Genomic DNA, 57,671 nt, shown 5'->3' on the forward strand with positions numbered 1-57,671 from the left:
GGCGTCTCGTTATGGCCGGGTTCTGCCTTCGACCGCGCCTGCGGCAAGACCGTCAGGAAATTTTACAGTGCCTCGCCACGGTCGGGCCGCGAGTGTCTCTTATTGGCCGATTACGGCCATTCCCGACCCCCACAACCGGGCGTCCGCTTAGCCACATACAGGGGACGCATACCCCAAGAGCCCTGACCGTCAATTCCCGACCCCGAAGCAACCTCTCCGCGTCGAGCGGCGGTGTGAGTCACTGGTCAACAGCAGGCATTCACCTCATCGCGTGCATCGTCAAGCCGCACCCGTCGAGCGCATCATTAACCACATTGGTGAGCTGCCCCACCACACCCTCGCAGCGAATCACAACGCCAAGGTCACCGACTGCGGCCGATGGTCGCTCGGCAGGCGCTGTCGGCTGCCAGCGTCGGCGTTGGGGTCGATCTGCGGATCGAATACCTCGTACTCCACGCGGACATCTCCCGCTCAAGGGGCTGAGCATCCCGTCGGCCCCTCGTGGAGACATAGCAGGTAGGCCCCCATCACGTTGCCCAGCGCCGCACCCACCGCCTGCGCCGCCTCGACGCTCAGCCGCCGCAGCCCCTGCTCGTAGTTGCTGATCCTGGACTTGCTGTACGCCCCGTCCGTCCGCTCGGCCAGATCCTTCAGGCTTCACTTCAGCGCCACGCGCGCGGCCCGCAGCCGTTCGCCCATCGCCCTGTTCAACGCTTCTTCTGCTTCGGTCATGGCGACACCCGCCTCGTACACGCCTGGCGCAAGCCATGCATCGCAACCTGTGCCGCCACGACGTACACAACGTCAGCCGTCGCCGAAGCGTCCAGCCCCACAGTCACAGGTGACGCAGCGTGCCATCAGCGTGACATCGGGGCGGCAAAAACAGGCATTTGGTGTCACGCCATGTCACGCCCGGAGCAAGAGAAGCTCGTAACCGTCTGTTTTTTATTTGCCACCTCGTGACCCCTTCGGATTGTCGATGCGAAGGTCAGGGGTTCGATCCCCCTCGGCTCCACCAAACACAAGCGGCGCGCGGCGCCCATTGGCCGGTGATGTCAGCATGGCACCGCCGCCGGCCTGCGCCGCGGCGAGCCGGCAGAGCCGGTACACCGATACGCAACCGCCGGCCGTCGGCGGTGTGCGCGGCGCTGCTCCGCCGCGCGCCACGTACGGCCGCCAGGCACTGACGCCGCGGTGTGCGACCGCGGAGTCCCTGTGCACGATCGGCGACCGCGCGGGCCTCAGGCGATCTCCACCCGCTTGCGTGAGGTCTTGGTCACCTTGGGCATGGACACCACCAGCATGCCGTCCTCGAACTTGGCGGTTGCCTTGTCCGTGTCCACGGCGGCGGGCAGGGTGATGACGCGGGAGAAAGCCCCGCGGCGGATCTCGCGGCGGTGGAAGCTCCCTTCGTCCTGCTTATCTTCGTGACGGCTCTCTCCGCGCAGGGTCAGCGTGTTCTCGGTGAGGCTGATCTCCACGTCCTCCTTACGCACGCCGGGAATCTCTGCCTTGACGACAACCGCGTCGTCGCGGTCGATGACGTCGACGCTCGGCGCCGGCGCCTGCAGGCCCTCCAGCAGGTCGGCCCAGGCGGGTCCGCCCCAGCGCTGCATCCAGCGCCCGGGCATGAGGTCGTCCATGAAGCGCTCCATCTGCTCCCAGGGTGTCATGGCCCGCGGTGTGGCCGCAGGCTTGCTCTCGGTTGTCTGCTCGATGTCTTTGGCCATTGTCGCCTCCCATTGGCTCAGCGCTGTCGCGTGCGGAGAGATCCGGGCTGCGGACCCCATCCGCCCCAATTGCATGGATATCTGCTGCCGGAGCCGGCGGCGCGCGGGTCGTGGCGGTCAGGTCGGGGCCGGCAGCCCGCGGGTGCCGCCAAGGCGGGGGTCACCGGCCGGGCGGCGGGCGACACGACAGAGCGCGCCCCGACTCCATTGACAGCATAGGCGGCGCACCCCGCACCCCGCCATGGGCGCTTCCCGGCAACCCTTGACGGAGCTGTGCCGGTGCCTGCGTCCGTGCGCGGCCGAAGGGCCACTGCGCGTTTCGCTGAAGGGCGCGCGGCGCGCCTGCCTGCCGCGGTCCCGGGTCAGCGGTGCTGCCGCCGCGGGGACATCGGGCGTGCGCCGGCCGATGTGCACCGGTGGCTTGGCGCCCGCTCAGACCGTGCCGTGCTCCTCCAGCCGGAAGCCCAGCACCTCCAGCAGCAGGCCGGTCACCGCACCACCCAGCAGACCACCCAGGAAGCCCGCCGGCACCTCCGCCAGCACCCGCTGCACCGCGGTCTTGGCCTCGGGGGCCAGGGCGGCGGCGGTGGTGCCCGCCACCATCCAGATGCTGGCGCCCACCACCGCCGCCACCAGTGCCGCCACCAGCGGCGCCGCGAGGGTCGTCGGCAGCCAGCCATGGACGTGCTTGACGATCCAGTGCTCGTTCAGCTGGAACAGCGAGCCCACCAGCGCGACGATGCCGGCGGCCATGACGAAGGCACCCACGGGCTGGCGGTAGAGCGTCAGCACCAGCACCAGGATGGCGCCGGCGCCGAGCCCGGCCAGCAGGCCGGTAAGGGTCTCCGCCAGCGGTCGCGCGCCGGCGTGCGAGGTCCAGGCGAAGAAGGCCCCGCCCAGCAGCCCCAGACCCGCCGCCACCAGGGCGATGATGCCGAGCTCCAGGCGCGGCCCGCCGACGATGAGATAACCGATGGATGCCAGCACGCCGGCCATGGCACCCATCAGCGCCACGGGCATGGCGCTGTAGAAGGCAGCGGTGGTCATGGCCGCGGCCAGCGCGGCCACCACCACGGCCTGTGCCGGGCCTAGGCCCAGCACCTGAAGCACTTCGTAAAGCCCGATGTAAAGCCCCCCGAACAGGGCACCCGCCAGGCTCCACAGGAAGAGCGTCGTGACAATGGCCGTAAAGCGTTCTTTGGACAGCATGCGAACGGGTCCTCCGCGCACCGCCGCGTACCCGGACACGGCGGGCAGTGGTGTCGCCCGGCGGAGCTGGGGCGCCGCGCGGGCCTTGTTGTGATTGTGCTGCGGGGCGCGCTCCCCAGTCGGCCCCCGGGACTCGAAACCGCGCCGCACAAGCGACGCTGGGGTTTAAGTCTAGCGAATCCGGCCCGATGACCCCTTCGCAGGCGCCGCGCGGGCCGAGCGGGCAGCCCAGCCGAGCAGCCGACCGGTCGCCCTCACGCAGACCGCAAGCAGCCTGCCATCATCCCCGAGCCTGCGTTACCATCCGCGCGTGCTCCGGCACCCTGTCCGCGCGTTGTCGCTCCCGGCGCCGTGCGATCAATAACGACCACACACCCCCAACAAAGCGAGGACACCATGGCGAGAACAGCACTGGTCACAGGCGGTACCCGCGGCATCGGCGAGGCCATCAGCATGGCGTTGAAAGATGCCGGTTACACGGTCGCCGCCAATTACGGCGGCAATGATCAGGCAGCCCAGGATTTCACGGCCCGCACGGGCATCCCGGCCTACAAATTCGATGTTTCGGACTTCGACGCCGTCACCGCCGGCATCAAGGCCATCGAGCAGGACCTGGGCCCCGTGGAGGTGCTGGTGAACAACGCCGGCATCACCCGCGACGGCACCCTGCACAAAATGACACACGACAAGTGGCAGGCGGTGATCGACACCAATCTCGGCTCCTGCTTCAACTGCTGCCGGGCGGTCATCGACGGCATGCGCGACCGCGGCTTCGGGCGCATCGTCAACATCGGCTCCATCAACGGGCAGGCGGGCCAGTACGGCCAGGTGAATTACGCCGCCGCCAAGTCCGGTATCCATGGCTTCACCAAGGCGCTCGCGCAGGAGGGCGCCGCCAAGGGCATCACCGTGAACGCCGTAGCGCCTGGCTATGTGGACACCGAGATGGTGCGCGCGGTGCCCCCGGAGGTGCTGGAGAAGATCATCAAGCGCATCCCCGTGGGCCGGCTCGGTAAGCCGGAGGATATCGCCCGCACCGTGATGTTCCTGGTGGCGGATGCGGCGAGCTTCATCACCGGGGCCACCGTCTCGGTGAACGGTGGGCAGCATATGTATTAGGGGGAAGGGCTGAGGACGGCGGCCCCGGACAGGCGTCGTGAGGCGGCCCGGGTACGCCGACTTCAGTCGGCACCCTGGCGTCGGCGGACTTTAGTCCGCCGGCGGCGAATGATCGCCGGCCTCGCGCATCCCGCAGCCTCGCATCAGGTGCGGGAAGCCGGGCTCGCCAGGAATGACGAGCGGCCTGCAGGAGGGAGCCGCTGACCCTCCCGTCAGCCCTTGGGTCCGAACAGCAGCCAGAGAATGAAGCCCAGCACGGGCAGCATCAGCAGCAGCACCACCCAGATGACCTTGCCCAGGGTGCTGGCGTCGCTCTGCACCGTCTTGACCACGGCATACACCACCAGGATCAGCAGCAGCAGGCCGAAAAAACCGCCGACTTCCACCATGTTCTCTGTCCTCCAATCATGCTGGGCGTGGCTCGCCGGCCGCCTTCGGCCCCCGTGCGCGCCCCAGGGACAGATCCCGACGGCTCAACGCAGGCGCCGCGACGTGCGCCGGTCGTGACCACTGCCATTCTCATCAACAATGCGCGTGCCGGGCAGGCGTTGCACCACGGTGACACGGTTACGGCACAGCTCGCCGCCTGCCTGGGGCATATCGGCCTCGAGAGCGTCAGCCTGCCCTTCCCCGACGTGGCGACGGACCCGGTGCAGCGCGAGCGCCTCTTCGCCCTGCTCGACGCCGGCGCCCGACGCGTGGTTGTGCTGGGCGGCGACGGTACCGTGCGCAGCGTGGCCACGCTGCTGCTGGGCCGCGACGTGCCGCTCGGCATTGTACCCCTGGGCACCGCGAATCTGCTCGCGCGCGACCTGGGCCTGCCCTTGGCACCCGAGCCGGCCATCGCCGTGCAGGCCGCGAGCCGCGTGCACCGCATCGACGTGGCCCGCTGCAACGGCGAGACCTTTCTGTGCGCGGCCATGTTCGGCCTGGCGACGGACCTGGCCCGGGCGCGGGAGGCCGCCCGCGGCATCGGCGCCTGGCGCATGCTGCCGCGCCTGCTGCGCAAGGCGTACTGGGTGCTGAAGCGCTATCCCTTCCACCGCGTACACCTGCGCCTGGACGACGCGCCGGCGGTGCTCAGCACCCGCGCCCTGCTGGTGTCCAACAACCCGCTGACGCCCCAGGCCGGTCTGCACCCGGCGCGCACGGCGCTGGACACCGGGCGCCTTGGCGTCTACGGGGTGCGCGAGGGGCCGCTCTACGACCTGCCGCGACTGGCGCTGACGCTCCTTGCCGGCACCTGGCCCCGGGAGCCGCGTGTATTCCACCGCGTCTGCCGGCGCGCCCGCATCGACACCCAGCGCCCCCTACGCACAACCGCACTGCTGGACGGCGAGCCCACGCGCCTCGGCACACCGCTGCGCTTCGACAGCCTCCCCGGCGCGCTGCCCGTGCTGGTGCAGGCCGCCGACTAAGCGGCTGTGCACGAACTCATCACCTTCAACTGCGGACGGATAGCCGGGACGACCTTCAGACAGCGCCCAAACGGATCTCCAAACGGGCTTCGGCACCCCGCACCCGAGCGTTGGCGAGCTCAAGCCGCCCCCCCAGCAGCTCCATGCGGGAGCGCAGACTGTCGAGCCCGAAGCCGGCGCCGGCAGCGCCGGTGCCGAGCGGGCGGTCGGCGACCCGATCACCGAGCACCTGCGGGTCGAAGCCGCGGCCGTCGTCGCTGACGCTGATGCTGAGCAGCTCGCCGTCACAGCTCACCCGCAGCACCGCTCGCGTGGCCTCCGCATGCTTGGCGGCGTTGATCAGCAGCTCGCGGGTACCCTGAAACAGCGTCACCGCCAGCGCATCGGCGAGCACCGGCACCGCGCCGCACGGCTCGCAGACGACGTCCAGACCCCACTGCTCACGCATGTCCTCGGCGAGCCAGGCCAGCGCCTGGTAGAGCCCGCCCTCGCGCAGCAGCGGCGGGCTCAGCTCGAACACCAGGGAGCGCAGCTGCTTGATGGAGTCCATCAGCAGACCCACCAGCTGCTCCCGGCGCTGGGTCAGATCGGCGTCGCCTTCCACCAGTATCCGTGCCAGCACCAGCTGCTGGATGGTGGTGTCGTGCAGTTGCTGCGCCAGCTGCCGCCGCTGCCGCTCTTCCACCGTGGCCATCTCGACGTTCAGCTCGCGCAGGCGCCGGTTCGCCTGTTGCAGACGCTCGCTGCGCTCGTCCAGCGCCGTGTAGAGGCCGCGCGAGAGCTGCGACAGGGTGACATGGGTACGCACCCGCGCCAACAGCACCGTCACGGCGAAGGGCTTGACGATGTAGTCGACGCCGCCGGACTCGAAGCCGCGGACGATCTCCGGCTCGTCACCCTTCGCGGTGAGAAAAATGACGGGTATGCGGTCCGTGGCGGGGCTGGCCCGCAGCTGCCGGCAGAGCGCAAAGCCGTCCGCATCCGGCAACATCACGTCCAGCAGGATCAGGTCCGGGCGCCGCTCCCGGGCGGCGGCCAGCGCATCCGCCCCGTTGGCAGCGGCCGCCACGGCATAGCCCTGCTGGCGCAGCAGTCCGGCCACGAAGACGCGCGTGGCCTCATCGTCATCGACCACCAGGATCTCGGCCGGGGAAACGGGGGAATCGGTCACGACTGGCGAGCTGGCCCTGGTCGGGCGTCGGGTTCCGCAGCTTCGGGCATGAACAGGCAAACGGGTAAACTTACGCCAAGGCGGTCCGCCGCCCTGTCAGCATCTGACGTACAACCGCCGTTGCGTCAGGGGGTCCGCGTGGCTTGCGTCGAGCGCGGCTCAGACCCGTCTGCTGCGTCGGCGGGCGCCGCGGTCGCGGCAGCCACCACGGGCTCCAACGCCGCCAGCACCTGCTCCACCGCCACCACCAGCGCCGTGACGGACGCCGCCCAATCGACCTCTCCATCGAGCCGTGTCATGGCAGCCGTCGCGTGACGCTGCAGCATCTCCGCACCAATGAGGCCGGCTGTGCCCTTCAGCGTATGCGCAATACCCCGGGCCGCGGCCAGGTCGCCGCTCTCCAGCGCCCGCCGCAGCGTCGCAGGGTCCTGCCCATGCTCGGCGTGAAAGGCCGCCAGCACCCGGTGGTAGAGCGCCGCCTCGCCACCGGCGCGGGTGAGGCCGGCGGCGAAGTCCACCACCGGACCCTGCACCGCGGCCGGCGGGAGTGCGGCAGCGCTGGCCGTCGGGCCGGCGCTGTCCCCGGCCGCGGGCGTCGCGGAGACGTCCTGCCGCTGGCCGCTGCCCCCGCCCGCCAGCACCCGCGCCAGCGCTGCCCCCAGCGCTTCCGGCGTCACCGGCTTCACCAGGTGCTCCACCATGCCGGCCTCCCGGCTGCGGCGCTGATCCTCCGGGTGTGCATGCGCAGTCAGCGCGACAATGGGCGGGGCTGCATCACCGCGGGCGGAACGGATCTCCCGGGCCGCCGCACAACCGTCGAGCTGCGGCATCTGGATGTCCATCAGGATGACATCGAAGGGCTCGTCCAGCGCACGGCGCACCGCGGCACGGCCGTTCACGGCGGTCACGACGTCGCAGCCGGTACGGCCGAGCAGCGCCCGCACATACTCGCGGTTGGTCTCGTTGTCCTCGGCCACCAGCACACGGCGCCCGCGCAGCGCGTCACCGACCACCGCCGCAGGCACGGGCGCATCCACGGGCGTTGCCGTCGCAGTGCCACCGAGCGCGCCCGCCAAGAGCGCCCGCAGGCGCCTGCGCGAGGCCGGCAATGCCGGCGCGGGAGACTCGGCATCCGCCGCGAGCAGCAGCAGCGGCACCGATCGCCCTGCGGCCGCGGTGCCCAGGGCGCGCCGCGCATCGGCGCTCGCCCCGGCACCGGGCAGCGCCAGCACCAGTGCCCAGGCCGCCTCGGCATCAGCATTGAGCCGCGCCAGCGCCTCGGCCCCCGTGCTGACCCGGGTCACGCTGAGCCCAAAGGCGCTCAGCTGCCGCACCAGGGCAGCCGCGCGCCGGCCATGCGCGTCCCACAGCAGCACCGGCAGGCTGCCGGACGACACCAGGCGCCGGTCCGGCGCGTGCCCCGTGGCGAGCGGCAGCTCCAGCGTGAAGGCAAAGCAGCTGCCGCTGCCGGGGCTGCTGCGGACCTCGATGTCGCCCCCCATGAGCCGCACCAGCTCGCGGCTGATGCTGAGGCCCAGACCCGAGCCGCGGTAGCGGCGGGTGGGCGAGGCATCGGCCTGGCGGAACGGCTCGAACAGCCGCTCCTGCTCCGCGGGCGGGATGCCGATCCCCGTATCCGTCACCGCGAAGCGCACGCGCGCGGCATGCCCCGCGGCGGAGGTGGTGGTACCGACATGCTGCACCTGCACACAGACCTCGCCCCTGGGCGTGAACTTGACGGCGTTGGAGACGAGGTTCAGCAGCACCTGCTCCAGGCGCAGCGCGTCGCCGATCACCCGCGCCGGCGTGTCCGGGTCCAGATCGAGCCAAAGCAGCAGCCCGGCCTCCTGGGCCTGCACGTCCGCCACCGCCTGCACCGCCTCCAGCACATCGTCCAGCACCAGAGGGGCGCGCTTGAGCACGGTGCCGCCGGCGTCGATGCGCGCAAGCTCCAGCACATCGTTGATGAGCCCCAGCAGCGAGCGCGAGGCACTGTGCAGGCGCTCCAGCCAGCCGCGCTGGCGGGCATCCAGCTCGGTGTCCAGGCACAGCCGCGCCATGCCCATGATGGCATTCATGGGCGTGCGGATCTCGTGGCTCATGTTGGCCAGGAACCGGCTCTTGGCTGTGGCCGCCACCCGCGCCGCGTCACGCGCGGCCCGCAGCTCGCGGTTCAGCCGTGTCAGCTCGTGCTGGCGATAGAGCAGCAGCAGCCCGATCAGCCCCACCACCGCGAGCACCTGCCAGAGCAGGGTGAGATCCATGCGCTGCTCGATGGTGAACTTGGTCTGCTTGAGCTCGACGGCGTCCCGCTCGGCCGGTGTCACCGCGGCCACGGCCTTGTCCATGATCAGCCTCAGCAGCGGCTCGTCGCTGCGCGTCGCCACCGAGATGGGATAGGGATCGCTCAGCTGGCCGATGATTCGCAGCTCGCCGGCGCTGCGGTCGATGATCTCCGCCGCATGCTCCAGCGTCGTCACCGCAGCGCTGATGCGCCCGGTGCCGAAGGCTTGCCGCAGGCCGGCCCCGGACTGCGCGGGCACCAGCCGCAGCTCGGGATGCTGCGCCTGCAGGGTCGCCTCTATGGCGCTCGCCTCCGGCACCGCGATGGGCTCCCCGGCCAGCGCCGAGAGATCGCGCACGAAGGGCGTCTCCCGCGGGGCCACCAGCACGTGGCTCAGCGCGAAGTACGGCGCCGTGAAGTCGAGATAGGCCTCCCGGGCGTCGGTGCGCACCGCGCCGGACAGCAGGTCGCAGCCGCGCTCCCGGGCCTGTGCCAGGGCCTCGGCCCAGGTCGCGGTGGGCACCGGCACCATGTCCACACCGAGCTTCTGCGCGAACAGCGACAGATAGTCGCGGAACAGGCCCTTGTGCACGCCCTCTTCCAGGTAGTCGTACGGCAGCCATACCGGGCTGAAGCAGTAGCGCAGGCGATTGCCCTTGGCGGCCAGGTATTCACGCTCGGCGAAGCTCAGCAGGACCCGCCCCTGGGGCGGCGCCGGACGCGGACCGACGTGCCGTGCCCGGATGGCTGCGTGCTGCGCCTCGGGAAGCGTCGCAAGCGCCTTGTCGATGGCGCTCACCAGCAAGGGCCAGTCCTTGCGGATGGAGAGCACCACCGGCAGGGGCTCCCCCATGGGGAAGGCCAGCTCCACGGCCGGCGACCCCGCGTCCGAGACCAGAAAGCGCAGGGTATCGGTGCTGCCGAGCAGCGCGTCCACATCCTCGGCGAGCAGGGCGTTCAGGAGGTCGGGGACCGAGCTCGCGGGAACGCCCTCGGCGCCTGGGATGGCCGCGATGTGCCGCTGGTTGAGCAGCGACCCGCCGGCATAACCGATGCGCCGGCCCACCAAGTCTTCCGGGCCGTGGATTCCAAGCGGGTTGCCGGCCCGCACGAAGACGCCGTTGGCGAGCTCGGTGTAGGGTTGCGAGAAGGCCAGGGCCTGCGCCCGCTCCGCCCGCGGCCGCGACGTGGACAGGCCATCGATTTCGTGGCGCATGGCTTGCTCCACGAGCTCCGACCAGTCCCCGAGCACCAGCTTGATGTCGGTGCCGAGCAGGTCGTTGATCGCGGCCAGGGTGTCGGCATCGATGCCTGTCGGCTCGCCGGCGTCGTCCCGGTAGGCGAAGGGCGCCCAATCCGCGCCGGCCCCGAAGCGGATGTTCGGGTGGGCGTCGAGGAAGGCGCGCTCCTGCGCGGTGAGAGCGACCGCTGGCAGCGGCGACGGCGCATCGCCGCCGAGCCAGCGCCTGTGCAGCTGCTCCAGCGTGGCCTGCGGGATCGCCGCGAGGGCCTTGTCCAGCGCCTGCGCCAGCAGCTCACGGTCGCGGTGCACGGCGAAGGGAGCGACGCCCTTGAAGACCCCGGACACGGCCGCGCGTGACAGCCCCCCCGGGCGCAGTGTCTGCGCACTCGCGGCAGCCTGCGGCACGTTCAGCACCACATCGGCATCGCCGGTCCTGACGGCCTCCAGGGCGTCGGCGCTGGTGCGTATCTCGAAGGCGAGAGTGAGGTCGAGCAGGTGCGCCGCCGCGCGCAGCAGGCCCAGGGTATAGCCGTCGGGCTCGCCTTCGTGGGCCATGGCGAACGGGGGGCTCTCGCTGAACACCACGCGCAGGCGCTGCCGACGCGCGAGCCAGTCGCGCTCCGCGGCGCTCAGCGCCAGCAGTGAGCGTGCGCGCAGGTCCGCCACCGCCTCGGCGTCACCGAACCAGCGCGCCCACAGCGCCTTCAGCTCCGCGGGCGTCAGGGCCGCGTAGGCCTTGTCGAGGATGGCGCCCACATCGGCAAGCTCGGCCCGCACCGCATAGGGATGCCCGTCCACGTGGTCCGCCCCGCCCGGCCCCGGCAGGGCGCCGACGATGGCGAGATCCGTCAGTCGCTCGGACTCGAACAGGTGCACCGCCACCTGGCGCGGCAGCACCGTCGCGTCGGCGCGGCCATTGGCCACCGCGTGCAGGGCCTCTGTGGGGCTGCCCACGCGCAGGCGGCGGCTGTCCGCGCAGCAGGCGTCCAACAGCTCGCTCGCCGCGAAGCCCGGATTGCCGGCGATGGTGAGACCCGGCAGATCCCCGGCACCGCGGATGTCGTGCCGGCCGCGGCGCGTGACAATGGCCAGCTGCACGGGGAAGCGCTGCTCGCTGAAGCGCAGGTAGCGCCGACGCTCTGGCGTTGCGCCGCTGTTGATGGTGAGATCCGCGCTGCTGTTGCGCAGATCCGCATACACCCGCGCCGGGTCCGCGGCGCGCCAGCTGAGGCTGAAGCCGGCGCGCTCGGCGACGCGCTGAAGCAGCTCAACGGAGTAGCCCGTCGCACCCGCGTCGGTCCACTGCGCAAAGGGCGGCAGCGGCGCGAAGCGCACGCGCAGGCGCGGGCGCTTTTGGAGCAGCGCGCGCTCCGCCGCAGTCAGGGCAAGCGGCGGCTCGGGGGCGGCGAACAGGATATCGTCCAGCCTCACGGGGGCATCGACCCCGTCCATGCGCGCCAGGAGCCGCGCGACGTCACCCAGCAGCCGCCGATCCGGCTCGCCGATGGCATGCACCTCCGGCAGCATGGCGCTGTGGGTCTGGTGGGCCTCGAAGCGCAGGTGCTCGGCGGCCTTGTCCTGGGTGTTCCATTGCCTGCGGATCAGGGCGACCAGCTCGTCCGGATGGTCCAGGGCGTAGGCCCAGCCGCGGTTCGTGGCCGCCACCAGGGCCGCTGCCGTGTCCGGGTCGGCGGCGCGCGTTCCGGCGGCGGCGAACAGGTTCAGGTCAGGCATGGGCACGCCGTAATCGGCCGGATCGATGATGCTGAAGGGGACGCCCCGACGATACAGCTCGTAGACCTCGTTGCTGCGATAGGCGGTCATGGCATCCACCTTGCCGCGCACGAAGGCCTCGATGCCGGGCTCAAACGGGACGATGTCCAGCTCGTCGCGCTCCAGGCCGGCGCGCTCCAGCAGCGCCCGCATGTTGAGCGCATCGAGCAGCCCCGGTGCGGTCATGAGCCGCTTGCCGGCGAGCTGGCGCGGCAGCACCACGTCCGGCGTCACCACCAGCACCAGCGGCGAGCGGTGGAAATAGCTCGCCAGCAGTCGCACCGGCTCCCCGGCGGCGTGGCGCGCCAGCAGGACATCCGTCGGCGCTGTGCCATAGTCCGCCCGGCCGGCCAGCACGGCGTCCACCGGGGCTGAGCCCGGGCCGCCCTCCAGCAGCGTCACATCCAGCCCGGCGTCGCGGTAGTAGCCCTGCGCCAGCGCGGCGTAGAAGCCCGCGAACTGCCACTGGTGGCGCCACTGCAGCTGGATGCGCACCGGCTTCAGCGCCGCCGCCACTGCACCATCCAGCGCGGGCGCGGCCGCGCCCGACGCGGTGGGCACGAGCAACAGGAGCAGCAGGAGCAAGCGGTCTCGGCGCATCGGCGTCGCAGGGTATCCTCGCCCGGCACAGGTACCCAGTGAGCACCCGCTCGCGGCGACAGGCCTTATTGTGCCCCGGATCGCGCGGGCGCATGTGCAGCCTGCGGCCGACACCGCCACCCGAAAGATCGCCTGCAGAGGATTCCGGAGCCCATGAACGACGACGACGCCGCCTCCACCGCCGCTGCCGAATCCGATGCCGCGGTGCCCACCGCCCACCGCCGGGTGCTCGCGGGCTATGCGGCCACGGTTTTCGTCAGCTCCGCGCTGCTGCTGGTGCTGGAGATCGTCGCCGGACGCCTGGTGGCGCCCTATGTGGGCGTGTCGCTGTACACCTGGACCTCCATCATCGGCGTGATCCTGGCGGGGCTGTCGCTCGGCAACTGGCTCGGCGGCCTCTGGGCCGACAACGGCGCCACCGGGCGCAGCGTCGGCTGGGTGCTCGCCGCGGGCGGGCTCTACTGCCTGCTGAGCCTTGCCATGCTCAATCCGCTGGGTGCCGCGGTGCAGGCGCAGGGGCTCACCCTGCTCAGCGCGAGCTTCACCTTCGCGGCCGTGCTCTTCTTCGTGCCGGCGGCGCTCATCGGCATCGTCACACCGCTGCTGACCACGCTGGCGCTGCGGCTCGACCCCCGCGCCGGCCACGTGGTGGGCCGCATGCATGCGCTGGCTGCCATCGGCAGCATCGTCGGCACCTTTGCCGCCGGCTGGTGGCTGGTGCAGAGCGTCGGCACCCGGGCCGTGGTGCTGGGCACCGGCGTCGCGCTGCTGGCCCTGGGCGCGCCCTTTCTGCGCCGCAGCGCCCGCCCGGCGCAGGCCCTGCTGCTGATCGCGGTGCTGGCGGCTGGGCTGCTCGCCAGCCTGCGCGGCGGGCTGGTGTCGTCCTGCGACCGCGAGAGCGCCTACTTCTGCATCCGCGTCGTGGAGCGCCCGGACCTGGCGCCGCCCGGCCTGGCCCGCGGCCTGGTGCTGGACCACCTGCTGCACGGCATCAACCACATGGCGGAGCCGGACCTGCTCCTTGCGCCCTATGTGCACGGGCTGGACGAGCTGGCCCATGCGCACTTCCTCGGTGCCTACGACGACGGGCTCGACTGGTTCTTCGCCGGCGGCGGCGCATACAGCCAGCCGCGGGCACTGCAGGCGCTGAGCCCGGCGTCGCGCATCACCGTGGCCGAGCTGGACCCCAGGGTGACGCTCACCGCCGCCGAGTCCCTGGGGCTTCAGCCCGCCGGCATGACCATCGAGCACCGCGATGCCCGCCTGGCGCTGGCGGACAGCGCCCGGCGCTTCGACGTCATCGTCGGCGACGTCTTCCACGACGTGGCCATTCCCTACCACCTCGTGACGCGGGAATTCGCCGAGCTGGTGCGTGCACGTCTCGCCCCGGACGGGCTGTATCTGATGAACGTCGTCGACACCTTCCCGGACCCACGCCTCATCAAGGCCATCGTCAAGACGCTCAGGACAGAGTTCCGCCACGTGGACATCTGGATGGACCAGGTGCCGGAAGACCCGCGGGTGACCTTCATCGTCAGCGCCGGCAACGGCCCGCGGCTGCCGAAGACCGTCCCCGCCCGCCGCGGCTTCCAGCGCGCCTGGAGCCGCATGACCGAAGACATCATGGCCTACGGCACACCGCCCGCGGACCTGCCGCTGCTCACCGACGACTATGCCCCGGTGGAGCGGCTCATCGCCGGGCTGCTGCTGGGCGAGGACGGTTGATGTGCGATGCCGGCTTTCGTGACCGCGTCGCCGTCGATGAGTCCTAGGCCGAGCTTGACCCCGGGCAGGCGGAGAGAGGCCTGGATTCATAACAGCTGTCGGTGCCCGTCATCGCCGCCGCCGGCGGCGTGCTGATGCTCGCCGAGCCGCTGATACTGCGGCTCGCGCTGGCCGCGGCAGCCACGCTCGGCGGCGTCGCCATCGTGCTGCGGCGGCGGGCACGCCCGGGGTGAGTCCGCCGGATTGGTCAGGTGCAGGCTAGATGTACTGTCACCAAGTTTGACGTCACCAGGTGTTGGCCCAGTGCCGCCCGACGGCTCTCAGTTAACTATACTGTCCCCGTTACGTCCCCGTTACGGGGGGCCATGGCTGTGTCCGCGCGCCGGCCCAATGGCGGGCCGGCCGCGACGCGGAAGCCGCCTCCCTGAATCGGCGCGCGACGGCCGTCTCCGCACTAACGCTGACGGTCTGTTGATTTCACGGCTCACCGGGCGACACGCTGAGAAGCACCAGAGATCAGTATACCGTCACCGTATTGCAGGAGCGCCCTGGCTACAATAGCTTGCCGGCAGCGATGATGAGCGCACCGACGGTGGAGATGAAGCCGATGAGCCACAGAAAGTGGCGGTCGTGCCGGCGTAACATCGCGTCGAAGCGGGCATCGATGGCCGCGAAGCGCTCATCCTGTCGGTCGAGTCGCCGCTCCACCTGCTCGAAACGCTTGTCCACCTGTTCGAAGCCGGCCTGCATGTCGCGGCGCAGCTCCTGGTGGCGCTGGTCTGTCTGCTCGAAGCGCTTGTCCACCTGCTCGAAGCGCGCCAGCATATCGAGGCGCAGCTCCTGCTGGCGCTGGTCCGCCTGCTCGAAGCGCGCCAGCATGTCGCGGCGCAGCTCCTGATGGCGCTGCTCCGCCTGCTCGAAGCGCTTGTCCACCTGCTCGAAGCGCGCCAGCATATCGCGGCGCAGCTCCTGATGACGCTGCTCCGCCTGCTCGAAGCGCTTGTCCGCCTGCTCGAAGCGCGCCAGCATATCGCGGCGCAGCTCCTGATGACGCTGCTCCGCCTGCTCGAAGCGGGCCAGCATGTCCTCACGCAGTTCCTGATGGCGCTGCTCCGCCTGTGCAAAGCGCGCATCCATATGCGCAAACCCTTCGCGGATCAGCTCCCGCTCATGCTTGAGCGCCTCCTCCACCCGCACCATCCGCTCGCGCAGCTCGATCTCGTACACGGCCGCCGGCCGGCCCGTGCTCTGCTCGATGAGCCAGTCGGCCATGTTGGCCTTGATGAAATCAATGTCTTCCTGTGTCAGCGTCATGGATGGCATCCGGATCGAGATCCCGGCGTGGGGAGTATAGCAACGGCCCAACTGGCGCAATGGCGGCCTGTAGCAGGCGCGCCTGACGAGCACCTGACCGCCAGCCCGGACAGGCAGTGACGCAGCCGCAACCGGCGCACTGTGCTCAGAGCGTGTCATCGATGCATACCAACCCCAAGGTTGCGACCCCACCGTTGCCGACAGAGCAGCACGGCGGATCGCACGCGCCATGGGTACCGGTTTCAGACCGCTCGCAGCCGCAACGGGCGCACCGAAGGAGGTCGTGGCAGCGTGGCGCGCGCTGCGTGACCGATCGAGCCCCAGAGCCCCCACCCGCCCGGTTCTGGTATGTTCCTGCCCGAGGGGCCAACCACCGACCGGACCGAAGCTCACCCATGAAGGCCATGATCCTCGCCGCCGGACGCGGCAACCGCATGCGACCGTTGACGGACCACAGGCCGAAGCCGCTGCTGGCGGCGGGCGGGCGCACGCTCATCGAGCATCAGATCCTGCGGCTCAAGGCGGCGGGCTTCACGGAGCTGGTCGTCAACCATGCCCATCTGGGTGAGCAGATCGAGGCGTATCTGGGGGACGGCTCTGCGTACGATGTGTGTATCCACTACTCGCCGGAGGGCGCAGCGCTCGGCCACAACGGAGCGCTGGAGACGGGCGGCGGCATCTTCCGGGCGCTGCCGCTGCTGACGGACGGCAACGCGCCCTTCCTGGTCACCAACGGCGATGTCTGGTGCGACTTCGACTATGCGCGGCTCGCCTGTGGTCCCGCCCTCGCCGACGGCGACCTGGCGCGGCTGGTGCTCGTGGACAATCCAGACCACAACGCCGACGGCGATTTCGCGCTGACCGGTGGCAGGGTGTCGCGGCAGGGATCGGCCCGGCTCACCTTTGCCGGCATCGGCGTCTATCATCCAGACCTGTTCGCCGGCTGCGAGGCGGTGGCCTTTCCGCTGGCGCCGCTGCTGCACCGCGCCATGAACGCGGGCCGCGTCGGCGGGCTCCACCACACCGGGCGCTGGATGGATGTGGGCACGCCGTCCCGGCTCGCCGAGCTGGACCGGCTGCTCGGCGAAGCCGGCGACTGACCACCCGCGAGGCACGCCATGGGCCAGGACATCACGGACACCTGCTTCACCCAAGCGGACTTCGATGAGTTCCAGGCCCGGCTGCGCGCCGAGACGGACCTGCTGGCCCGCTGGTTCGACGAGGACTGCTTCGCGGACACGCCGCGCGAGGGCGGCTTCGAGATGGAGGCCTGGCTGGTGGACCGCCGCCATACGGCGCCGGCGCCGGTCATCGAGGCGCTGCTGGCGGTGTTGGACGACCCGCTGGTGGTCCCGGAGCTGGCGCAGTTCAACCTGGAGCTGAACGGCACCCCGGTGCAGCTCACGGGCGCTGGCCTGAGCCGCCTCGCCGCGGAGCTCACCGCCAGGCTGGCGCGCGTGCGCGCGGCGGCGGCGGAGCTCGGTGCGAATGTGGTCACCTGCGGCATCCTGCCGACGCTGCGCCCGGAGCATCTGGTGATGGCGCGCATGACCCCCCGGGAGCGCTACCGGGCGCTGAACGAGCAGATCCTCAGGCTGCGGGAAGGCGCGCCCATCTGGCTCGAGATCCACGGCGAGCAGCCGCTCACCTTCGAGCAGGAGGACGTCATGCTCGAAGCCGCGGCGACCTCGTTCCAGATCCATTTCAAGATGAGCGCCCGGGAGTCGGCGCGCATCTTCAATGCATCCAAGATCCTGTCCGCGCCCATGGTGGCGCTGGCCGCGAACTCGCCCTTCCTGTTCGGCCGCGAGCTCTGGTGCGAGACCCGCATCCCGCTGTTCGAGCAGGCCGTCTCCGTGGGTGGCAGCCCGCTGCGCGAGCGCGTCGGCTTCGGCATCAACTACGCCAAAGACACGGTGCTGGACGCCTTTCGCGCCAATGTGCGCCGCTACCCGGTGCTGCTGCCGCACCTGATGGACACACCCACCGAGCAGCTCGCGCATCTGCGCCTGCACAACGGCACCATCTGGCGCTGGAACCGGCCGCTGATCGGCTTCGACGAGCGCCCGGGACAGGCTCCGGTGCCGCACCTGCGCATGGAGCATCGGGTCGCCGCCGCCGGCCCGAGCGTCGCGGATAATGTCGCCAATGCCGCCTTCTACTTCGGCGCCGTACATGCCCTGGCCGCCGCGGCCGAGCCGCCGGAGCGGCGCATCTCCTTCCCGCAGGCGCGGGCCAATTTCTACCTGGCGGCGGAGTACGGGCTCGATGCCGAGCTGCCCTGGGACGAGCCCCAGCGCGTTAAGCTGCCGGAGATCATCCTGGAGCGGCTGCTGCCGCTGGCGCATGCGGGGCTTGCGGACTTGGGTATAGACGCCGCCGAGCGCGAGCACTGGCTCGGCATCGTCGCGCAACGGGTGCGCACCAAGCGTACGGCCGGCCACTGGCAGCGGGCCTGGGTGGCCCGCTACGGCCGCGACTGGGAGGCACTCACCGAGGCGTATCTGGCGCACCAGGCCACGGAGAAGCCGGTGCATGAATGGACGCTTGAATGAGCAATGGGCAAGGAGCGGGGGGCGAGGGCCACCGTCGTCCTACCGAGCCTTGATCCACCTTAACCCCCGCGGGTGGCCTCCCAAGCTGCTGCAACCGCGCTCGGTGTCCGCCGGTAAGACAATTCCATCCAGCATCACGAGAGACCAACCTTGTCCGCAGAAGCCGCATCAGCCGCCAGCCCTCATGCCGACCCGCTCGTGGAGCTCGACCGCCTGCCGCCCGGTCTGCTGGACTGCGACGCGGCCGCCCTCACCCGCCACCTGGACGGCCCGACGCTGATCCACCTGCCGGGCCAGCGCGAGCCGGCCCTGTTCGTGTCGGTGCTCATGCACGGCAACGAGACCGTCGGCTGGGAGGCCATGCGCCGGCTGCTCCTGGACTTCGACGTCGGCGGCGGCGACCGCCCCCTGCCCCGGGCGCTGTCGCTGTTCATCGGCAATCCGCGCGCCGCCGCCGCCGGCATGCGCCACCTGCCGGAGCAGCCGGACTTCAACCGCGTCTGGCCCGGCTCCGAGCTGGCGCAGACGCCTGCGCACAGCATCATGCAGCAGGTGACGGCACGCATGGCCGAGCGCGGGCTCTTCGCCAGCGTGGACCTGCACAACAACACGGGCACCAATCCGCATTACGCCTGCGTCAACGTCATCGACAACCGCTGGCTGCATCTGGCGACGCTGTTTTCCCGCACCGTGGTGCATTTCACCCGCCCGCGGGGGGTGCAGTCCCAGGCCATGGCGGAACTGTGCCCGGCCATCACCGTGGAATGCGGTAAGGTGCGCGATGAGCTCGGCGTGGAGCACGCGCTGGAGCTGGTGGACGCCTGCCTGCACCTGGCGGAGATCCCGGACTCCCCGGTACCGGCGCATGACATCGACCTCTTCCACACCGTGGCGCAGATGAAGGTGCCGGAGGACATGGACTTCGCCTTTCCCCCCGCGCAGGCGCCGCTGTTGCTCTCGCCGACGCTGGAGCATCTGAACTTCCGCGAGCTGCCGGCGGGCACCGCCTTCGCGCGCTGTGGGCAAGCGCAGCCGCCGCTCGATGTGCGCGACGAGTGGGGCCGGGACGTCACCCGCCGCTACTTCACCTGCGAAGACGGCGAGCTGCGCCTCAAGCTGCCGGTGATGCCCTCCATGCTCACCTGCGACGCGGAGGTCATTCGCCAGGACTGTCTCGGCTATCTGCTGGAGCGCTACGACGGCCATCTGCCGCCGCGGGGCTGAGAGGTTGTGAAGATCCTGGGCATGGCCATCAGGCGCAGCCCATGCCAGAGGGCGACGCCGAGGGCATCCGCCGCGAAATCCAATACCGACCCCTGCCGGTAATCCAGCAGCCCCTGCACCAGCTCGATCGCCAGGCCATAGCCCAACAGCAGACCGAGCCGCCACCAGCGCGCCCCGCGCCCGGGCCAGCCGAGCTGCGCCAATGCGGCCAGCACCAGGAAGGCGGTGACATGGTTCAGCTTGTCCCAGCCGAGCCCGGGCGGGTCCGGCTGCGGCGTCAGCGCGAGCCAGGCGATGGCCAGCACAGCGGCGCCGAGCCCAAGCCGCGCAGGCCACCGCAGCACATTCATCAGCCGGCCCGGGGTCATCATGCCGCAGCCTCCACCTGGGCCACCCCCAGGGCATAAAGCAGCAATACCACCGCATAACGCCCGCCCTTGCCCGCCGCCGTCAGCGCGAAAAAGAGCCAGAAGGGCGCGCGCATGAGCCCGGCGATGAAGGTGAGTGCGTCACCGCCCACGGGCAGCCAGGCCATGAGCAGCGACCAGATGCCCCAGCGCGCGTACCAGCGCCGCGCGGCGCCCAGGTGCTTTTCTTTGAACGGAAACCAGCGCCGGTCCTGGTAGTGCATCAGCCAGCGGCCGATGGCCCAGTTGACGGCGGCACCCAGGGTGTTGCCGGCGGTGGCCCAGAGCCAGAGCAGCCAGGGGTCGTAGCCCGCCGCGAGCAGCCCCACCAGGGCCAGCTCCGAGTAGAACGGCAGCAGGGTCGCGGCGACGAAGGCCGCGGTGAAGAGCCCGAGATAGCCTTCCATCACCCTGCCCGCTCATCCACCCGGCCAATGACCCTGCGCATACGCCCGGGACCCGCTGCCGTCGGCCCGCCGCGCAAGCCCAGTCAGTCTGTCGCCAGGGCGGCGCGGCGCTCCCGTGCCGCCGCCACCAGGGCGCGGAACAGGCGCAGCTGCGAGGGCTTGTAGAGCAGGAACTCCGGATGCCATTGCACACCGAGCAGGAAGGGATGCGTCGGCACCTCCACCGCCTGCACGATGTCGTCCAGGTCGCGCCCCACCACCTGCAGGCCCTCCCCCAGGCGGTCGATGCCCTGGTTGTGCAGGCTGTTGATGCGTGTCTCCCGGGTATTGAGCAGCATCTCCAGACGGCTGCCGGCGGCGACGCGCAGGGTCTTGAGTGGGAAAATGGTCCAGCGGTTGGAGGTGCGCACCCGCCGCGAGCGCAGTTCCTGATACAGCGAGCCACCCAGGCGCACGTTCAGCAGCTGGGCGCCGCGACAGATGCCGAGCAGCGGGATGCCGAGCGCCAGGGCCTGGTCGATGACGACACTCTCCAGCCGGTCGCGCTCACGGTCGTAGCGCGGATGCACCTCCGGGGCGGCGGCATAGAGCACCGGGTCCACGTCGTGCCCACCGGTGATGACCACGGCATCCGGGCGCAGGTCCGGGCGCGGATGCCTGGGCGTGACACTCACCGCCCGGGCGCCGGCGAGCCACAGCGCCAGCGCCACCAGCCGCCGCGGCGCATGGCCGCTGCGGTTACCCCCAGTGACGGCGATCAGCGGAGCTGGTGCCGCGTCAGCCATGCAGCCGTCGTCTGTGCCCAATCGCCCACCAGGCGCTCCAGGGGTTGCGCCAGGAACGCCGCATACTCGGCGCACAGCACGTCCAGCAGCCGCGGGTCCGCCGCGAGGCGCTCCACCACCAGCCAGTCGCCCCAGGCGGCGCCCAGGTCCCAGCCGGGAATCTCGATCTCGCTGTTGGGCAGCCGGTAGTGCAGCGTCGGCCGCGGCTTGACGCGCTCGTCCTCCACCACCGCGCGCACCCGGTCCGCATCCAGGTGCAGGAAGAGCGGCAGCAGATCCAGCGCCCGGTTGCGGGTCGGGTTGTCCTGAAGATAGTCGTCGATGAGCCGGTCCAGGTTCGGCGCATAGTCCCCGGCGACCACCTTGCGGGCATACGCCTTGGGGAAGGGATCGGCGAAGAAGGTAAGCCTGCGCGTCAGGTCCACCTGGGCGCGCTCGCGCAGCCAGTCCTCCACGCACAGGAAGGCCTGAAGGTACTGGCGGATGCTGTCCACGTCGGTGGCCGGCAGCTCCGGGTTCAGCTGCAGGCCGAAGGCATAGGCCAACTCCTCGCCGGTGCCCCGGGCGCCCGCGGCCCGCAGCTCCCAGATGAGGCCGTTGACGGTCCCGAGCCGATCCAGCGGCAGCGGCGGGCTCACCACCTCCACCGGCACGATGCGCTCGGCCACCAGGCGCAGCACGTCCTCGGCGAGGTCGCCGGCGGCGTCCATCAGCTCGGCGCCGTCGCGCTCGCGGCGGCCGAGCGTCTTCAGCAGCGTGAAGTCCAGCTCCACCTGCCAGGCGCCGGCGGGATCGCCGTCGATGCTGCGCTCATAGCGCCCGGGCGAGGTGACGCTGCCCGAGACCGCCTGCGCCACCAACGCCGCGGCCTCGTCCAGGTGCAAGCCGCTGAATTCGACCTCGACGCCCACGCGACGCAGGCCGCCGTCGGCGCGGTACGTCTGCGGCGGCATGGGGAGGCTTGGTGACATGATGGAACCCGGGGGTGGTGGCGCTGCCATCAGCCTACTACAGGTGGGCCTGATGCCGGCGTTCGGCGGGTTGTGGTCATGTGCCGGCTGGCGATTTCGCCGACAGCAGCGAGCCCGACATCGGCCCAGGCGCCATTGCTGCCCGCTCAGGAAAGATCCACCGCGTGGCGCTTCAGGTCGTCGATGGCGCAGACCTCGAGCGCACGCTGGTGGGTGGCGCGCAATGCGACACGCGGTGCGCAGCCGGCCTCCAGCGCCTCCTGCCAGCGCGCGGCGCAGAGGCACCAGCGGTCGCCGGGCTTGAGGCCCGGGAAGTCGAATTCGGGCACCGGCGTCATCAGGTCGTTGCCCCTGGACTTGGAGTATTCGAGGAAGTCCTGGGTCACCCGCGCGCAGACGGTGTGGGAGCCCAGGTCCTGCGGGCCGGTCTCGCAGCTGCCGCTGCGGGTGAAGCCGGTCTTGGGGGATTCGGAGCAGAGCTCCAGCGGCTCGCCGAGGACGTTCTTGGGTGTGGACATGGCCTGACCCTCCTGCTGCGGTGTGGCCGAATTGCTGTGCGCCGCGGCGCCTCCGCTGTCAACGTGGGGGCGGAGGGCCGCGGCTTCAGCGGGGCTGCTGGAGGAGTCGGGGCCGGGTTTGGGCCGGTGGTTGCGGGCGGCGCTGATGCGCCCGCCGCTTGCGGCGCGGGTTGCGGCGCGGGTTTGGGCGCTGCCTGAAGCAGCGGGGGGGGCTTGCGCCCGGCGCTGGCCGTCAGTCGCTCACGGCCGCCATCACCCGGTCCAGCTTCTCGCGCACATACTCGGCGAGCCCCGGCACCTTCGGGTTCTCTACGAGGTCCAGCACCGCCAGTGGATTCATGAAGAGCACATGCACATCGCCGTCGTCGTCCTCGCGCACCACGAAGTTGCAGGGCAGGAGCACGCCGATGTCGGGCTCGGCGCTGATGGCCTTGTGGGCAAAGTCGGGGTTGCAGGCCCCGAGGATGCGGTAGGGCGGCTGCTCGATGCCGAGCTTGCCCTTGAGCGTCGCCGCCACATCGATGTCGCTCAGCACACCGAAGCCCTCGGTCTTAAGGGCTTCGGTAACGCGGTCGATGGTGTCATCGAAGCCCGTGCTCACTTTGGTGGAAACACCATACATGGTCGGTCGTCCTCGTCAGGCGAAGGTCAGGGTGTCGTCGCGGTGCAGCTCGCCGTCGAAGGAGCGGTGCAGACGCGGCTTGGGCTTGGTAACCGGAAGCTCGCAGCGCGGCGCGTGCTCGAAGACCTCGACCCAGCTCTCTTCGGCCTGGCCGACGGCGTCGAGCAGGCAGAGCGGCCCGGCGCAATTGATGGCGGATTGGCGCCAGTCGGAGATGGGCCTGCGCACCCGCTCGATGAGCTGCTTGGGGCGACGGGTCCGGTCCTCGGCGTTGATCTCGTCCTGGCGCTTCAGCCGCGACACGAACTCGCGCACGTGCAGCTCGGCCAATTGGGAAAGGGATGTCATGGCGTTCAGTCCTCCTCTGGGCGGTCGTAACCGGCCGGGAGTGCCGCCGTTTTGGTACTTCTCTATGCCGGCAGGCTCCCGACCCGACTGTCATGGGCGCGTGACAGCGCCCGCTACTGGACTTTCAGCTCGAGCACCTCCTCGCCGCTCGGGTCGGTCAGATGCACGGCACAGGCGATGCACGGATCGAAGCTGTGCACGGTGCGCAGAATCTCCAGCGGCTGCGCCGGGTCCTGCAGGGCGTGGCCGGCGAGCGCCGCCTCGTAGGCGCCCTGCTGCTCCTGCGCATCCCTGGGACCGGCGTTCCAGGTGGTGGGCACCACCGCCTGATAGTTGGCGACCTTGCCGTCCTCGATGACGATCCAATGCCCCAGCGCACCGCGCGGGGCCTCCATGCGGCCCACGCCCTGGGCCTTCTGCGGCCAGGTCTTCGGGTCCCAGAGCGTCTCGTTGAAGGTCTTGAGGTCGCCGCCCTTGATGTTGGCGAGCAGGGTGTCGTACCAGCCCTGCACGGCGTCCACCATGATGGCCGTCTCCAGCGTGCGGGCGGCGGTGCGGCCCATGGTGGAGTAGAGGGCCTCCAGCGGCAGGTCGAGCCGCTTCAGCGTGTCGTCCACGAGTTCCTTGGTGCGGGCGTCGCCGGTGGCGTAGAGCATCAGCACCCGGGCCAGCGGGCCGACCTCCATGGGCTTGCCCTTCCAGCGCGGCGTCTTGAGCCAGGAGTACTGGTTGTCCACGTCGAGCTGCTGGTACGGCGGCTCCGGGCCCGTGTAGGCGAGCTTGGTCTCGCCCTGGTAGGGATGCAGCCCCTTGTCCTTGCCGTCGCGATAGTCGTACCAGGCGTGGGCGACGAACTCCTGGATCTCGGACTCGGCGTCCAGGTCCACGGGCTCGATGCGCGAAAGGTCCCGGTTCAGGATGACACCGGCGGGGACCATGTAGGAGGCCCGGTCGCCATAGCCCTTGGCGGGGAAGTCGCCATAGGTCATGAAGTTGCCGAGCCCCTCCCCCTGTTTGAACCAGTCCTTGTAAAAGCCGGCGATGGCGATGGTGTCCGGCAGGTACACCTGGTGCACGAAGCTGTGCATCTTCTGAAGGATGTTGCGCACCCGCTCCAGGCCCACCACGTCCAGGGCGGTGCCCGCCTGCTTGCCGGACTCCAGGCTGATGGCGCAGGGCATGCCGCCGACGCAGAGGTTGGGATGCGGGTTCTTGCCGCCGAACACCGCGTGCAGCTCCGCCACGTCGCGCTGCCAGGCGAGCGCGTCCAGGTAGTGCGCGGTGGCCATCAGATTGGCCTCCGGCGGCAGCCGATAGGCTGGATGGCCCCAGTAACCGTTGGCGAAGATGCCGAGCTGACCCGTCTCCACGAAGGCCTTGAGCTTCTTCTGCACATCGGCGAAATAGCCGGGCGAGGACTTGGCATAGCCGCTGATGGACTGCGCCAGCTCGGAGGTCGCCTTCGGGTCCGCCTTCAGCGCCGAGACCACGTCCACCCAGTCCAGTGCATGCAGGTGATAGAAGTGCATCACGTGGTCGTGCACGTACTGGGTGCCGATCATCAGGTTGCGGATGAGCTCGGCATTGCGCGGGATCTCATAGTCCAGCGCGTCCTCCACCGCGCGCACGCCGGCAATGCCGTGCACCAGGGTGCAGACGCCGCAGATGCGCTGCACGAAGGCCCAGACATCGCGCGGGTCGCGGCCCAGCACGATGGTCTCCAGGCCGCGCACGCTGGTGCCGGAGGAATAGGCCTGCTCGATGCTGCCGCCGTTCATCTTCGCCTCGATGCGAAGGTGCCCCTCGATGCGGGTGACGGGGTCGACTACGACTCTCGCGGTCATTGGGCAGCTCCTGTCTTGCTGGCGGCGGCGGCGGATGCGTCGTCATCGATGAGGTGAGCGGCGGTCAGCTCCACCAGGCTCTCGACGCGCTTGTCCCAGTTGTTCTTCTGGCGGCCGGACTCGAAATTGAGCCGGCAGCTGGCGCAGCTCACCACCACGGACTCGGCGCCCGTTTCGTTGACCTCCCGGATCTTGATCTTGAAGGACTGGTCGCGCAGCTCGGTGGCGTCCTGCAGCAGGAAGATCCCCGCGCCGCCGCCGCAGCACCAGTTGTATTCCTTGTTGTTGGGCATCTCCACCAGGTCCGCGCCCATGGCCTTGAGCACCGCCCGCGGCTCCTCGAAGGCGCCGCCGCGCCGCCCGGTCTTGCAGGGGTCGTGGAAGGTGACCTTCTGTTCCAGCGGCTTGAGGCGCAGCTTGCCGGCCTTGGCCTGTTTGCCGAGGAACTCCGACATGTACATCATCTGGAACGGCAGCTCGCCGCTCCTGAGCATCGGGTTCCAGCGCAGCGCCGGGTAGGCATGGCCGCATTCGGCAATGACCACCGTCTTGGCCTTGACCCGCTGGGCGGCGGCGACGATCGGGTCCGCCTGCTGCTTCCACAGGGTCATGTCGCCGGAGAGCAGCCCGAAATTGGCGCTCTCGAAGCCGTCGGAGCAGATGGTCCAGTCCACGCCCAGGTGGTTCATGATCTTCGCCGTCGCCAGCAGCCCGTTGCCGTTGGCCACCAGGTCCACGGCAGAGCTGAGCACCATGACCTCGGCGGATTCCTTGTCCAGCGGAATCTCCACACCTGCCTGCGCGCGGATGGTGTCGATCATCTCTTTCAGCTTGTCCGGCGAGGAGCCGAACACCGTGCCCTGGTGCTTCTGCTCCATGCGCAGGGCGGCCAGCTCCGGCGGCACCAGCTCCGCGGCCACCATGGCGCTGCGCATGTGATGCACCAGCGAGGCCGTGTCGATGCCCATGGGGCAGACCATGGTGCAGCGCCCGCACTCGGTGCAGGAGTCGTAGATGAGCTCCTTGGCCTCTTCGAAGTCGGAGAGCTTCACCGGCTTGGTCACCAGCCGGTGCCACCAGCGCATGGGGCTGATCTCGCGCTGATAGACACGGCGGTACAGGTCCATCTTGCGCATGGGGGCGTACTTGGCGTCCTGCATGGACTGGAAGTAGTGACACGCCGTGGTGCACTGCCCGCAGTGGATGCAGCTCTCCAGCCACACCGCCTCGTCGGCGTTGGTGTCGGCGATCAGGGTATCGACGGCGCCCTGAAGCCGCTTCTGTTCCGTTTTGGTGGGCTGCGGCGCCATCTGGCGCAGCATGCCGATCTGCCCCGCCAGGCCCTGGTAGACCTCGGCGAAGCTCGGAAAGACCTGTGTCGTGGCGGTGGCGCTCATATCCGGACCCCCTTGTGGGCGTAGGCCAGCCCGCTCTGGGCGCGGGAGAAGACGAACCAGAAGGCGTGCATCAGCTTGCTGAACGGCAGATAGGCGAACAGCAGCGCCGAGCTCAGGATGTGCAGCGCCAGCATGGTCTCGTAGCGCAGCCCGACGTGGGCGAAGGCCATCAGGCCCGTCACCAACGGCAGCGCGACGATGATCCAGGTGACATAGTCGCCGACCGTGGAGTTGTAGATGGCGGGGTGCATCAACCGCCGCGCGATGAGCGCAAGCAGCGACACCAGGGCGATGGTGCCGAGCGCCACACCGATGAAGTTCGGCAGCCCGGGCCAGGACACACCGGTGAGGCTGGTGATGAACTCGATGTGCGGCACGATGCCCACCACCACCAGGAGCGTGGCGATGTGGAAGATGTAGGCCATCACCGTCTGGTACACGGTGGCGGCGTTGAACTCGCTGGCAGGCCAGGCGCGGCTCAGCACCGTGCGATAGCCCTTGAAGTTGCCGAAGGCGTCCCGTGGCCGGGACAGATCGGCGCCGCGGGTCAGCATCAGCACGCCCACCAGGCGCAGCAGGATGCCGGCGACCAGGATGATCAGCGAGGCATGTATCGCCGGTCCGCGGGCGAAGTCGAGGAGCGTCATTGGTCAGTTTCCTCCGGTGGATGGCCCAAGTGGGTTGTGTTGCTGTGATGCATGGGCTCGATGTTGGCTTGTCGTGTCGCTTGGGCTCGTCTGACCCTTGTCTTGTGATGCGCGCGGCATGCGCCGCGACGGTCACCGACAGGTGCTCGACTCCAGCCTGGGCTGGCGGCCGGCCCCGTCGGTGCCGCCGGGCGGTGGTCCCTCAGCCCTCCGTCGCCTCCTCCTCGTGAACCTCGCGTTTCCTGCGCCGCGCCAGCACCGCAGCGCCGGCGCCGAGCGCGGCCCCGGCCACGGCCGCCGTGCCGAGCTTGGCGCCGTCGCCGAACTTGCCCGTGGCCACGGACTCGTAGACGCCGCCCATGTCCCAGAAGCCGGGCTCGGAGCAGCCGATGCAGCCGTGTCCGGACTGGATCGGGAAGCTCACCCCGTTGTTCCACTTGACGTGCGCACAGGCGTTGTAGGCCACCGGCGCCTTGCAGCCGAGCTTGTACAGGCACCAGCCTTTGCGCGCGCCCTCGTCGTCGAAGGTCTCGGCGAACTGGCCGCGGTCGTAGAAGGGCCGGCGGTAGCAGCGGTCGTGGATGTTCTCGCCGAAGAACGCCACGGGGCGGCCGAGATGATCCAGCTCCGGCAGCCGGCCGAGGGTCAGGTATTGGGCGATGACGCCGGTGATGGCGAGCGGCATGGGCGGGCAGCCCGGCACATTGATGATGGGCTTGTCCTTGATGATGTCGCCCGTCGCCACGGCCCGGGTGGGATTCGGCTTGGCCATGGGGATGCCGCCATACGCCGAGCAGGTGCCGATGTTGATGACGGCGACGGCATCCGCGCAGACGTGCTCCAGCGATGCCTTGTTGCTGTGGCCCGCCACCGTGGAGCAGTACTCCAGCAGCGGAATGGAGCCGTCCACCAGCACCAGGTACTTGCCCTTGTTCGCGTGCTGGGCTTCTTCCAAGGCGCGCTCCGCCGCATCACCGGCGGCCGCCTGCAGCGTGTGGTGATAGTCCAGCGAGATGAAGTTGAACAGCAGGTTCTCGATGGTGGGCGCGTGGGAGCGTGTCAATGCCTCGGTACAGCCGGTGCATTCCTGGAATGACAGCCAGATCACCGACGGCCTGCGCGCCTCCGACAGGGCCTCTGCCATGGCCGTGGCGGTGCCCGCCGGCAGCGCCATCAGCGATGCCGTCGCGGAGCAGAATTGCAGGAATGCCCGCCGGCTCACACCTTGGCTGCGCATGACATCGCCCAAGGTCGGTTCATAGGCCATCAGAGGTCCTCCGTTATTGCTTGTGTACATCCGCGGCTGCGGCCTACCGCAATAGGTGCGGCGGCATGGCGGCACACCGGACGCCTGCGGCGGCCTGCAGCGAGCGCAGACCTATATAAGAATTTTACCTGTAAAAACAGGACCCAACGATGGACCAATGCTGCCGGCGCCCGTCGTGGACATAACTGTAATTGCAAACACGCGATTCATTGGGGCCACTCGGACGCAATTTTGATGCACGTCAACTGAGCGAATGAAATGCCGCGTTCGAGGATCGCGCTTTTCGCATGGCACGCCGGGGTTTTCAACCAGTCCACGCCGCATATTCACAGAGGATTGACAATTATCAATGGTGGTTTTTCACTAGCCTCTATTACCACCATTTAATAAAAAGACCATTTGGGCATTTAAGAAATTGGGCGAGTACTTTCCCTGCTGCAACAACCCGGAATGACCTATGCCAGACGGCTCCCCGCGTGTATCGGGACGGGGATGAGAATCATGGTAAAGGTCTTGCGCACGCAAGCGGGCGCCGGGGTCGATACAGGGGTACGCCTCGGGAATGATGGGAGGCAATACGCAGCAGAATGCCGGCGGAGACGAGGCGGAGAATGGAATGTCTACAACGCAAAAGCGCCGCCGCCGGGTGACCGGCGGCGGCGCCTTATCGGGGCGGACGCCCCGATGCGTTGACGGTGCCGTTGCTGTGCCGGCAGCAGCGAGCCGCCGCCGGCACCGCAGGCGGTGTCAGCTCAGCACGCCATAGACGGTGGCGGCCGCCACGGTGGCGAGCACGGCAAGGGAGATGAGCTCACCGGCGTTCAGATGCTTCAGGGCGGTCAGGTACTTCATTGCAAGCCTCCTGTCTCGTTGGGCCCCGCAGGGCACTGCTGTGCGGCGTCCACCGCGCCGAGATCGCATGCACACCCATCGGCACGGGGACCACTGGCGGTGCTGCGCAGGCGCAGCCTCGAAACCGCCAGCACGGCAAGTATTTTAGAATACGCTGAAGTACCGAGCCATGCGATTTGTCATGTGCATCGGTGGAAGCATGAGACTGCGTTATGGTTTTCCGTGAGTCGCGTGCTGTGTCTCGGCCCCTCATGTAGCTGCACCGCACATCAGCCCACCGGTGCCATGCGCGGCACCGCGGCGAGCAGCCGCCGCGTGTAGTCGTGCTGCGGCTGCCCGAGCACGTCGCCGCGGGCGCCCTGCTCGATGATGCGCCCCTCGCGCATGACGGCGATGGTCTCGCAGAGCCGCTCCACCACCGCCAGGTCATGGGAGATGAAGAGGTAGGCGAGCCCGTGGCGGCGGCGCAGGTCCGCGAGCAGCGCCAGGATCTGCGCCTGCAGCGACACGTCCAGCGCCGAGACGGGCTCGTCCAGGATCACCAGCCGCGGCGCCCCCAGGAGCGCCCGCACAATGGCCACCCGCTGCGCCTGACCGCCCGAGAGCTGGTGCGCAAAGCGCCCGAGCAGCGCCCTGTCCACGCCGCACTGCGCAGCCATCTCGCGCAGACGCGCCCGCCGTCCGTCCCGGTCCAGCGTGGTCAGCCCCCGCAGCGTGTCGTCCAGGATGGCCGCCAGGCGCCGGCGGGGGTTGAGGGCCGTCTGCGGGTTCTGAAAGACGTATTGGACACCGCGCCGGTAGGCCGCCCGCTCGGCGGGGCTCAGCCTGTGCAGCGCCTGCCCGCACCAGTGCAGCCTGCCCTCGGTGGGGGGCAGCAGACCGGCGGCGATGCGCGCAAGCGTGGTCTTGCCGCTGCCGGACTCCCCCACCAGCCCGACGGCATCACCGGCGCGGATGTCGAGGTCCACGTCCGCCACCACCCGGGTGGCCGCCGCGCGCTGTCCCGGCGGCCACCAGCGGCGCCCGCCGCCGTAGGCCTTGCCGATGCCCGCCAGCGCCAGCAGCGGCCCGCTCACGCCGGGTCCTCCAACGGGAACAGACAGCGCACGCGCCGACCATCGCCGTGATCGGTGAGCGCCGGCTCATCGCCCCGGCACACCCGCTGCACCCGCGGACACCGGTGCGCGAAGCGGCAGCCCGTCAGCTGCGCACCCGGCGCGGGCGGCTCCCCGGTCAGCACCGCCAGCGCCTTGTCCGGCCGACCCAGCTCCGGGGTGGCGCCGAGCAGTGCGGCGGTGTACGGATGCGCGGGCCGGCGCAGCAGCGCGCTGAGGGGCGCATCCTCGACGATGCGTCCGGCGTACATCACCAGCACCCGCTCGCAGAGCGCCGCCACCAGCGCCAGGTCGTGGCTCACGAACAGGAGCGCCCGGCCCTGCTCGTCACAGAGCCGGCGCAGCAGTTGCAGGATCTCCCGCTGCACCGTGACATCGAGCGCCGTGGTGGCTTCGTCGGCAATGAGCAGGTCCGGCCCGTGGGCGAGCGCCAGCGCAATGGCCACGCGCTGGCGCTGGCCGCCGGAGAGCTCGTGCGGAAAGCGCCGCAGCAGCCCCGGCACCTGCTCGAGCCCCACCATGCGCACCAGCGCCTGCGTGGTGTACGCGGCCTCCTCGCCATGCGCGCGGCGCGCCTCCCGCAGCTGGGCGCCGACCCGAAACAGCGGGTCCAGGGCCGTCAGCGGCTCCTGCGGCACATAGGCGATGCGCCGCCCGCGCAGGTCCCGCAACACCGCCGCACTCAGCCCCATCAGTGTCCTCCCCCGCAGGCGGACATCCCCCCGCTGGCTCACCCCCGCCGGCAGCAGGCGCAGCAGGGCAAGTGCCGTCAGCGTCTTGCCGCAGCCGGACTCCCCCACCAGGGCCACCCGCTCGCCCGGCCGCAGGTGGAAATCCACGCCCGCCACCGCCGGCAGCGGTCCTTCCGGGCCGCTCACGTCGACGCCAAGGTCCCGCACGGTGAGCAGCGGCGGGGTGGGATCGTGCTCATGGGTCTGCGGCGCCCGGGAGTCCGCTGCCCGGGACGGGGACACCTGGGCGGGTGCCGCCGGCCGCGGCGGCGACCAGCGCGGGTCCAGCAGATCCCGCAGCCCGTCCCCCAGCAGGTTGATGCCCACCACCAGCAGCAGGATCAGCAACCCCGGCAGCACCGCCACCCGTGGATAGGTGGTGAGGAATTCCCGACCCTCGCCGAGCATGCTGCCCAGGTCCGCCGCCGGCGGCTGGGCACCGAGCCCCAGAAAGCTCAGCCCCGCTGTCTCCAGCACCATCCAGCCGAGGGTGGTGGTCATGAGCAGCAGCAGGGTCGGCGCCAGGTTCGGCAGCACCTCCCGGGCCAGAATGGCCGGCTCGCCATGGCCCGCCAGCCTTGCCGCGGCGATGTAGTCCTGGTGGCGAATGTCCAGCGCCGCGCCCCGCATGGCGCGGGCGAAGAAGGGCACATTGGCCACCGCAATGGCCAGCATGGCGTTGCCGAGCCCGGGCCCCAAGGCGGCGACGATGGCCAGCGCCAGCAGCAGGTAGGGGAAGGCCATGAGCACGTCCACACCGCGCATCACCACCCCGTCCAGCAGCCGGCCGAGCCAGGCCGCCGCGAGCCCGAGCAGCCCGCCCACCAGCGCCGCAATCAGCGTCGCCAGCGCACCCACGGCGATGCTGGCCCGCGCGCCCCACAGGAGCCGCGACAACAGGTCCCGGCCCAGGTGGTCGGTGCCCAGCAGGTGCCCGGCCGACAGCGCCGGCTGCATGCGCCCGGCCGGCGCCGTCAGCGTCGGGTCCGGCAGCGGCAGCAGCGGCGCGGCGAGCGCCGGCAGCAGCACCAGGGCCAGCAGCCCGAGGCCCGCCAGGGCACCCGGGTGTCGGCGCAGGCGCAGCAGCCCGGCGGCGCTGGCGGGCGATCCTGTCACAGCCATGCTCATGCGGCGGCGGTGCGCCGGTCCAGCGCGTGCTGGGCCAGGTCCGTCGCCAGGTTCACCAGCACATAGGCCGTCGCCAGCACCAGCACACCGCCCTGCACCAGCAGCAGGTCCCGGGCGGCGATGGCATCCACCAGGAGCCGGCCCAGCCCGGGCCACTGGAAGATGGTCTCGATGTAGACGGCGCCCCCCAGCACGAAGCCGGCTTGCAGCCCGATGACCGGCATGACCCGCGCCAGCACCCCCTTCAGCGCATGCACCAGCAGGATGCGGCGCTCCGTCAGCCCGCGCGCCCGGCACAGCCGGATGTGATCCGCCGCCAGCACCTCCAGCGCGGCACCGCGGCCGATGCGCCCGATGACGCTGGCGGCCACCAACGCCAGGCTCAGGCTCGGCAGCAGCAAATGGCGCAGCACGTCGGCGGTGAGCAACGCCGCTCCCGGGTCCCTGAGCCAGGGGGTGATCATGCCGCTCGCGGGCAGCCAGCCGAGCCAGACCGCAAACAGCAGGATCAGCAGCAGCCCGAGCCAGAACGGCGGCAGCGAGATGCCGAGCAGCACGCTGAGGGTCACCAGCCGGTCCGTCGTCCGGTTGTGCCGCAGCGCCGCAAGCAGCCCCGCCGCGAGCCCGAGCACCGCACCCAGCACCAGCGCCGCCGCCGCCAGCAGCAGCGTCGGCCCCAGGCGCTCCAGCACCGCATCCGCCACCGGCCGCTCCAGCGACACCGAGCGACCCATGTCCCCCTTTAGGACGCCGGCGAGCCAGTCGAGCCAGCGCCGCCACCAGGGCTGGTCCAGGGCCAGCTCCGCGCGCAGCTCGGCGAGGCGCTCCGGCGTCGCATAGGGGCCGAGGATGGCGAGCGCCGGATCACCCGGCACCAGCGCCATCACCGCGAACACCACCAGCGAGACGCCGAGCAGCACGGGCAGCAGCAGCAACAGCCGCCTGACGACGTAGCCCCCCATACCGAACCGCCTGCCGCAGCGCCGACCCGCGCGCTCAGCCCGCCACCAGCGGACCCCGCGGCGGCGGCGGCACGGCGGCGGCAGCCTGCCGGCCACCGGCCACGTCCACCCGCCACAGCAGCGCCGCGCCGATCAGGAACAGGAGCAGGATGGGCAGCAGCGAGAAGCGCGGATCACCGGCGAGGGCCGCCGTGGTGCCCACCAGAAAAGGCCCCAGCACCGCAGCGAACTTGCCCACCATGTTGTAGAAGCCGAACAGCTCGGCTGTCTGCCCGGCCGGAATCAGCCCGGCGAAGAGCGCCCGGCTCAGCGCCTGGATACCGCCCTGCACCAGCCCGATGGTGGCGGCGAGCGCGTAGAAATGCTCCACCCGGGTCATCTGCGTGGCCGCCAGCACCACCAGCACATAGACGCCGATGGCCACCAGGATGGCCGGCTTGGGCCCGAAGCGCGCCCCCAGCCGCCCGAACACCAGCGCCGCCGGAAAGCCCACGAACTGGGTGATCAGCAGCGCCACCATCAGGCTCGAGGACTCGAAGCCCAGATCCAGCCCGTACTTGACGGCCATGAACATGATGGTGTCCACGCCGTCGATGTAGAACCAATAGGCGAGCAGGAACAGAAAGGTGTTCGGCAGCTGGCGGATCTGCCGGAAGGTCCGGCCGAGCTCCTGGAACGCACCCACCGCCGCGCCGCGCAGCGAGCGCCGCCCGAGACCCCGGCTCTCCGGCACGAACAGCGCCAGCGGCACGGCGAACACCGCCCACCACAGCGCCACGCCGAGGAAGGCCGCCCGCACCGCCGCGCCCTCGTCCGCAAAGCCGAAGGTCCCCGGCGAGAGCACCATGACCACGTTGACGGCAAACAGCAGCCCACCGCCCAGGTAGCCCAGCGCATAGGCGAGCGACGACGCCCGCTCATAGTCCGCCGGCGCCGCAACGTCGGTAATCAGTGCATCGTTGAAGATATTGCCGCCGAAGAAGCCCAGCAGCCCCGCGAGGTACAACAGCAGCGCCCCCTGCCAGTGCCCGGCCCCGAGCCAGAACAGCGCCGCCGTGGCCAGCACCCCGAGCAGCGTAAAGCCGAGGAGAAAACGCTTCTTGGCCCCGAGCTGGTCCGCCAGGGCCCCCAGCACCGGCGCCGTCAGCACCAGGATCAGACTCGCCGCGCTGGACGTGTACCCGAGCCACTGCGTGCTCTGGGCATCCGACAGCTCCCGCGCCCAGAACTGCGCGAAGAACACCGGAAAGAAGCCCGCGATCACCACCGTCGCAAAGGCCGAGTTGGCCCAGTCGTAGACGGCCCAGGCGAGGACTTTGGACGCGGGGCGAGACAAGACAGACAGCACGGGTGGCTTCGGTTGGAGAGTGGGGTTAAACCAGGGCTGAGGGCTGAGGGCTGAGGGCTGAGGGCTGAGGGCAGGATCGATGCCGGCGGCAGGCGACGCAAGAGCCCAGCCCAGGCCATCGCCCCCTGCATTGCAGCCCTTTCCACGCCTGTGTCGCTCTTTTTACCATGTCGGCACGCGCCGCTGGAGTCGCACAGGGTGGCTCCGACGCTGCGGCCGAGCTCCCGGGGCGCGTACACTCGCAGGATATCCTGTGCGTGCGTCGCCGGCGCCTCCTGCTTACCCTGAGAGTGCACGGCAGCGCACGCCAAGCGGCCCGCAGAAACTAGACGTGAGACCCATGCAGGCCATCGAGCTCGAACTCGACATCGACGAAAGCCGCGAGATCCAACTCAAGCTCCCGCACCATGTGAGCCCCGGCAAGGCAAGGGTGCTGGTATTCTGCGAGCAGCCCGACGCGCACGCCGACGCCGAGCAGACTGCGGCCCGACGGCGACTAAAGTTCGGCCAGTTCCCCGGGGCGGCGACCATGAGCCCGGACTTCGATGATCCCCTGCCCGACGAATTTTGGCTCAGCGGCGACCCGTGAAGAGCCTGCGCGATACAGACGCCCTACCCTGGCTGAACGCCGACAGAAGCCGGCATCGACCGTTGGCTGCCTCCGCATGACCGACAATCAGAAGCAGAAAGTCCACCCGTGTCTCGACTGACAGAGCTGTTGGCACAGGCCAAAGCCAAAGACCCGCAACTGGGCGCGGACCTGGAGCGGGAATTCAAGATACTCTCCGCCCGCCGCGCCTTCGGGCTCAACTTCGAGCGCCACCGGCCGGAAGCCGCGGAGCTGCCGCAGACCCCCGTACGCAGGGGCGACAAGGTGCGGCTGCTGCCGTCCAGAGGGTCGGGCAACAAAGGGGATCAGCGCCTCTGGCGGGTCACGGCAGTCCAGGGCACAGGCGAAGAGCGCGCGGCAAAGATCCAGGCGCTCGGCGCCGACACCCCCGAGACCTGCCGGGTGCCGGTGGCGGATCTGGTGGTGGTCGCAGAGTTCCGGGACCTGATCTATCCCGGCCTCGTCAGCACCGGCCGGGTGGAACGCGGCGGCGACAAGCCCTGCCACACCGTCATCAACGGCGAGAACTATCTGGCCTTGCGCGCGCTCACCTACACCCATCGCGGCAGGATCGACGCGATCTACATCGACCCGCCCTACAACACCGGCGCCAAGGACTGGAAGTACAACAACGATTACGTCGAGGCCGATGATGCCTATCGGCACAGCAAGTGGCTGGCGATGATGGAGCGGCGGTTGAAGCTGGCGAAGGAATTGCTGAATCCCGCGAGATCTATCTTGATTGTCACCATTGACGAAAAAGAGGTGAACCGGCTGGGGCTGCTATTGGAGCAGATGTTCCCGAATGCTCGGGCTCAGCTGGTCACAATCGTGATCAATGCACCAGGACAATCACGTGACCAACAATTGGCCCGTGTTGATGAGTATGCGTTTTTCCTCTTTTTTGGAGAGGCGAGAGCAGTTGCAGGACCAGACGACCTGCTGAACGAGAAGACCTCGCATAATCCTGCCGTCGTGCGCTGGGAGTCCCTGCTGCGCAGTGGGACCAACTCGCGCCGCGCAGACCGTCCCGCTCTTTTCTATCCAATCTACACTGACTCAGCAACCAACCGTGTCATTGGCGTTGGTGAATCCAAGGAACTGGCAGTACCGAGGGACGCATGGGAGGTTCCAGCAGGAGCTAGAGCTATCTGGCCCCTAAAGAGTGATGGCTCTGAAGGTAATTGGCGCGCATCTCAAAAATATTTGATCGACCTCTTGAGTCAAGGGTATGCCAGAATCGGCTCAATTCGTGAAGATGAAGGCAGAGGAACGGTATGGTATCTGGGGAAGTCTGCAATAAGCAAGATCAGCACCGGCGAATTCAGAGTTGTTGGGAAGCATGACTGCGGCGCGGTACTTGTGGAACCAGCGAAGGACACAAAACCTAGAACCGTGATACCAAAAACGGTTTGGAGTCGGCCCTCCCACCACGCTGGTTGGCACGGGAGCGCTATGGTGCGCGCACAACTCCCAGGTCGCTCCTTCCCGTTTCCAAAGTCACTCTACGCGGTCGAGGACGCACTGCGCATCGCTGTTGGCAATTCTCACAGAGCCGTGATCCTCGATTTTTTCGCCGGCTCCGGCACCACCGCCCACGCCGTGATGCGCCTGAACCGCCAGGACGGCGGCCGGCGCCAGTGCATCCTAGTGACGAACAACGAGGTCGGCGCGGACGAGCAGAAGGCGCTGCGAGCGCAGGGGCTTCGACCCGGCGACCCGGAGTGGGAGCAACAGGGCATCTGCGAGCACATCACCAAGCCCAGGGTGCAGGCGGTCATCACGGGCTGCACGCCGGAGGGCGAGCCGATTCAGGGCGACTACAAGTTCACTGACCAGTTCCCGATGGCCGAGGGCTTTGCCGAGAACGCGGAATTCTTTACGCTGACCTTCGAGAACTCCGTCGCGGTGGACCACAACCTGGCCTTTGCGCGCATCGCGCCGCTTTTGTGGCTGCGCGCCGGGAGCGAGGGCCGGCGCATCGATGCACTACCGGAGGCGGGCTTTGCGCTGGCGGACACCTATGCGCTGCTGGCGGACCTCGATGCCGTCGCGCCCTTCTGCGCGGCGGTGGCGGCGGCGCCGGGACTTCGCATCGCCTACATCGTCACGGACGACGCCGGGCGCTTCCAGGCGGTGGCCCGCTGCCTGCCGGCGGGGGTGGAGCCGCTGCGGCTGTATGAGTCCTACCTCACGAACTTCCAGTTCGCCAACGGAGACTGAGCCGTGAAGTTCACGCTCAAGGACTATCAGGAAGACGCCGTGCGCGGCGTGCTCGAGAGACTGGTCAAGGCGCGCAAGCACTGGCATGCCGACCGCGACCGCTACGCCTTCGCGCTGGCGGCCACCACCGGCGCCGGCAAGACGGTGATGGCCGCCGCCGCGCTGGAGGCGCTCTTTCTCGGCAGCGACACCTTCGACTTCGAGGCCGATCCAGGCGCGGTGGTGATCTGGTTCAGTGATGATCCGTCGCTGAATGAGCAGACGCGCTTTCGGCTCGATGAGGCATCCGACGGCCTGCAGGGCCGATTGCAGCCCGTCGACAACAGGTTCTGTCAGGAGAAATTCAACCCCGGCAGGATCTATTTCCTGAACACCCAGAAGCTCGGCAAGAACAGCCTCCTGGTGCGCGGGCACGAGCCGGACCCGGCGACCGCCGCACAGGCCGAGCTGGGGTTGGAAATGCGCCCGGACCTGCGCTCGAACACCATCTGGGACACCATTCGCAACACCATCGAAGACCCGGCCTTGACCCTGTATCTGGTGCTGGATGAAGCACACCGCGGTATGGGCACACCGAGCAAGACCGCCGCGGCGGACCGCTTCACCATCGTGCGGCGCCTCATCAACGGCGCGGGGTCGGTGCCGGCCATTCCGGTGGTCTGGGGTATCTCCGCGACCATCGAGCGCTTCACCGCGTCTTTCCCGGACATGCATGGCCGCGCCACCTTTCCTGATGTCACGGTAGACGCGGCCAAGGTCCAGGCGTCCGGGCTGCTCAAGGACACCATTGTCCTGGACATCCCTAAGGACGCGGGTCAATACGACACGGTGCTGCTGCGCCGTGCCACGGAGAAGCTGAAGGCAGCGAGCGACGCCTGGGCGGCCTACGCCAAGCGCGAAGGCGACACCGCGCCGGTGCTGCCGCTGATGGTGCTTCAGGTGCCTAATGCGCCGGACCACGACGAGATCGGCCGCGCGCTGAAGGTGATCCTGGACACCTGGCCGGCGCTGAATCCCGGGCATTTCGCCCATGTCTTCGGCGAGCACAGCACGCGGACCTTCGGCCCCTATACCCTGCCCTACATCTCCCCGGAGCAGGTGCAGGACGCCTCCGATGTGCGTGTGCTCGTGGCCAAGGACGCCATCAGCACCGGCTGGGACTGCCCACGGGCGGAGGTGATGATCTCCTTCCGCCACGCAAAGGACCGCACCCACATCACCCAGCTCATGGGCCGCATGGTGCGTACGCCGCTGGCCCGGCGGATTCCTGGGGATGATCGGCTCAATGCCGTCGAGTGCCTGCTGCCGTTCTTCGACGCCAAGTCGGTCAACGCGGTTGCCGATGCACTGATGTACGGCGGCGACGGCGGCCCGCCCGTGGAGGGCCGGCGCGTGCTCATCAGCCAACGGGAGATGACGCCGAACCCGGCCGTGCCCGAGGCGGTGTGGGAGGCCTTCGCCACGCTGCCGTCGCAGAAGCTGCCACCGCGGGAGGCCAAGCCCGTGCGGCGGCTGACGCTGCTGGCCCACGAGCTGGCGGCCGACGGCCTGCTGCCGAATGCCGGAAAGGAGGCCCATGCGGAGCTGTTCCAGGTGCTGGACGCGGCCCAGGCGCGCTATGCGGACAAGCTCGCGGCTGCCCGGGCGAAGGTGCTTGTGGTGGAGGGGCAGACGCTGACGGCGGACCTGAAGGGCAAGCAAAAGAGCCTGGACAAGTTCTTCGAGCACGCCGACTACCCGGTGATCGAAGCCGCTTACCGCGGCGCGCGGCGCGCACTGGGCGCCGACCTGTGCAAGCGCTACGCGGAAAGGTTGGCCGAAAAGAACAGAACCGCAGAGGCGCCGGAAGACGCACTCATGTCGGCCCACGCGGACATCGCAGCACTTGGCCTGGTGCCGGACGTGAAGACCTATCTCGAGGCCGAGGCCGCGAAGCTCGCCGACGCCTGGCAGGACGCGCATCGCGTCGCGATCAAGGGCCTCTCGGACAAGCGCCGCGAGGTCTACGACACCGTCAAGCAGATGAGCACGGAGCCGCAGGACAGCGAACTGGAGCAGCCGACGGTGTGGATGGAGCCGACGGTGGTCCGCAACCCGGATGGCAGCGAGACGCCATTGCCGACCTATGCGCATCACCTGATGTGCGATGCGTTAGGCCAATTCCCGGCGGACATGAACGATTGGGAGCGGCGTGTGCTGAAGACCGAGATGCAGCGCCCGGGCTTCGTCGCCTGGTACCGCAACCCGTCACGCGCCGGCAGTTATTCCCTGGGCATCGCCTACGTCGCGGGCGAGAGCACGCGGATGGTGCGACCGGATTTCTTGATCTTCGCGAAGCAGGCGGACGGCTCCATGGCCGTGGACATCGTGGACCCGCACGGGACGCAGCTCAGCGACGCGCTGGCGAAGCTGCGGGGGCTTGCCGCCTACGCGGAAAAGCATGCCGCGAAGGTCCGACGCGTCGACGCCATTGCAGCCGTGGGGAACGAGCTGAAGGTGCTGGACCTCACCGTCCCCGGAGTGCGGGAGGCCGTTGCCGTTGCCGCGGACGCGCACAGCCTCTACGAAGGACCCCATGCAAGTGACTATTCGCCCGCCCCAGGCATGTGACGAAGGGGCTTCGATCCCACCAGGCCAGCAACAGGTGACGCATGCACACCGTAACCGCAGAACACGCCAAGGCCCATCTCGAGGAGCTGATCGCGCAAACCGCGGCCGACCACCAGCCGATACAGATCACCGGAGAGCAAGCGAGCGCGGTCATCCTGGCGCAGAAGGACTGGAACGCCATCGCAGAGACCCTCTACCTGAGCGCCATCCCGGGCATGACCGACAGCTTGCGCGAGGGCATGCAGGCGACGGCTGCGGAGCTCAGCGACAAGGTCGACTGGTAGCCTTCCTATTGCACCTCCGCCCCCGCAATCATCACCATCCGCACCAGCTCCGCCAGCGAATCCGCGCGCATCTTGTCCATGACCCGGGCGCGGTGGACCTCGACGGTCTTGGCGCTGACGCCGAGCGCAGTGGCAATCTCTTTGTTGGATCTGCCGTCGGTGACCATGGTCATGACCTCGTGCTCGCGGGGCGTGAGCTCCGCCATGCGTGCGGCGATGTCGGCCCGCTGTGCGCGCAGGGCGCGCTGCTTTTCGTCGTGCTGGAGGGCGTTGCGGATGCTGACGATGAGCGCCTCGTCGTCGAAGGGCTTCTCGATGAAGTCCACGGCGCCGTTCTTCATGGCCTTGACGGCCATGGACACATCACCGTGGCCGGTGATGATGATCACCGGGATGCGGTGCTCGCGCTTGGCGAGGTAGGCCTGCAGCTCCAGCCCACTCATGCCGGGCATGCGCACGTCGAGCAGCAGGCAGCCGGCGCGGCCCGGGTAGTAGGCATCCAGAAAGGCCTGAGCGGAGTCGTAGGTCTCCACCCGCATGCCCATGGACTCGATGAGCCATTGCAGGGAGCTGCGCATGGCCTGGTCGTCGTCGACGACGAAGACGGTCTCTTCCCGGCTCATCGGCCCGCCTCCGCCGCCAGCGGCGGCTCTGCCTTGTCGGACTCAGACTCCCGGACCACGGGCTCGCCGGCCAGCGCCTCCGCCGCCAGCGGCAGATACACATGGAACACCGTGCCGCGCCCGTGGTGGCCGGAGGCAGTGGTAGCGAAGCCTCCCGGTTTGCACGCGCCACACCCGCACCAGCGGACGGCTCGGCTCGCGCACTGCGCCGGACAATCCTGCGATAATTCATCCACCTAACGGCAAACCCCCGGCGGTGCCAGATGCGAGCCAGACGATCCTTCAACACCAAGCGCAGGCTGTGCCCGCCGAACCAGCTGCCGAACAACCTTGCCGGGCTTGCCGCGCGCGTCGGCTATGGCGGAAACCCGGAGCACAAGCGCAAACCCGGCGACTTCGGCCTGACGCCGCCGGCGGCGGCGCGGGCAGACAAGTCCCTATGCGACGCGGTCCAAGTGTTGAAACGCGCGGAGGCGTTGCGCCTGCTGCGCGATGGGATTCGCCGCGGCATGCTCAGCAGCAGAGGTAGCGGCTCCGGCTTCCCGCAGAACGTTTGGTCGTTGACGACGGACGGCGTGCCGCTCGAGGCTCAGCTCGAGAACGCCGCCAAGGGCACCTACCACGGTTACCCCTTGCCGGTCGATGACCCGATGCATGCCATTGTCATCCGCGAGTGGCAGCGGCACGGCGTGCCGGAGCACGCGGATGACTGACGCCTTCCGCATCGAGGTCGAGCAATGGCTGCGCGGCGCGGCGGGGGCCGAGCACGAGCGCCAGACCCTGGCCGCAGTGCGGATACAGGTCGGCGACCTGTGCCTTACCCGTGTCGAGGACCTGGAGGCGAAGACGGTCCGTGACAGCGCGCATCTGTCTGCCTACCGGCTCGCGTACTGGCTGGCCGAGCATTGGTGGCGGTTGCGGTGGGAGCCTGAGCTCGCCGGCGAGGCCCCGGATTGGCTGATGAGCCACAGTCTCGGTGCGGCCGGTGACGGGTTCATCTGGCCGCCACTGACGCTCGCGAGCGATGGCGAGGCCGTCCACCTCAGCATGCGCGCGAGCCCGGATCGACATGGCGTCAGCCCGATTCGCTATCTGGACACGCTGGATGCCGTTATCCGTGCCACGGACTTCGAGCGGGGCGTCGATCGCTTCATCGCGGCCGTGCTGGCCCGGCTCGCGAACCTCGGATTGCGCGGCACCGATCTGGAACTGTTATGGGCTGAGGTCGCCGAGGAGCGGAGAACCCCTGATCTAGAACAGGCACGTCGACTGGAGGCGTTGCTCGGCATCGACGCGGGCGAAGCCGAGGCAGGGCTCCTTAAGCAGGTCGGACGTTTCGCCGGCAGCCTGGGCACCGGTGCGGTCGCGGAGATCGCCGCGGCGGCGAGGGACGGGTTCCTGGAGGCAGCCAAGCTTGCCGAGGCCGGACGAGACCGGGCGAAGACGAAGGTCGAACTGGCGGAGCGAGACGTATTGAACGGCGTGTTCGTGCTGCTGCGTGCCGATGCACCGCCGGCCTGGCAGCTTGGCGAGGCCCTGGCCGACCGCGCGAGAGCGCTCTGGCATGTGGGCAGCGGGCCGTTGACCAATCGCCAGTTGGCCGAGATCGGCGGTTTGCCAATGGGCTTCCTCACGGACGACCAGGCGCAAGACCTCGGCGACTGCATGGACGGCATCGGCTACCGCGAACCGCGCGATGGCAAGGGGTTTCGTGCACAGCTCCGAAGCCCCTACCCGACCAACCGACGCTTTCAACTCGCACGGCTCCTGGCCGATGACATTCTGGTTGGCGACGATGAGTCGGTGCTGCCCGTGACCCGGGCGAAGACCGCACGACAGAAACTGCAGCGGGCCTTCGCGGCCGAGTTGCTGTGCCCCTTCGAGGAATTGCGGGAGATGTTGCCGGCGAGCCCCGACGACGATGACCTGGAAGACGCCGCACGGCACTTCGATGTCTCGCCGCTCCTGGTGCGCACCACACTGGTCAATAAAGGTGTGCTGCCTCGTGGGCGCCTCGCCGCGGTTGGATGATGCCAACGCCAAGGGATCGGCTGTCTTCCTGGTGGCCCTTGCTCGCGCCGCCGCATACCGGAGGATCCGAAACATCGCGCCGCGACCTCAAGCATAAAGCGCGCCGCCAGTGCCTGATGTCGATGGCGGCTTGCCGAGATCGCGTGCTGCGGACGCGCGAAGGCGCGAAACCAGCACGCCGGGACGCTATCGGAGTTGTAACAGCAGAGGACCCACAGCCGTATCGACACTCACCCTTGTCCGCCGTACCGTCGCGGTGCTCGCCTTTCTGTCTGCGTTGGTACTCACCATCCACTTGGTCGGCGAACTGAATCGCGTCAAGATGCTGAAGACCGATCTCGCGGAGATCAACGACGTCCGTTATGGACTGATGAACGCGGAAGAATGGGTTTCTCGCGTCGCGGAGGTTCTGGAGCGACGCATCACGGAGTTCGAGGTAAACGACGCCAACCGCCCCGAGATCCGCCAAGCGATCACCCGGGCATTGGAGCAAGTCCTGATGGCTGTCGAGAACTACCTCAGGGAACGTGGACAACCAAGGGGAGACGGATTCTTCCGGGATCTTGGGCGCATGCTGCAACGCGGGGTTCAGGAATGGGTGTTGGACATCGACGAGCTCCGTGCTCAGGTGCCACAGTTTGCGGATCTGATTCTTGAGGAGTTGTCGCGCCCGGAGGCCCGTCGCGCGCTGAAGGATCAACTCATCACGTTTCTCAACCAGGCGACCTCCTCGGCCTTCTCACCAACAGATCGTTCCACGCTGACCGCAACACTGCGGCGCTATGGCTGCACTGAACCCGCGAGTTGCAGCGACTACCTCCGCGGCTGGATCGAAGACGCCAAAAGGCCACTGCTCTACGAGCAGCTCGCACTCTACGGACTCGTCGTGCTCATCTTCGGCTTACTGCTGCTGGCGCGAGAAGACGGCGCCACGTCGTCTAAACAAGGCTGTACGCTGAGCGCGTTCAATCTGGCCCTGCTGACCAGCACCACGCTTCTGCTGCTCGCGGGCGGGGTCCTGACGCCGATGATCGAGATCGATGCGCGAATCTCGGAGTTCTCCATGCAACTGATGGGCGAGACCATCAGATTCAGCAACCAGGTGTTGTACTACCAGAGCAAGAGTATCTTCGACGTTGTATCGATTCTGGTTCAGACTGCATCCGCCGACATGATCTTCGTCGCCGTGCTGCTGGTGACCTTCAGTGTGCTGTTTCCGCTGATCAAGGTCATCACCGGCTTCTTGTACTTCTCGGATGAGCGCGCGGCACGCTCCGGCCTCGTGCAGTTCTTCGCGCTGCGCTCCGCCAAGTGGTCGATGGCGGATGTGTTCGTCATCGCCATCTTCATGGCCTACATCGGTTTCAGCGGGCTCGTGGGCAGCCAGCTCGGTGCGCTGAGCCGGTCAGCACGCTCCGTAGAGCTGCTGACCACCAACGGAACCATCCTAGCCGGCGGCTTCTTCCTGTTCGTCGGGTTCGTACTCAGCAGCATGGTCCTTTCCACCGTACTGGAGAAATGCGCGAAACCTACCCCAGTTCCGGTACCCGCCATGCGGCGGCAGTTGCGCAATGGGACAGGGTTGCAGCCCGCTCCGACCGCCGACGTGGATCTGGACTTGGGCGATCTGAATCTCCGCTGATTAAGCGGATTTTCCAAGCGGTCTCTTGAGCGGCCGGGACCCGCGGCAGCGCTGCGCGCAGCACCAGGATCAGACTCGCCGCGCTGGACGTGTACCCGAGCCACTGCGTGCTCTGGGCATCCGACAGCTCCCGCGCCCAGAACTGCGCGAAGAACACCGGAAAGAAGCCCGCGATCACCACCGTCGCAAAGGCCGAGTTGGCCCAGTCGTAGACGGCCCAGGCGAGGACTTTGGACGCGGGGCGAGACAAGACAGACAGCACGGGTGGCTTCGGTTGGAGAGTGGGGTTAAACCAGGGCTGAGGGCTGAGGGCTGAGGGCTGAGGGCTGAGGGCAGGATCGATGCCGGCGGCAGGCGACGCAAGAGCCCAGCCCAGGCCATCGCCCCCTGCATTGCAGCCCTTTCCACGCCTGTGTCGCTCTTTTTACCATGTCGGCACGCGCCGCTGGAGTCGCACAGGGTGGCTCCGACGCTGCGGCCGAGCTCCCGGGGCGCGTACACTCGCAGGATATCCTGTGCGTGCGTCGCCGGCGCCTCCTGCTTACCCTGAGAGTGCACGGCAGCGCACGCCAAGCGGCCCGCAGAAACTAGACGTGAGACCCATGCAGGCCATCGAGCTCGAACTCGACATCGACGAAAGCCGCGAGATCCAACTCAAGCTCCCGCACCATGTGAGCCCCGGCAAGGCAAGGGTGCTGGTATTCTGCGAGCAGCCCGACGCGCACGCCGACGCCGAGCAGACTGCGGCCCGACGGCGACTAAAGTTCGGCCAGTTCCCCGGGGCGGCGACCATGAGCCCGGACTTCGATGATCCCCTGCCCGACGAATTTTGGCTCAGCGGCGACCCGTGAAGAGCCTGCGCGATACAGACGCCCTACCCTGGCTGAACGCCGACAGAAGCCGGCATCGACCGTTGGCTGCCTCCGCATGACCGACAATCAGAAGCAGAAAGTCCACCCGTGTCTCGACTGACAGAGCTGTTGGCACAGGCCAAAGCCAAAGACCCGCAACTGGGCGCGGACCTGGAGCGGGAATTCAAGATACTCTCCGCCCGCCGCGCCTTCGGGCTCAACTTCGAGCGCCACCGGCCGGAAGCCGCGGAGCTGCCGCAGACCCCCGTACGCAGGGGCGACAAGGTGCGGCTGCTGCCGTCCAGAGGGTCGGGCAACAAAGGGGATCAGCGCCTCTGGCGGGTCACGGCAGTCCAGGGCACAGGCGAAGAGCGCGCGGCAAAGATCCAGGCGCTCGGCGCCGACACCCCCGAGACCTGCCGGGTGCCGGTGGCGGATCTGGTGGTGGTCGCAGAGTTCCGGGACCTGATCTATCCCGGCCTCGTCAGCACCGGCCGGGTGGAACGCGGCGGCGACAAGCCCTGCCACACCGTCATCAACGGCGAGAACTATCTGGCCTTGCGCGCGCTCACCTACACCCATCGCGGCAGGATCGACGCGATCTACATCGACCCGCCCTACAACACCGGCGCCAAGGACTGGAAGTACAACAACGATTACGTCGAGGCCGATGATGCCTATCGGCACAGCAAGTGGCTGGCGATGATGGAGCGGCGGTTGAAGCTGGCGAAGGAATTGCTGAATCCCGCGAGATCTATCTTGATTGTCACCATTGACGAAAAAGAGGTGAACCGGCTGGGGCTGCTATTGGAGCAGATGTTCCCGAATGCTCGGGCTCAGCTGGTCACAATCGTGATCAATGCACCAGGACAATCACGTGACCAACAATTGGCCCGTGTTGATGAGTATGCGTTTTTCCTCTTTTTTGGAGAGGCGAGAGCAGTTGCAGGACCAGACGACCTGCTGAACGAGAAGACCTCGCATAATCCTGCCGTCGTGCGCTGGGAGTCCCTGCTGCGCAGTGGGACCAACTCGCGCCGCGCAGACCGTCCCGCTCTTTTCTATCCAATCTACACTGACTCAGCAACCAACCGTGTCATTGGCGTTGGTGAATCCAAGGAACTGGCAGTACCGAGGGACGCATGGGAGGTTCCAGCAGGAGCTAGAGCTATCTGGCCCCTAAAGAGTGATGGCTCTGAAGGTAATTGGCGCGCATCTCAAAAATATTTGATCGACCTCTTGAGTCAAGGGTATGCCAGAATCGGCTCAATTCGTGAAGATGAAGGCAGAGGAACGGTATGGTATCTGGGGAAGTCTGCAATAAGCAAGATCAGCACCGGCGAATTCAGAGTTGTTGGGAAGCATGACTGCGGCGCGGTACTTGTGGAACCAGCGAAGGACACAAAACCTAGAACCGTGATACCAAAAACGGTTTGGAGTCGGCCCTCCCACCACGCTGGTTGGCACGGGAGCGCTATGGTGCGCGCACAACTCCCAGGTCGCTCCTTCCCGTTTCCAAAGTCACTCTACGCGGTCGAGGACGCACTGCGCATCGCTGTTGGCAATTCTCACAGAGCCGTGATCCTCGATTTTTTCGCCGGCTCCGGCACCACCGCCCACGCCGTGATGCGCCTGAACCGCCAGGACGGCGGCCGGCGCCAGTGCATCCTAGTGACGAACAACGAGGTCGGCGCGGACGAGCAGAAGGCGCTGCGAGCGCAGGGGCTTCGACCCGGCGACCCGGAGTGGGAGCAACAGGGCATCTGCGAGCACATCACCAAGCCCAGGGTGCAGGCGGTCATCACGGGCTGCACGCCGGAGGGCGAGCCGATTCAGGGCGACTACAAGTTCACTGACCAGTTCCCGATGGCCGAGGGCTTTGCCGAGAACGCGGAATTCTTTACGCTGACCTTCGAGAACTCCGTCGCGGTGGACCACAACCTGGCCTTTGCGCGCATCGCGCCGCTTTTGTGGCTGCGCGCCGGGAGCGAGGGCCGGCGCATCGATGCACTACCGGAGGCGGGCTTTGCGCTGGCGGACACCTATGCGCTGCTGGCGGACCTCGATGCCGTCGCGCCCTTCTGCGCGGCGGTGGCGGCGGCGCCGGGACTTCGCATCGCCTACATCGTCACGGACGACGCCGGGCGCTTCCAGGCGGTGGCCCGCTGCCTGCCGGCGGGGGTGGAGCCGCTGCGGCTGTATGAGTCCTACCTCACGAACTTCCAGTTCGCCAACGGAGACTGAGCCGTGAAGTTCACGCTCAAGGACTATCAGGAAGACGCCGTGCGCGGCGTGCTCGAGAGACTGGTCAAGGCGCGCAAGCACTGGCATGCCGACCGCGACCGCTACGCCTTCGCGCTGGCGGCCACCACCGGCGCCGGCAAGACGGTGATGGCCGCCGCCGCGCTGGAGGCGCTCTTTCTCGGCAGCGACACCTTCGACTTCGAGGCCGATCCAGGCGCGGTGGTGATCTGGTTCAGTGATGATCCGTCGCTGAATGAGCAGACGCGCTTTCGGCTCGATGAGGCATCCGACGGCCTGCAGGGCCGATTGCAGCCCGTCGACAACAGGTTCTGTCAGGAGAAATTCAACCCCGGCAGGATCTATTTCCTGAACACCCAGAAGCTCGGCAAGAACAGCCTCCTGGTGCGCGGGCACGAGCCGGACCCGGCGACCGCCGCACAGGCCGAGCTGGGGTTGGAAATGCGCCCGGACCTGCGCTCGAACACCATCTGGGACACCATTCGCAACACCATCGAAGACCCGGCCTTGACCCTGTATCTGGTGCTGGATGAAGCACACCGCGGTATGGGCACACCGAGCAAGACCGCCGCGGCGGACCGCTTCACCATCGTGCGGCGCCTCATCAACGGCGCGGGGTCGGTGCCGGCCATTCCGGTGGTCTGGGGTATCTCCGCGACCATCGAGCGCTTCACCGCGTCTTTCCCGGACATGCATGGCCGCGCCACCTTTCCTGATGTCACGGTAGACGCGGCCAAGGTCCAGGCGTCCGGGCTGCTCAAGGACACCATTGTCCTGGACATCCCTAAGGACGCGGGTCAATACGACACGGTGCTGCTGCGCCGTGCCACGGAGAAGCTGAAGGCAGCGAGCGACGCCTGGGCGGCCTACGCCAAGCGCGAAGGCGACACCGCGCCGGTGCTGCCGCTGATGGTGCTTCAGGTGCCTAATGCGCCGGACCACGACGAGATCGGCCGCGCGCTGAAGGTGATCCTGGACACCTGGCCGGCGCTGAATCCCGGGCATTTCGCCCATGTCTTCGGCGAGCACAGCACGCGGACCTTCGGCCCCTATACCCTGCCCTACATCTCCCCGGAGCAGGTGCAGGACGCCTCCGATGTGCGTGTGCTCGTGGCCAAGGACGCCATCAGCACCGGCTGGGACTGCCCACGGGCGGAGGTGATGATCTCCTTCCGCCACGCAAAGGACCGCACCCACATCACCCAGCTCATGGGCCGCATGGTGCGTACGCCGCTGGCCCGGCGGATTCCTGGGGATGATCGGCTCAATGCCGTCGAGTGCCTGCTGCCGTTCTTCGACGCCAAGTCGGTCAACGCGGTTGCCGATGCACTGATGTACGGCGGCGACGGCGGCCCGCCCGTGGAGGGCCGGCGCGTGCTCATCAGCCAACGGGAGATGACGCCGAACCCGGCCGTGCCCGAGGCGGTGTGGGAGGCCTTCGCCACGCTGCCGTCGCAGAAGCTGCCACCGCGGGAGGCCAAGCCCGTGCGGCGGCTGACGCTGCTGGCCCACGAGCTGGCGGCCGACGGCCTGCTGCCGAATGCCGGAAAGGAGGCCCATGCGGAGCTGTTCCAGGTGCTGGACGCGGCCCAGGCGCGCTATGCGGACAAGCTCGCGGCTGCCCGGGCGAAGGTGCTTGTGGTGGAGGGGCAGACGCTGACGGCGGACCTGAAGGGCAAGCAAAAGAGCCTGGACAAGTTCTTCGAGCACGCCGACTACCCGGTGATCGAAGCCGCTTACCGCGGCGCGCGGCGCGCACTGGGCGCCGACCTGTGCAAGCGCTACGCGGAAAGGTTGGCCGAAAAGAACAGAACCGCAGAGGCGCCGGAAGACGCACTCATGTCGGCCCACGCGGACATCGCAGCACTTGGCCTGGTGCCGGACGTGAAGACCTATCTCGAGGCCGAGGCCGCGAAGCTCGCCGACGCCTGGCAGGACGCGCATCGCGTCGCGATCAAGGGCCTCTCGGACAAGCGCCGCGAGGTCTACGACACCGTCAAGCAGATGAGCACGGAGCCGCAGGACAGCGAACTGGAGCAGCCGACGGTGTGGATGGAGCCGACGGTGGTCCGCAACCCGGATGGCAGCGAGACGCCATTGCCGACCTATGCGCATCACCTGATGTGCGATGCGTTAGGCCAATTCCCGGCGGACATGAACGATTGGGAGCGGCGTGTGCTGAAGACCGAGATGCAGCGCCCGGGCTTCGTCGCCTGGTACCGCAACCCGTCACGCGCCGGCAGTTATTCCCTGGGCATCGCCTACGTCGCGGGCGAGAGCACGCGGATGGTGCGACCGGATTTCTTGATCTTCGCGAAGCAGGCGGACGGCTCCATGGCCGTGGACATCGTGGACCCGCACGGGACGCAGCTCAGCGACGCGCTGGCGAAGCTGCGGGGGCTTGCCGCCTACGCGGAAAAGCATGCCGCGAAGGTCCGACGCGTCGACGCCATTGCAGCCGTGGGGAACGAGCTGAAGGTGCTGGACCTCACCGTCCCCGGAGTGCGGGAGGCCGTTGCCGTTGCCGCGGACGCGCACAGCCTCTACGAAGGACCCCATGCAAGTGACTATTCGCCCGCCCCAGGCATGTGACGAAGGGGCTTCGATCCCACCAGGCCAGCAACAGGTGACGCATGCACACCGTAACCGCAGAACACGCCAAGGCCCATCTCGAGGAGCTGATCGCGCAAACCGCGGCCGACCACCAGCCGATACAGATCACCGGAGAGCAAGCGAGCGCGGTCATCCTGGCGCAGAAGGACTGGAACGCCATCGCAGAGACCCTCTACCTGAGCGCCATCCCGGGCATGACCGACAGCTTGCGCGAGGGCATGCAGGCGACGGCTGCGGAGCTCAGCGACAAGGTCGACTGGTAGCCTTCCTATTGCACCTCCGCCCCCGCAATCATCACCATCCGCACCAGCTCCGCCAGCGAATCCGCGCGCATCTTGTCCATGACCCGGGCGCGGTGGACCTCGACGGTCTTGGCGCTGACGCCGAGCGCAGTGGCAATCTCTTTGTTGGATCTGCCGTCGGTGACCATGGTCATGACCTCGTGCTCGCGGGGCGTGAGCTCCGCCATGCGTGCGGCGATGTCGGCCCGCTGTGCGCGCAGGGCGCGCTGCTTTTCGTCGTGCTGGAGGGCGTTGCGGATGCTGACGATGAGCGCCTCGTCGTCGAAGGGCTTCTCGATGAAGTCCACGGCGCCGTTCTTCATGGCCTTGACGGCCATGGACACATCACCGTGGCCGGTGATGATGATCACCGGGATGCGGTGCTCGCGCTTGGCGAGGTAGGCCTGCAGCTCCAGCCCACTCATGCCGGGCATGCGCACGTCGAGCAGCAGGCAGCCGGCGCGGCCCGGGTAGTAGGCATCCAGAAAGGCCTGAGCGGAGTCGTAGGTCTCCACCCGCATGCCCATGGACTCGATGAGCCATTGCAGGGAGCTGCGCATGGCCTGGTCGTCGTCGACGACGAAGACGGTCTCTTCCCGGCTCATCGGCCCGCCTCCGCCACCGTCGGCTCAGCCTCGGCCCCTTCGACGTCAGGGACCTGCTCCGGCGCAGGAGCCGCAGCGAGCGCCTCCGCCGCCAGCGGCAGGTGCACATGGAACACCGTGCCCCGCCCGGGCTCGGATTCGGCGCGGATTTCGCCGCCGTGGTCGTCGATGATGGTCTGACTGATGGCCAGCCCCATGCCCATACCGGTCTCCTTCGTGGTGTAGAACGGATCGAACAGGTGCGCCATGCGCTCCTCGGGAATGCCGGGGCCGTTGTCGGCGACGCCGACGATGGCCTCCGTGCCGCGCGCCAACGTGAAGATGGCCAGGTGGCGGTCTTTCACAGGCTTGTCCTCCAGCGCATCCAGGGCGTTGCGGACCAGATTCAGCAGCACCTGCTCGATCTGCACCAGATCCACACTGACCGGGATCTCGCCCTCGGCCAAGTCCAGCTCGATGCGCAGCTCGAGCTTACCGGTCTCGAACTCCAGAAAGCCGCACACCTCCCGCACCATGTAGTTGAGGTCCACGACGCTGCGCACCGGCGCCTGCTTGCCCACCAGCGCCCGCAGCCGGCGGATGATCTCGCCGGCGCGCTGGGCCTGGGCGGAGATCTGGCGCATGGCCTCCACCAGCGGCGCCGTCTCCAGTATCCCGCTCTGCAGCCGCCGGCTCGCCCCTTTGGCGTAGTTGACGATGGCCGACAGGGGCTGGTTCAGCTCGTGCGCCATACCCGTGGCCACCTCCCCCATGGTGGAGAGCCGGCACACGTGCACCAGCTCCGACTGGTGCTGGCGGGATTCCTGCTCCGCCCGACGTACGGCGGTGATGTCGCGGGCGTAGATGTTCACATACCCGAGGTCCGTGATGGGCACGAACAGCAGGGAGTAGATCTGCTCGCCCTGATCGTCCTCGCATTCGTGGTTGAGACCGTCGTCCAGCACCGCGTGCACTTCCTCGATCCAGGCCAGCGGCAGCAGCTGCCCAGGGCCACTGCCCCAGGCCAGGGTCAGCGGGCGGCTCGCGGCATTGGCATAGACGATGAGCCCCTCGGCGTTGACGCGCAGGATGGGATTGGGGCTTTCGCTGGCGAACCGCGCCAGGCTCTTGATCTCCCGCTCCGCCGCCTTGCGCTGGGTGGCGTCGTGGATGTAGAGCGTGTAGACGCGCTCGTCGTCGATGTCGATGGGGACGATGGACATCTCCACCGGAAAGCGCGAGCCGTCCGCCCGCTTGGCCCAAAGCTCGCCGCGGGCGTGCGGGCGGCGGTGGCCGTGCTGGCGGCGACCGGACTCCGAGAGCATCCCGAGAAAGGCGGCATGCTCCGCCGGGTCCAGGAAGCGCCGCGCGAAGTCGCCGTTGAGGGCGTTCACCGGTGTCAGACCCAGCATGGCCTCGGCCATGGGGTTGTAGTCGATGATGAGCCCGGCGCGGTCCAGGCTCACGATGGCGTCCAGGGATGCCTCCATGATGGCCGCCTTGAGCGCCTCGGTCTCGCGCATCTCGTGGGCGTGGCGGCGGTTCATCTCCTCCCGCGCCTTGAGTACCAGGTTGGTGAAGTGCTGGATCCAGTCCTCCAGCAGCAGCAGCTGGTTGCCGCCGCGCTTGAAGTTGGGCTGCTCGATCTCGAGCGCCCGCTGCGAGAACCGCGTCATGCGCGTCAGCACCCGGTTCAGGCGCGCGGACACCAGATAGATCACCAGGGTGAACACGGCGATGAACACCAGGGCCGCGATGAGCCGCTGGTTGCGCTCGAACTCCACCACCCGCTCGGTCATCTTCTCCACGCTGGAATGCGGGATGAAGGTCGCGAAGAGCATGTTCCAGTTGGAGCCTTCGTACTCCGGCAGCGACTGGGAAGTGACCACGAACTCATCCCCCCACTGCTCCAGCAGGGTGCCGGGGATCAGCTCCTGCGGCTCGTTGGTGGCGAGGATGCGCTGCTCGTCGGAGTCCACCAGCGCCACCGCCGAGCTGTCCGCGGACACGCTGCCCTCGGACGCCTCCAGAAAGGCCGTGTCGATGGGCACCACCACCACCAGATGGCCCATGCCGTAGCCGCCGGCGTCTTCCACCCGGTCGCTCACCACCAGGTAGGGCGCATCGCCGGCACGGGCGAGCACCGTGCGCACGTCATCGCCCTCGCCCACCCAGGTGGCGGCGTCCGCGAGGAGCTCCGGCGCCAGGGCCTTGCGCCCCGCCTGGTAGATCTCCCGCACCTGGCCGCGGGTGTCCATCAACAGCACATGGCTCGGCGCCAGCAGCGCATTGCGCTCGAAGAAGTCCGGCAGCCAGAACGGGCGGAACTGCTCGTACACCACCGGCTCCACGTCCTCTTCCGGAAACCAGAACAGCGGCTCCAGGTACTGCGCAAGCCGGCGGTGATTGGCCAGGAGCCGCGCCGTGGCGGCGTAGTTGTTCATGTACTGATCGAAGCGCAGCAGGCTCTCGCGCGAGCGCAGATCCAGCCGCGCCGTGAGCTCCTTGTTGAAGATGCGCTCCACCGCCCGGCTCTGCACATGGTCCAGCACGCCCCACACGGCGAGCCCGGCCACAAGCCCGATGAGGATCGCAATGAGCGGCATGGGCAGATGCCGCAACACTCGGTAGACCGCTGGCTTCACAGAGACTCTCGGCAGCGTCGGGCTTCTGTTCATGGGGGCTTTCACGACGGTCGGGAAGCGCTGAAGCCCAGTGGACGCCCCGGCTGAGTCCCCGAGCGGGACGGCTCCAGGCGTCAGCGCCCGCTCAGTCTAGCCGATGTGCAGGCGCCGAATCAGGCAGCGCAGAGCGCGCAGGAACCTTCCGGCCCCGCCGCGGCCCGATGCAGCAAATCAATGACAAGCCGGAGCGCCTCCCGCACACTGCCCTTATGTCCGAGATCCAGACACCCGCCGCCGGCACACCCGCCGCCGACCTCCGGCCCGACCTTGCCCGCGCCCGCACCCCCGGCCTGCTGCGCCGGCTCGCCACCATGCTCTACGACCTGCTGCTGCTGGTGGGCGTGCTGGTGGTGGCGGCGGCGCTGTTCTACACCCTGTTCAACCTGCTCACCGGCAGCGAGGCCATCGCCGGCCCGGCGCGCTTCCTGTTCCAGGGCTACCTGCTGGCGGTGATCGCCGGCTACTACGTCTATTTCTGGACCGGCGGCCGGCAGAGCCTCGGCATGCGCAGCTGGCGCACGCTGCTGCTGCGCGCCGACGGCGGCGAGCTGACGGCGGCCGATGCCCTGCGCCGCCTCGCCTTCGCCGCGCTGACGCTGCTGCCCCTGGGTGCGGGCCTGCTCTGGGTGCTGTTCGACCGCGACGGGCTCAGCTGGTACGACCGCCTGTCGCGCACGCGCCCGGTGCTGACGGTCAAGCCCGACCGCAAGCGACGCTGAAGCGTAGGCATTCCGGCCCGCAACGGCCAGCGCCTTCCCACCACCCGCAAGCGCCCGCCAGGAACGGCATCTGGTTGACGATTTCCAGGTGTTGGATCTGCATTGCATGTGTCCGTGTATCGAGGTGTGTTTGCGCTTCTCGTGATGCACGATGATCGGCCGGCGGCTTGCCGGCCACCAACGTTGCTGTCCGCCTGTGCCCGCGCTAGACTGGTCGGAATTCTGGTCAGACGGAAACGGATCGGCGCATGAAGACGCTGCCACTCACCGAAGCCAAGGCCAAGCTAAGCGCCCTCATCGACGACTTGGCCACCGATGACGAGGAGGTCGTCATCACACGCAATGGCGTCGCCGCGGCCATCCTCGTGAGCCCCGATGAGTTTGAGCGCTGGCGGGAGACCCTGACCCTTCGGCTCGACACCGAGAGTATGGGAGAGATTCGTGCCGGACTCGATCAGCTCGAGGGCGGCAAGGCTCGGTACTACACGCTCGCAGAGCTGTTTGATGACGCGCACGGGCAGACGCCATCCGGCCAGCCCACAACCGACGGCGCGTGACCGAATCCCACCGGCTCCGGGTGCCGGATCGGGTCGCGGCAACCATCCGCGGCCTGCATCCGACGCTGAAGCAGCAGATCCGGGCGGCGCTGCAAGTCCTCATCCAGCGTCCGGCCGCCGGCAAAGCACTGAAGAACGAGCTGGCGGGCCTGCGCAGCTACCGCGTCGGCCGGTCGCGGATCATCTATCGCCTTGCCGGTGAGCGCAGCATCGAGGTCGTCGCCATCGGCCCGCGGCGGACGATCTACGAGGAGACCTATCGGCTGCTGCGGCGGCCGTGAATCGGCTTCGCATGCGGGCGCGTGTCCAGCGGAGCGCGGTTGCCGCTGGACCCGCACCCACGCACCCTCTTTCGTGCCCGCCGCGACCGAAGCCCGCGCCATCGTCTTCAGGTAAGCATCAGAGCAGTCAGATGGACTATCGGATACTCCCCGTCACCCCGTTTCAGCAGAACTGCACATTGCTGCGCTGCCCGGACACAGGCGCCACCGCCATTGTCGACCCCGGCGGTGAGCCGGAACGTATCCTCGCCGCCCTGCGGGAGATGGACGCGGACCCGGCCATGATCCTGCTCACCCACGGTCACCTCGACCACGTGGGAGCAACAACGGACCTGGCCGCGCGGCTTGGGCTGCCCATCGTCGGGCCGCACCCGGACGACGCCTTCTGGCTCGACGCCCTGCCGCAGCAGGCACAGATGTTCGGCTTCCCGCCGCACCAGGCCTTCCGCCCCGACCGCTGGCTCGCCGACGACGAGGTGGTGGAGCTCGGCGAGCGGCGCCTGCGGGTGCTGCACTGCCCCGGCCACACCCCCGGACACATCGTGCTGTTCGATGCCGACGCCCGCCTGGCGCAGGTGGGTGATGTGCTCTTCGCCGGCGGCATCGGCCGCACCGACTTCCCCCGCGGCAACCATGCGGACCTGCTGCGCAGCATCCGCGAGCGGCTCTTCCCCCTGGGCGACGACGTGCGCTTCATCCCCGGCCACGGCCCCATGAGCACCTTCGGCGAGGAGCGCCGCAGCAACCCCTTCGTCGGCGCCGGCGCCTGAACAACCCGCCAGCGCTGCCAAGCAGCGCCGCTGGGTCCATACTTTGCACAGAAGCCCGCGCTGGAGCAGCCCATGCCCAAGACCGACTGGAGCGCACGCAGCTCCCCCGAGCGCCGCCGCCCCTGGCTGGTGCCGCCGGACGCCGAGACCGGAGCCGACACCGGCAGCCGAAGCCAGCCACGCAAGCCCGCCGCCGCCCCGACCGGCGGCAGCGCCGGTGCCCGCGGCGATCAGCACAAAAAGCACTTCGTCGAGCCCTATCCCTACACTCAGGCCCAGCGCAAGGCCATCACCCAGGCCCTGGCGACGGCCCGGCTCGGCGATGCCATGGCGCGGGAGATCTTCATCGGCGCCATCGCCTACGACCTGGCGCTGCTGGCCGCGGCCAAGGCCGAGCCGGTGGCGTGCGCCGCTGGGGCAGACGCGGCGCAGGGGGGCGCAGCACCGGCCGAGCAGCCTGGAGGAACGGACGCGAGCGCCACAGAGCCGGCCGCGACCGTCACGGCCCCGGCCGGGGCAGCCGACGCGCACGCCCTCGCCCACATCGCCGCGCAAGCCCGCGCCCTCGCGGACGCTCTACCCAAGCTGGACCCCGCCGCCCGCATGCAGCTGACGGACAGGCTCACCGACACCGACCCCCTCGCCCGCACCTACGGCGCGGCGTCCATCGGGGCCCTGGCGGCGGCGCTGGCGCACCTCGCGGTGGCCTGTGCGCCGACGCCTGCGCCCGCCGCACAGCCGCAAGCAAGGCCCACACCGGCGTCGGCTCCCCCTGCCCCGACCCCGGCCCCGAGTCAGCGCGACAGCGCCGCTGACGATGAGGCCACGCTCGACTTCATCCGCCGCGCGGCGCAGGTCTACGAGCAATGCTTCGATGCCCGCCCGGCGCCGGCGTCGGATGCCCCCTTCGGCAGCGTGCTGAAGGCGGTCGCCGACAGCACGGATCTCTCTCTGGCGCTGGACGATGCGACCCTGGGGCGCGCCCTGAGCAGAGGCTGACCAGCACCAGGCCGCCGGCGGCGGAGCACCGGCGCCGCCGGCGTCCAGCCCCACTTTTCCGCATCCCAGCGACCGCGGGCGGACGCACGGCGTCAGCCGATGGCCGGACACAGGCGTCTTGCCCGGCCCGCGTCGGGTAAGATCGCGGGTTTGCAACGCCGACCGCTCCGCCCGATGTTCCTCAAACAGCTCATCGCCAAGACGCGCAGCCCACGCCAGCCGGACCCGGATGCGCTCATCGAGACCGCCCGCAGTGCGCCGGACGCCGCCGCCCGCCGCGACGCCTGCCGCTCTCTGGTGCAGCTGGAGGTGCTGCGGCGCATCGCCGCGGAG

At 68.6% G+C, this 57,671-nt stretch carries 49 protein-coding genes (1 of these 49 running past the window's edge); 24 read left to right on the forward strand and 25 right to left on the reverse strand.

The genetic code is table 11. From position 1 onward, the window contains the following. Positions 1-471: 471 nt before the first annotated feature. The 3 genes from QZ607_RS25890 to QZ607_RS15555 form a co-directional block, all read right to left on the reverse strand. Complete coding sequence (locus tag QZ607_RS25890) at positions 472-654, reverse strand: helix-turn-helix domain-containing protein (protein WP_367268205.1); 183 nt, start codon at positions 652-654, stop codon at positions 472-474. Positions 655-1,241: 587 nt separating this feature from the next. After that, positions 1,242-1,730: an Hsp20/alpha crystallin family protein gene (locus QZ607_RS15550; protein ID WP_295884413.1), complete on the reverse strand. Its 489-nt coding sequence runs from the start codon at positions 1,728-1,730 to the stop codon at positions 1,242-1,244. A 432-nt stretch (positions 1,731-2,162) separates the two neighbouring features. After that, positions 2,163-2,939 (reverse strand): spermidine synthase, encoded by a 777-nt coding sequence (locus QZ607_RS15555; RefSeq protein WP_295884416.1) that lies wholly within the window; start codon positions 2,937-2,939, stop codon positions 2,163-2,165. 396 nt (positions 2,940-3,335) lie between these two features. Between QZ607_RS15555 and phbB the strand changes: the two genes are divergently transcribed. Beyond that, positions 3,336-4,058, forward strand: a complete 723-nt coding sequence (gene phbB / locus QZ607_RS15560; RefSeq protein WP_295884417.1) for an acetoacetyl-CoA reductase — start codon at positions 3,336-3,338, stop codon at positions 4,056-4,058. A 212-nt stretch (positions 4,059-4,270) separates the two neighbouring features. Here the strand turns inward: phbB and QZ607_RS15565 are convergent, their stop codons facing one another. Then, the gene (locus tag QZ607_RS15565; RefSeq protein WP_295884418.1) at positions 4,271-4,447 is read right to left on the reverse strand and encodes a PLDc N-terminal domain-containing protein; all 177 of its coding nucleotides are present in this window, start codon (positions 4,445-4,447) and stop codon (positions 4,271-4,273) included. A gap of 114 nt (positions 4,448-4,561) precedes the next feature. On the opposite strand from QZ607_RS15565, the gene QZ607_RS15570 reads away from it, so the two are divergent. Then, the gene (locus QZ607_RS15570) at positions 4,562-5,476 is read left to right on the forward strand and encodes a diacylglycerol kinase family protein (protein ID WP_295884420.1); all 915 of its coding nucleotides are present in this window, start codon (positions 4,562-4,564) and stop codon (positions 5,474-5,476) included. A gap of 55 nt (positions 5,477-5,531) precedes the next feature. On the opposite strand, the gene QZ607_RS15575 is transcribed toward QZ607_RS15570, so the two are convergent. Both QZ607_RS15575 and QZ607_RS15580 read right to left on the reverse strand, forming a co-directional pair. After that, complete coding sequence (locus QZ607_RS15575; RefSeq protein WP_295884422.1) at positions 5,532-6,647, reverse strand: response regulator; 1,116 nt, start codon at positions 6,645-6,647, stop codon at positions 5,532-5,534. A gap of 125 nt (positions 6,648-6,772) precedes the next feature. Beyond that, a complete protein-coding gene (locus tag QZ607_RS15580) occupies positions 6,773-12,532 on the reverse strand; it encodes a transporter substrate-binding domain-containing protein (RefSeq protein ID WP_295884424.1) in 5,760 nt (1,919 codons plus the stop codon). Positions 12,533-12,700: 168 nt separating this feature from the next. On the opposite strand from QZ607_RS15580, the gene QZ607_RS15585 reads away from it, so the two are divergent. Together QZ607_RS15585 and QZ607_RS15590 are read left to right on the forward strand one after the other, a co-directional pair. Continuing rightward, the gene (locus QZ607_RS15585; RefSeq protein WP_295884426.1) at positions 12,701-14,272 is read left to right on the forward strand and encodes a fused MFS/spermidine synthase; all 1,572 of its coding nucleotides are present in this window, start codon (positions 12,701-12,703) and stop codon (positions 14,270-14,272) included. A 101-nt stretch (positions 14,273-14,373) separates the two neighbouring features. After that, complete coding sequence (locus tag QZ607_RS15590) at positions 14,374-14,505, forward strand: hypothetical protein (RefSeq protein WP_295884428.1); 132 nt, start codon at positions 14,374-14,376, stop codon at positions 14,503-14,505. Positions 14,506-14,824: 319 nt separating this feature from the next. On the opposite strand, the gene QZ607_RS15595 is transcribed toward QZ607_RS15590, so the two are convergent. After that, positions 14,825-15,586, reverse strand: a complete 762-nt coding sequence (locus tag QZ607_RS15595; RefSeq protein ID WP_295884430.1) for a hypothetical protein — start codon at positions 15,584-15,586, stop codon at positions 14,825-14,827. A gap of 395 nt (positions 15,587-15,981) precedes the next feature. On the opposite strand from QZ607_RS15595, the gene murU reads away from it, so the two are divergent. From murU to QZ607_RS15610, 3 genes are all read left to right on the forward strand, one after another. Beyond that, positions 15,982-16,686, forward strand: coding sequence for an N-acetylmuramate alpha-1-phosphate uridylyltransferase MurU (murU, locus tag QZ607_RS15600; protein WP_295884432.1), 705 nt, complete (start codon positions 15,982-15,984; stop codon positions 16,684-16,686). 18 nt (positions 16,687-16,704) lie between these two features. Continuing rightward, positions 16,705-18,141, forward strand: a complete 1,437-nt coding sequence (locus tag QZ607_RS15605) for a glutamate-cysteine ligase family protein (protein WP_295884434.1) — start codon at positions 16,705-16,707, stop codon at positions 18,139-18,141. Between the two features lie 150 nt (positions 18,142-18,291). After that, positions 18,292-19,365 (forward strand): M14 family metallopeptidase, encoded by a 1,074-nt coding sequence (locus QZ607_RS15610; protein ID WP_295884436.1) that lies wholly within the window; start codon positions 18,292-18,294, stop codon positions 19,363-19,365. On the opposite strand, the gene QZ607_RS15615 is transcribed toward QZ607_RS15610, so the two are convergent. The 15 genes from QZ607_RS15615 to QZ607_RS15685 form a co-directional block, all read right to left on the reverse strand. Then, a complete protein-coding gene (locus tag QZ607_RS15615) occupies positions 19,335-19,736 on the reverse strand; it encodes a VanZ family protein (protein ID WP_295884438.1) in 402 nt (133 codons plus the stop codon). The two genes, QZ607_RS15610 and QZ607_RS15615, sit on opposite strands and share 31 nt — an antisense overlap. Continuing rightward, positions 19,733-20,179, reverse strand: a complete 447-nt coding sequence (locus QZ607_RS15620; protein ID WP_295884440.1) for a YqaA family protein — start codon at positions 20,177-20,179, stop codon at positions 19,733-19,735. Before QZ607_RS15620 ends, QZ607_RS15615 begins: the two co-directional genes overlap by 4 nt. 83 nt (positions 20,180-20,262) lie before the next feature. Further along, the gene (locus QZ607_RS15625) at positions 20,263-20,964 is read right to left on the reverse strand and encodes a gamma-glutamyl-gamma-aminobutyrate hydrolase family protein (protein ID WP_295884442.1); all 702 of its coding nucleotides are present in this window, start codon (positions 20,962-20,964) and stop codon (positions 20,263-20,265) included. Continuing rightward, positions 20,937-21,935, reverse strand: coding sequence for an amidoligase family protein (locus QZ607_RS15630; RefSeq protein ID WP_295884444.1), 999 nt, complete (start codon positions 21,933-21,935; stop codon positions 20,937-20,939). Before QZ607_RS15630 ends, QZ607_RS15625 begins: the two co-directional genes overlap by 28 nt. A 146-nt stretch (positions 21,936-22,081) precedes the next feature. After that, on the reverse strand, positions 22,082-22,453 hold the full coding sequence (locus tag QZ607_RS15635) for a DUF2237 domain-containing protein (RefSeq protein WP_295884447.1): 372 nt from the start codon (positions 22,451-22,453) through the stop codon (positions 22,082-22,084). 232 nt (positions 22,454-22,685) lie between these two features. Then, positions 22,686-23,075, reverse strand: coding sequence for a DUF302 domain-containing protein (locus QZ607_RS15640; protein WP_295884448.1), 390 nt, complete (start codon positions 23,073-23,075; stop codon positions 22,686-22,688). Between the two features lie 15 nt (positions 23,076-23,090). Then, positions 23,091-23,423: a hypothetical protein gene (locus QZ607_RS15645; protein ID WP_295884449.1), complete on the reverse strand. Its 333-nt coding sequence runs from the start codon at positions 23,421-23,423 to the stop codon at positions 23,091-23,093. Positions 23,424-23,536: 113 nt separating this feature from the next. Continuing rightward, entirely contained in the window at positions 23,537-25,267 is a 1,731-nt protein-coding gene (locus tag QZ607_RS15650; protein WP_295884451.1) for a nickel-dependent hydrogenase large subunit, read from the reverse strand. Beyond that, complete coding sequence (locus QZ607_RS15655; protein ID WP_295884453.1) at positions 25,264-26,664, reverse strand: (Fe-S)-binding protein; 1,401 nt, start codon at positions 26,662-26,664, stop codon at positions 25,264-25,266. Before QZ607_RS15655 ends, QZ607_RS15650 begins: the two co-directional genes overlap by 4 nt. Then, a complete protein-coding gene (locus tag QZ607_RS15660; RefSeq protein WP_295884454.1) occupies positions 26,661-27,311 on the reverse strand; it encodes a nitrate reductase in 651 nt (216 codons plus the stop codon). Before QZ607_RS15660 ends, QZ607_RS15655 begins: the two co-directional genes overlap by 4 nt. Before the next feature lie 202 nt (positions 27,312-27,513). Beyond that, positions 27,514-28,578: a hydrogenase small subunit gene (locus tag QZ607_RS15665; protein ID WP_295884457.1), complete on the reverse strand. Its 1,065-nt coding sequence runs from the start codon at positions 28,576-28,578 to the stop codon at positions 27,514-27,516. A 1,121-nt stretch (positions 28,579-29,699) separates the two neighbouring features. Next, positions 29,700-30,506 carry an ABC transporter ATP-binding protein gene (locus QZ607_RS15670; protein ID WP_295884459.1) on the reverse strand — a complete coding sequence of 269 codons (807 nt, stop codon included), beginning with the start codon at positions 30,504-30,506 and terminating at the stop codon, positions 29,700-29,702. Continuing rightward, positions 30,503-32,392 carry a dipeptide/oligopeptide/nickel ABC transporter permease/ATP-binding protein gene (locus QZ607_RS15675; RefSeq protein WP_295884461.1) on the reverse strand — a complete coding sequence of 630 codons (1,890 nt, stop codon included), beginning with the start codon at positions 32,390-32,392 and terminating at the stop codon, positions 30,503-30,505. Before QZ607_RS15675 ends, QZ607_RS15670 begins: the two co-directional genes overlap by 4 nt. An 8-nt stretch (positions 32,393-32,400) precedes the next feature. Then, complete coding sequence (locus QZ607_RS15680) at positions 32,401-33,366, reverse strand: ABC transporter permease (protein WP_295884464.1); 966 nt, start codon at positions 33,364-33,366, stop codon at positions 32,401-32,403. 34 nt (positions 33,367-33,400) lie between these two features. Continuing rightward, entirely contained in the window at positions 33,401-34,702 is a 1,302-nt protein-coding gene (locus QZ607_RS15685) for an MFS transporter (RefSeq protein ID WP_295884465.1), read from the reverse strand. Positions 34,703-35,054: 352 nt separating this feature from the next. Between QZ607_RS15685 and QZ607_RS15690 the strand changes: the two genes are divergently transcribed. The 4 genes from QZ607_RS15690 (at position 35,055) to QZ607_RS15705 (ending at position 40,441) form a co-directional block, all read left to right on the forward strand. After that, on the forward strand, positions 35,055-35,303 hold the full coding sequence (locus QZ607_RS15690) for a hypothetical protein (protein WP_295884467.1): 249 nt from the start codon (positions 35,055-35,057) through the stop codon (positions 35,301-35,303). Positions 35,304-35,432: 129 nt separating this feature from the next. Next, entirely contained in the window at positions 35,433-37,547 is a 2,115-nt protein-coding gene (locus QZ607_RS15695) for a DNA methyltransferase (RefSeq protein ID WP_295884468.1), read from the forward strand. 3 nt (positions 37,548-37,550) lie between these two features. Beyond that, the gene (locus QZ607_RS15700; protein WP_295884469.1) at positions 37,551-40,157 is read left to right on the forward strand and encodes a DEAD/DEAH box helicase family protein; all 2,607 of its coding nucleotides are present in this window, start codon (positions 37,551-37,553) and stop codon (positions 40,155-40,157) included. Positions 40,158-40,198: 41 nt separating this feature from the next. Continuing rightward, a complete protein-coding gene (locus tag QZ607_RS15705) occupies positions 40,199-40,441 on the forward strand; it encodes a type II toxin-antitoxin system Phd/YefM family antitoxin (protein ID WP_295884471.1) in 243 nt (80 codons plus the stop codon). 5 nt (positions 40,442-40,446) lie between these two features. Here QZ607_RS15705 and fixJ (QZ607_RS15710) read toward each other — a convergent pair whose 3' ends face one another. Then, positions 40,447-41,064 carry a response regulator FixJ gene (fixJ, locus tag QZ607_RS15710; RefSeq protein ID WP_295884473.1) on the reverse strand — a complete coding sequence of 206 codons (618 nt, stop codon included), beginning with the start codon at positions 41,062-41,064 and terminating at the stop codon, positions 40,447-40,449. 263 nt (positions 41,065-41,327) lie between these two features. Between fixJ (QZ607_RS15710) and QZ607_RS15715 the strand changes: the two genes are divergently transcribed. From QZ607_RS15715 to QZ607_RS15745, 7 genes are all read left to right on the forward strand, one after another. Beyond that, positions 41,328-41,777 carry a hypothetical protein gene (locus tag QZ607_RS15715; protein ID WP_295884475.1) on the forward strand — a complete coding sequence of 150 codons (450 nt, stop codon included), beginning with the start codon at positions 41,328-41,330 and terminating at the stop codon, positions 41,775-41,777. Next, complete coding sequence (locus QZ607_RS15720; RefSeq protein WP_295884477.1) at positions 41,770-43,095, forward strand: hypothetical protein; 1,326 nt, start codon at positions 41,770-41,772, stop codon at positions 43,093-43,095. The genes QZ607_RS15715 and QZ607_RS15720 overlap by 8 nt, the downstream gene beginning before the upstream one ends. A 277-nt stretch (positions 43,096-43,372) precedes the next feature. Beyond that, complete coding sequence (locus tag QZ607_RS15725; protein WP_295884479.1) at positions 43,373-44,737, forward strand: paraquat-inducible protein A; 1,365 nt, start codon at positions 43,373-43,375, stop codon at positions 44,735-44,737. A 602-nt stretch (positions 44,738-45,339) separates the two neighbouring features. Beyond that, positions 45,340-45,588 carry a hypothetical protein gene (locus QZ607_RS15730; RefSeq protein ID WP_295884467.1) on the forward strand — a complete coding sequence of 83 codons (249 nt, stop codon included), beginning with the start codon at positions 45,340-45,342 and terminating at the stop codon, positions 45,586-45,588. A 129-nt stretch (positions 45,589-45,717) separates the two neighbouring features. Further along, on the forward strand, positions 45,718-47,832 hold the full coding sequence (locus tag QZ607_RS15735; RefSeq protein ID WP_295884468.1) for a DNA methyltransferase: 2,115 nt from the start codon (positions 45,718-45,720) through the stop codon (positions 47,830-47,832). A gap of 3 nt (positions 47,833-47,835) precedes the next feature. After that, positions 47,836-50,442: a DEAD/DEAH box helicase family protein gene (locus QZ607_RS15740; protein WP_295884469.1), complete on the forward strand. Its 2,607-nt coding sequence runs from the start codon at positions 47,836-47,838 to the stop codon at positions 50,440-50,442. 41 nt (positions 50,443-50,483) lie between these two features. After that, positions 50,484-50,726 (forward strand): type II toxin-antitoxin system Phd/YefM family antitoxin, encoded by a 243-nt coding sequence (locus tag QZ607_RS15745; RefSeq protein ID WP_295884471.1) that lies wholly within the window; start codon positions 50,484-50,486, stop codon positions 50,724-50,726. A gap of 5 nt (positions 50,727-50,731) precedes the next feature. Here the strand turns inward: QZ607_RS15745 and fixJ (QZ607_RS15750) are convergent, their stop codons facing one another. Further along, positions 50,732-51,349, reverse strand: coding sequence for a response regulator FixJ (gene fixJ, locus QZ607_RS15750; protein WP_295884473.1), 618 nt, complete (start codon positions 51,347-51,349; stop codon positions 50,732-50,734). Then, positions 51,346-53,934, reverse strand: coding sequence for an ATP-binding protein (locus QZ607_RS15755; protein WP_295884480.1), 2,589 nt, complete (start codon positions 53,932-53,934; stop codon positions 51,346-51,348). The genes fixJ (QZ607_RS15750) and QZ607_RS15755 overlap by 4 nt, the downstream gene beginning before the upstream one ends. A gap of 287 nt (positions 53,935-54,221) precedes the next feature. On the opposite strand from QZ607_RS15755, the gene QZ607_RS15760 reads away from it, so the two are divergent. The 6 genes from QZ607_RS15760 to QZ607_RS15785 form a co-directional block, all read left to right on the forward strand. Next, on the forward strand, positions 54,222-54,731 hold the full coding sequence (locus QZ607_RS15760; RefSeq protein ID WP_295884482.1) for an RDD family protein: 510 nt from the start codon (positions 54,222-54,224) through the stop codon (positions 54,729-54,731). A 248-nt stretch (positions 54,732-54,979) separates the two neighbouring features. Continuing rightward, positions 54,980-55,288, forward strand: coding sequence for a type II toxin-antitoxin system Phd/YefM family antitoxin (locus QZ607_RS15765; protein ID WP_295884483.1), 309 nt, complete (start codon positions 54,980-54,982; stop codon positions 55,286-55,288). Beyond that, positions 55,285-55,569, forward strand: coding sequence for a type II toxin-antitoxin system RelE/ParE family toxin (locus QZ607_RS15770; protein WP_295884485.1), 285 nt, complete (start codon positions 55,285-55,287; stop codon positions 55,567-55,569). Before QZ607_RS15765 ends, QZ607_RS15770 begins: the two co-directional genes overlap by 4 nt. A 131-nt stretch (positions 55,570-55,700) precedes the next feature. Then, complete coding sequence (locus QZ607_RS15775; protein ID WP_295884487.1) at positions 55,701-56,339, forward strand: MBL fold metallo-hydrolase; 639 nt, start codon at positions 55,701-55,703, stop codon at positions 56,337-56,339. A gap of 72 nt (positions 56,340-56,411) precedes the next feature. After that, complete coding sequence (locus QZ607_RS15780; RefSeq protein ID WP_295884489.1) at positions 56,412-57,338, forward strand: hypothetical protein; 927 nt, start codon at positions 56,412-56,414, stop codon at positions 57,336-57,338. Between the two features lie 174 nt (positions 57,339-57,512). Beyond that, positions 57,513-57,671, forward strand: the start of a protein-coding gene (locus QZ607_RS15785) for a DUF349 domain-containing protein (RefSeq protein ID WP_295884490.1). 2,721 nt of this gene lie beyond the right edge of the window; only the first 159 of its 2,880 coding nucleotides appear in the window; it begins with the start codon at positions 57,513-57,515; the stop codon falls past the right edge of the window.

The sequence above is a fragment of the uncultured Thiohalocapsa sp. genome, from assembly GCF_913063425.1.
GTDB lineage: Bacteria > Pseudomonadota > Gammaproteobacteria > Chromatiales > Chromatiaceae > Thiohalocapsa.

Excerpts from the sequence above, each read along its gene's own strand:
- murU (WP_295884432.1), top strand. The coding sequence starts at position 15,982 with ATGAAGGCCATGATCCTCGCCGCCGGACGCGGCAACCGCATGCGACCG.
- QZ607_RS15615 (WP_295884438.1), bottom strand. The coding sequence starts at position 19,736 with ATGATGACCCCGGGCCGGCTGATGAATGTGCTGCGGTGGCCTGCGCGG.
- fixJ (WP_295884473.1), bottom strand. The coding sequence starts at position 51,349 with ATGAGCCGGGAAGAGACCGTCTTCGTCGTCGACGACGACCAGGCCATG.
- QZ607_RS15775 (WP_295884487.1), top strand. The coding sequence starts at position 55,701 with ATGGACTATCGGATACTCCCCGTCACCCCGTTTCAGCAGAACTGCACA.
- QZ607_RS15620 (WP_295884440.1), bottom strand. The coding sequence starts at position 20,179 with ATGGAAGGCTATCTCGGGCTCTTCACCGCGGCCTTCGTCGCCGCGACC.
- QZ607_RS15665 (WP_295884457.1), bottom strand. The coding sequence starts at position 28,578 with ATGGCCTATGAACCGACCTTGGGCGATGTCATGCGCAGCCAAGGTGTG.
- QZ607_RS15705 (WP_295884471.1), top strand. The coding sequence starts at position 40,199 with ATGCACACCGTAACCGCAGAACACGCCAAGGCCCATCTCGAGGAGCTG.
- QZ607_RS15625 (WP_295884442.1), bottom strand. The coding sequence starts at position 20,964 with ATGGCTGACGCGGCACCAGCTCCGCTGATCGCCGTCACTGGGGGTAAC.
- QZ607_RS15745 (WP_295884471.1), top strand. The coding sequence starts at position 50,484 with ATGCACACCGTAACCGCAGAACACGCCAAGGCCCATCTCGAGGAGCTG.
- QZ607_RS15635 (WP_295884447.1), bottom strand. The coding sequence starts at position 22,453 with ATGTCCACACCCAAGAACGTCCTCGGCGAGCCGCTGGAGCTCTGCTCC.
- QZ607_RS15605 (WP_295884434.1), top strand. The coding sequence starts at position 16,705 with ATGGGCCAGGACATCACGGACACCTGCTTCACCCAAGCGGACTTCGAT.
- QZ607_RS15715 (WP_295884475.1), top strand. The coding sequence starts at position 41,328 with ATGCGAGCCAGACGATCCTTCAACACCAAGCGCAGGCTGTGCCCGCCG.
- QZ607_RS15550 (WP_295884413.1), bottom strand. The coding sequence starts at position 1,730 with ATGGCCAAAGACATCGAGCAGACAACCGAGAGCAAGCCTGCGGCCACA.
- QZ607_RS15660 (WP_295884454.1), bottom strand. The coding sequence starts at position 27,311 with ATGACGCTCCTCGACTTCGCCCGCGGACCGGCGATACATGCCTCGCTG.
- QZ607_RS15655 (WP_295884453.1), bottom strand. The coding sequence starts at position 26,664 with ATGAGCGCCACCGCCACGACACAGGTCTTTCCGAGCTTCGCCGAGGTC.
- QZ607_RS15650 (WP_295884451.1), bottom strand. The coding sequence starts at position 25,267 with ATGACCGCGAGAGTCGTAGTCGACCCCGTCACCCGCATCGAGGGGCAC.
- fixJ (WP_295884473.1), bottom strand. The coding sequence starts at position 41,064 with ATGAGCCGGGAAGAGACCGTCTTCGTCGTCGACGACGACCAGGCCATG.
- QZ607_RS15755 (WP_295884480.1), bottom strand. The coding sequence starts at position 53,934 with ATGCCGCTCATTGCGATCCTCATCGGGCTTGTGGCCGGGCTCGCCGTG.
- QZ607_RS15730 (WP_295884467.1), top strand. The coding sequence starts at position 45,340 with ATGCAGGCCATCGAGCTCGAACTCGACATCGACGAAAGCCGCGAGATC.
- QZ607_RS15555 (WP_295884416.1), bottom strand. The coding sequence starts at position 2,939 with ATGCTGTCCAAAGAACGCTTTACGGCCATTGTCACGACGCTCTTCCTG.
- QZ607_RS15595 (WP_295884430.1), bottom strand. The coding sequence starts at position 15,586 with ATGACGCTGACACAGGAAGACATTGATTTCATCAAGGCCAACATGGCC.
- QZ607_RS15630 (WP_295884444.1), bottom strand. The coding sequence starts at position 21,935 with ATGTCACCAAGCCTCCCCATGCCGCCGCAGACGTACCGCGCCGACGGC.
- QZ607_RS15690 (WP_295884467.1), top strand. The coding sequence starts at position 35,055 with ATGCAGGCCATCGAGCTCGAACTCGACATCGACGAAAGCCGCGAGATC.
- phbB (WP_295884417.1), top strand. The coding sequence starts at position 3,336 with ATGGCGAGAACAGCACTGGTCACAGGCGGTACCCGCGGCATCGGCGAG.
- QZ607_RS15585 (WP_295884426.1), top strand. The coding sequence starts at position 12,701 with ATGAACGACGACGACGCCGCCTCCACCGCCGCTGCCGAATCCGATGCC.
- QZ607_RS15760 (WP_295884482.1), top strand. The coding sequence starts at position 54,222 with ATGTCCGAGATCCAGACACCCGCCGCCGGCACACCCGCCGCCGACCTC.
- QZ607_RS15780 (WP_295884489.1), top strand. The coding sequence starts at position 56,412 with ATGCCCAAGACCGACTGGAGCGCACGCAGCTCCCCCGAGCGCCGCCGC.
- QZ607_RS15765 (WP_295884483.1), top strand. The coding sequence starts at position 54,980 with ATGAAGACGCTGCCACTCACCGAAGCCAAGGCCAAGCTAAGCGCCCTC.
- QZ607_RS15565 (WP_295884418.1), bottom strand. The coding sequence starts at position 4,447 with ATGGTGGAAGTCGGCGGTTTTTTCGGCCTGCTGCTGCTGATCCTGGTG.
- QZ607_RS15720 (WP_295884477.1), top strand. The coding sequence starts at position 41,770 with ATGACTGACGCCTTCCGCATCGAGGTCGAGCAATGGCTGCGCGGCGCG.
- QZ607_RS15645 (WP_295884449.1), bottom strand. The coding sequence starts at position 23,423 with ATGACATCCCTTTCCCAATTGGCCGAGCTGCACGTGCGCGAGTTCGTG.
- QZ607_RS15640 (WP_295884448.1), bottom strand. The coding sequence starts at position 23,075 with ATGTATGGTGTTTCCACCAAAGTGAGCACGGGCTTCGATGACACCATC.
- QZ607_RS15680 (WP_295884464.1), bottom strand. The coding sequence starts at position 33,366 with ATGGGGGGCTACGTCGTCAGGCGGCTGTTGCTGCTGCTGCCCGTGCTG.